Here is a 57,671-nt window from a genome sequence, read left to right as displayed (position 1 = left end):
GCAAAATAGCTGTCTCTTGTCCCTGATATTGGTACTGAATTAAGATTCGGTGGTTAAACGATTGGTAGTTGGTAATTGGTAATTGGTGGTTGGTAGTTGGTGGTTGGTAGTTGGTATTTGAGTGGTGAGTGGCGCGTGGTTTTTCTCCCCCAGCTTCCTCAGCTCCCTCTGCTCCCTGCTCCCTCACTTGGCATTACCAATTGTCTTGACAGTTGCCAATTATCCGCACCCCATACCCAGGTTGGTACTGGTTCGATCTCAAAACTTTGTAGTAGCTCGTAGCCAGTTGGTTCGACTGTGCCACCACCCCAAAAATTTGTCGATAGAGCAAAGACTTGAGCAGAAACTTCTAAACTGGCATCTAGATGGGACAGTAAAAGGGTACGCTGACTAGGAGAAGTGAGGGCAGCAATCAACCAGCCGTGATAAATTCGAGTCCGAGCATCCGCTACCGTACCGCAGGCAAAACTACCCAACCCATTCGTCAGCAGCCATTCTCTTGTATCTAGATTGCCCATTGCTACTCAAAATCGTTATGACTATGATATATTTGTTACGTAACGTAAAAATCAACTGTACGGGAAGCCGAGAACTTGCCTATAAGCGTAAGGGTGAATCTCAGCTAGCTTTCCCTAAATTTGCCAAATAGTAGACACATCAAAGGAGAATTGGTTAATGCCACTAAGTTACGCAAGTGAAGGATGCCTCCGTGTTGGACAACCTGCTCCAGACTTCACTGCCACAGCAGTAGTAGATCAGGAATTTAAGACTATCAAACTATCTGACTATCGTGGCAAGTATGTCGTACTATTTTTCTACCCTCTAGACTTTACATTCGTTTGTCCCACTGAGATTACTGCCTTCAGCGATCGCTTCGAGGAATTCAAGGCAGTTAATACCGAAGTCCTCGGCGTTTCTGTAGATAGCGAATTCTCCCACTTAGCGTGGATTCAAACAGATCGCAAGTCAGGTGGCGTTGGCGACCTCAACTATCCTCTTGTTTCTGACATCAAGAAAGAGATTAGTGCTGCTTACAATGTTTTAGATCCGGAAGCAGGTGTTGCTCTTCGCGGTCTGTTTCTAATTGACAAAGAGGGAGTTATCCAACACGCCACAATTAACAACCTTTCCTTCGGTCGTAGTGTTGAAGAAACTCTACGGACGTTGAAAGCAATTCAGTACGTTCAAAGCCATCCAGATGAAGTTTGCCCTGCTGGTTGGCAGCCTGGGGATAAAACCATGACTCCTGACCCCACAAAATCCAAAGTTTACTTCGCTTCCGTGTAGTCATAACGATGTAGAGACGTTCCACGGAACGTCTCTATAAATTGTCATATCCCTTTTGCATGACTACAATAATCGACGGCGGAAGGCTGCTGCTTGCAGAGGATCGTGAATCGCGGTCGCTAATATTTCAATTAATTCCGATCGCGAAATTTGTGGTTGCGATTTAATTGTATTTTGGATTAAGAAAGTCGCAATGGGACCGATCGCGGCAGATAAAACTTGTTCGCATTGATGAATAAAATTTTCTGACAAAGTTTCGTGTTGCCAACTTGTAGCACAAGATGACGATCGCGTTTGCGGTTGCGCTCCTGGGATTTGTTGTAATAAGGAGATCGATTGTTGACGCAATTGATTTTGTTGCTGCGGTGATAATATTGGCAGCAAATTTTCTACCCAGTTATGCGGTTGAGAATTTGGAGTTGCAACCTGAGATAGTAAGGTAGGAGCAATTGGTCCTACCAGTTCCCGCAAAATTTTTTCTAACTGAGCGTATTGCTGTGAAAAATATTCTTTCGCCGATAATGGTGTTGCTGGTGCGGGTGCTGGAGGAGGACTGGTGGCTGCTGCTGGTGGCTGTACTTTGGGCGTAGAGTGGCTGAGAGCAGGCTTTTCAATCTGTAGCGGTTTTGGTGGCGATGGGACGAATTTTGTTGCTGTCAACGTCGTTGGAGGGAAAATTTCTATGTCGCCGACGGTTTCTGACAGCCACAGGTGCAATGGCATTCCCATTCGTTCTAACTTTTGCTGTAATTCATCCATCCATGCTGTTACTGACAAAGGTGAGGATGGTTCCTTTGCTGCCAATGTTTCTAGCAAAGCATGAGTAAATTGCTCTGGTGCGCGATCGCAGGGTGCAGCAGCGATAATACACTGTTTTCCACCACTGAGCTGTAATTCTTCGATCCACTCTTGCAGTATTGCAGGTGAAGCCTCACCCAGAAAATCGAGAAGAATAATTTGTCGTGCTGTCGCACTACGGCGTAACTCTTGCTGCAACCAAGAACGACTTAGCCGCAGGCTGTCACCCATAACTAGCCAAGCTTCCCCATCCGCGATCGCCTCCATTCTACCGCGCAAGTATAACAAAACTGTTTCTGGTTCTTGGGAGGAAACGGGCGATCGCAAACAGCCTTGAATGGCATATCTGGCATCCGTCCATGCTTTACCTGACTGGGGAAAATATTCTAGGGCAAAATTTCCAGCTGTTTGTAAAGCTCGACTGAAAGCATAAACGGCATTACTATCGGCAAAACCATCGCATACTAAGGCACGGCGGCTGTGTTTGACTGGTTGTGGAATGCGTTCGTCTACCTTTAACCCTAAAACGAGTTCTCCTACCCCTTCTACAATTCGCTTCGGGGTTTGTAAAGGGTATTCTGGGTGTAAATCTAGTTCTCCTCGGCTGCGCTTTTGCTGATTCATCAGCCGCAGTTGGTGATTCAACCGATCTATATATTGGATAGTTTGGTGATAAACGTATTTATACAGCCCATCCGCATCAATCACACCTTGAGTGTCGGCGGCTTCCCCCCTTAATCCTTGCATCAGGTAGTAAGTAAATAACCCATGCTTCAGTTCGGGAAATTCCCAAGACCTTTGCTTGCGATCGCAGGACAATAAGGCATAAAAGCCCCGACTTTGAGTTGCTCGTTGCCTCAATACCTCCATCAATTGCTGTGCTGGGTTCAGTTCTGGTTGTTCTATCGTCACTTCACCTTTTGCTCCCCGCAAAGTGAGATCCCCACTATGACAAGCATCGAGCCATAGCATTTGGCGATGAACTTGACTCTTTTGCAATAGCTCTAATACATCTGGCAACTTCAAACCTGTTTGCAGTAGGTTATCTTTCGATGTATCTGCCAAACATAAAACGACTTGCCCCGTTTCCCGATCCATAACTCCATGACCGGAAAAGTAAAGCAAAATTGTATCTTGAGGTTGAGCCGCTGCGACAATTTGTTCTAAACTCTGCCGCACTGCCTCTAGTGTGGGTGGATGAGTAGCAAAATCGTGATGCGCGATCGGTTCCTTGCGCGGAAATCCTTGAGTTGCTTCTGCCAGCGCTTCTGTCAAACCTTGGCAATCAGCAGCAGAATAACTCAGCGACGGTAGCCGAGCGTCTTGATATTGATTCACTCCCACCAGCAAACTCCACAGCTTGGCTTCCCCTGTTTCCAAGGCATGAGTAGAGCGGCTAGTACTGACACTTAATGGACACATTTTCGGAGCTAAGCTAAGGGGTAGGGACTGGAAACTGAGGGAAGAAGTATTCACAAGTCTTCCCACTGACCAAATAATTGATAACTTAATACTTGGTATAGCTACATCTAAAATGATTCCTTTCTCGGAAATTATTAAGTCATATTAAGGAATCGAAAATATATCAAATCAGGTTAAGTTAACGCGATCGCGCATAGCTTGCCTCCTATTTTATCTATCAGCTCTAATGCAAATCTTTATGCTGATGCTCAATGCTCCGATCGCTAATTTTTCTGTAGATGCCATCTTGTAGGAAGCGAGCTAGATTCGGAGCCATCTAATTCTATGATAGGGCGATCGCGCTTTTTTTGCAGTCCTCCACTTACGAATACCCGACTTACAACTTACGACTTAGTTTGACTCTTGGTAAAATTAAGTGCGGAGACGGTAAGTAAAGGGATCGTGGATGCCTACACTAGGAGTAAATATCGATCATATTGCGACGATTCGACAAGCTCGACGCACGGTAGAGCCAGACCCGGTGGCAGCAGCGGTGCTAGCAGAATTAGCCGGAGCTGACGGGATTACAGTCCACCTACGCGAAGATCGGCGACACATTCAAGAAAGAGATGTGAGAATATTGCGGCAGACAGTCCGCACGCACCTGAATTTGGAAATGGCAGCGACAGCAGAAATGGTAGCGATCGCTCTAGATGTAAAGCCAGATTACGTTACCCTAGTCCCCGAACGACGAGAAGAGGTGACAACTGAAGGGGGATTAGATATGGCAGGACAACTGAATCGCATGAGCGAGGTAGTAGACAAGCTACAAACGGCAAATATTCCCGTAAGTTTGTTTATTGATGCCGAGGAAGCACAAATTCAAGCTTCTGTCAAGACTAAAGCCAAATTTATCGAACTGCATACGGGACGCTATGCTGAAGCACAATCGGCAGCCAGCCGCCAAGCAGAATTGACAGTGTTAGCCAAAGGCTGCGAACAAGCGATCGCCTCTGGATTGCGAGTTAACGCCGGACACGGTTTAACCTATTGGAATGTCTACCCAATTGCCTGCATTCCTGGGATGGAAGAACTCAACATCGGTCATACAATTATTAGTCGAGCGGCTTTAGTTGGTATGGAACGAGCCGTGCGCGAGATGAAACAGGCTATTAGGGGAGCAGGGAGCAGGGACGAGCTGGGAGCAGGGGAAGAAAGGTGAGGGAGCAGCGATCGAGTCGCAAGTCGCTCTTTCGCAGTCGCAATTGAAGCACGCACAACTACCAATTACCAATTACCAATTACCATCAAAACAATGAAAACATACCACTACGTTTTAGCCAGTCAACATTTTTTAATTGAAGAAGAACCTTTAGAAGAAGTGTTGAAAGAACGCACTCGCGACTACTTAGAAAAACAAAAAGAAATTGATTTTTGGTTGGTGAAACAACCTGCCTTTTTAGAAGCACCAGAAATGCAGGAAATTAAAACCAAATGTCCGCAGCCAGCAGCCGCAATTATTTCTACTAATTCTCAGTTTATTACTTGGCTGAAACTACGATTAGAGTTTGTCATCACCGGGCAATTTCAAGCCCCCTCTGATACTATTCCCGATCCTCTAGCTTCATTGACAACGGTGTAATCAGTTATCAGTTATCAGTTGTCGGTGTACAGACGTTACATGTAACGTCTGTACAAAGTTGTCAGTTGTCGATTGTCAGTCAGTTAGGTAGATAGCGATAACTCTCTAACAACTGGTCACTGGTCACTGATAACTGATTAGCCTCCCGCCGCTAGTACTGGGTAGGTAGGTGTGAATAACAAAGTATTGACAAACCAAGCAATACATATGCCCAACATAGAACCAACAATGACTTGGAAAGGCGTATGTCCCAATAATTCTTTTAAGCGGTCTTCATTCAGTTCAGGGTGTTCGCTGAATAACTCGTCCATCATTTGATTGAGAATGCGGGCTTGTTTGCCTGCGGCTTGACGCACGCCAGCAGCGTCGTACATAACAATGATGGCAAAAATAGTCGCGATCGCAAATTCTGGACTATCCCAACCTGCTGTTTGACCGACACCCGTAGCTAAGGCTGTGACCAATGCAGAATGGGCGCTAGGCATACCACCAGTAGTCAACAAAACGCGAAAATCCAATTTGTGATTTTTAAGTAATTCGACTGCCAGTTTTGCTGCTTGAGCAATTAGACAAGCTATGACAGCAACTAGCAGTACGCTGTTATTGAGAATATCGCCAATGTCCTGCATGAGGTTTGATTGAAAGGATGAGGGATGAAGGTTAATAGTTGATAGTTGTTGGTTAACAGTAAACGCTGTGCTACACTCCGTGAAGACAGTGCCTCCTTCTCTGCTCCCGACTCCCGACTCCCCTAATTCTTGCGGTTGGTGATGAAGTCGGCTAGAGCAATGAGTGGTTGTGCCTTCTTGCCAAATGGAGTTAGTTCTTCCTTTGCCGTAGCAATTAATGCTTGTGCTTGGCGGCGGGATTCTTCTATACCCCATAGGCTAGGATATGTAACTTTTTGCGCTTGTAAATCTTTGCCAGCCGTTTTGCCTAATTCCTCTGCTGTCGCCGTAACATCTAAAATATCGTCGATGATTTGAAAGGCAAGTCCGATATTTTGAGCATAGCGTGACAGCCGTTGCAAATCCGATTCTTCTAACCCCGCCAAAACACCTCCACTGACAACACAACCTTCTAGTAGTGCAGCGGTTTTATGCATATGAATGAAGTGTAAAGTGTCTGCGGTCACGTCTGACTTACCCTCCGATTCCAAATCTACCACTTGACCCCCAACTAACCCCGCCGCGCCAACAGCATGACCCAACTGAGCGATCGCTCGTAGTACGCGCTCTGGTGGTACATTTTTAGTCTGGGTAGCAATATACTCGAAGGCATAAGCCAACAGGCCATCTCCAGCCAGAATCGCAATATCATCACCATAAACCTTGTGATTTGTTAGTCGTCCGCGTCGGTAATCGTCGTTATCCATAGCTGGCAAGTCATCATGAATCAATGACATCGTATGGATCATTTCTAAGGCACAAGCCGTAGGCATTGCCATTTTTACTGTGCCTCCTGCCATTTCGCAAGTAGCCAAGCAGAGAATCGGACGTAACCGCTTTCCTCCTGCTAAAAGCGAATAGCGCATTGCCTCGTAGATTTTTTCTGGATAAGTGACGGTAATCGAACTCTCCAGCGCCGCTTCAACTTCTACTTGGCGTTGTCTCAAGTAAGCTGAGAGGTCAAACGGGGCTTCATTATGAGGCATCTGAAGGTTATCCGCTGCTACCATGCCTTGTTTCCTTTAGGTGCTGTCGTCTCCGTAACAATTTTACGAGAAATTGGCAGTTGTCACTCGATCGTTATCAGTTATCAGTAGGAGTCAGGAGTCAGGAGTCAGAAGAAAAGAAAGTCGTTTTGACTTTTGATTTTTGACTTTTGACTTTTTTGTTTCCATTACCCATTAGCCTTTTGAGAATAGCTCCAGACTGTATTGTGCAATAGCATGGCGACTGTCATAGGACCAACGCCTCCTGGAACTGGGGTCAGCAATTCGGCAACTTCTTGCACTGACTCAAAATCTACGTCTCCAACCAGGCGGCTGTTACCTTCGTAGTCGATAATGCGGTTGATTCCCACATCTATGACTACAGCGTCAGGTTTGACCATTTGGGCAGTAATCATGTTAGGACGACCGACAGCAGCAATGAGGATATCTGCTGTTTGAGTAATGGCTGCAAGGTTGTGCGATCGCGAGTGGGCGATCGTGACTGTTGCATCAGCTTCTAGTAACATCAAAGCTAGAGGCTTTCCAACCAAAATACTCCGCCCCACGACTACGGCTTGTTTACCCTGCAAAGAAATCTGATATTCCTGTAACATCCGTATTACCCCAGCAGGGGTACAACTGCGTAAACCCGATTCTCCCCGTACCAACTGTCCCATATTCACTGGATGCAATCCATCTGCGTCTTTATTTGGGTCAATTTGATGCAGTAAAGCGACAGAATCTAAATGGCTGGGTAATGGTAGTTGAACGAGAATCCCATCTACTCTTTCATCCTCATTTAAATCTTGAATCGCTCGTGCAACTTCTGCTTGGGTAGCGTCGGCGGGGAAATTCTTTCCAAAAGATGCGATTCCTACTTTATTACAAGCGCGCTCTTTATTACGCACGTAAGCAGCACTAGCAGGATTATCTCCCACCATGAGTACTGCTAGTCCTGGGGTTCTTCCGATTTGCGGTTGTAGCGCCTGAATCTGTGCTGTTAGCTCTGTCTGAATCTTTTGGGCTAAAGCTTTGCCATCTAGTATCTTCGCTGTTTTTGTGTTCATTGCCGTTGAGGGAACTTTTTTAAAATGGTTTTGTCAAAAGGCAGTTATAACTGTTTTTGACTTATATAGTTTAAGCAATCAGTTATCAGTTATCAGTTGTCAGTGAAGAATGGGGTGTAGGGTGTAGGGAAATTCTAGATTTTGGATTTCTCCTCTGCTTCCTTGTCCCCCTTGTCCCCCTTGTCCCCCTTGTCCCCCTTGTCCCCCTTGTTCCTTTTTATGAATTTCTCTCGCATTGCAATTTACTTATTTCTTGTTGTAGGACTGCTTGGTTGTGATAGATTGCCCCAGTATGCAATGAATGGTATTGGCTTGATGGGTACAACTGCTTTTAAGATTGGCGAACTCAAGCCAGAGACAGGTAATGGAACTACCGTTCGCCTCCAAGGTAAAGTCGTACAACAAGTACCTTTGGCTGGTTGGCGGATGTATCAACTGCAAGACTCCACAGGGAAAATTTGGGTGCTGACAAAAAGAACAAATGTGCGGCTGCAAACACCTGTCTCAATTGAAGGTAAGGTATATTTTCAGAGTATCCCGATCGCAGGTCAAGATTTTGGGGAAATCTATGTAGAGGAACAGCAGGTACAGGCTCCCACCCGTTAGGTTAATTATTGCAAAATTATGACTCATCAACCCGTTCGCGTGGCGATCGCTATCCTCTACCGTGACGATAAATTTCTCTTCCAGTTACGCGACGACATCCCTAATATTGTCTATCCCGCACACTGGGGTTTTTTTGGCGGACATCTCGACCTAGGCGAAACGCCACATGAGGCTGTAATTCGAGAATTACAGGAAGAAATTACTTATTTTCCTCCTTCTATATCTGAAGTTGGCTGTTACTCCGATCCTAAAGTAGAGCGCCATGTTTTCCACGCACCACTAACAGTAGATTTAGACCAACTCGTATTAAAGGAAGGTTGGGATATGGCTTTATTAACTCCCGAACAAATTCAACACGGGAGTTGTTATTCACCCAAAGCCGATCGCATTCTACCTTTAGTCCCTGCGGCAAGACAAATTATTTTAGATTTTTTAGAAGTGGGAACGCTCACGAAATAAATGAACCTAGTATAGAGATATGGTAAATTGCATTTCTCCAACAGTTAACTCTTATTTGTAAAAAAGACTCCGACGACAACTAGAACCCCACCCAAGACTAAGCTAATAGTAATCGGTTCCTGCAATAATATAGCGGCAAATGCGATCGCAGATACGGGAACTAAATTAATAAAAATTGAGGCTTTGGCAGCACCAATTGCTGCAACTCCTTCATAATACCAGCTAAAACCAATTGCAGAACCCAAAACCCCCAGATATAAAATTCCCAGCCAAGCAGCAAGAGGAAACTGCATGAAGTCTTGAGTTATTCCCTCAAATAAAGCTGGAATTAACAGCGCGATCGCACCTATTATACAAGCATATGTAGTAGCAGCTAAGGGAGACAAAGATTTCATGACTGATTTACCAATCAGAGTATAAGCTACCCAGCTCAGGACGCAGCCAAAAATACAAAACTCTCCCCAACCGATACTACCTTTAAATAAATTTATGAGTTGACCTTTACTAATAACAACTGCTGCACCTATTAGCGAAGTCGTAATTCCTAGTAGTTTTACACCGTTAAATTTTTCTCTGAAAAATAGAGCAGCACCAAGAGCAATAAAAGTAGGGTTGAGCGCCACAATTAAAGCAGCGCGGCTAGCAGCAACAGTTTTCAAACCGAGAAAGAAGAAGGCATTATAACTAAAAACTCCTGTCAAGCCTAATAAAATAACTGTAAAGATTTGATTTATTTTGAGTTTAGGTAAGCGTCTTTCAATCTTTTGCGTCAAGATTAACAAACAAATTGAAGCAACTGCAAAGCGAAAAAAAGCGGCTGTAAACGGTTCCATAGTTTGCACAACTACTCTACCAGCCACAAACGTGCCACCCCAAATAATTGCAGTTAAAACTAATTTTAAATACGTTATCATCAAATAATCTCCTATCGCAGCTAAGAAAATGCCAATTTTAGTTCATCTCACTTCTCCCAAAAATATTTCTAGAGTGTCTCGTTCTGGAATACTCGGACATAAGACAAGCATTTGCTACGAACTAGAAAAACAACAAAAATACCAACTAATTGCAAAAACTGTATATTGTTTACCAGTTTTACAAAACCACTATTTAACTCATCAATGACTACGAGAACTCTAGTGCAGTGGACAAAAAATTGTTAGTGTTTATTTTCGTCTCGATTCAGAAGAATTAGTTTGGGTAGGTCGTTATAATCAACCCCATATTCAAGTAACTGTAGATCGTGCGATCGCTGTAATTATGAGTGTCTGACTCACTACATAATTATACTAATTATTCAGAATAATGTTGTACTAGAAGAAAAATTTGGGCAATATATGTGCAGAGTATAATTTTTTAGGTACTTATGGCAACTATCGAATCTCAAGATCTTAGTATTGGCAAGCTTTTCAATGATTTCTACGTAATTCCTAGCTACCAACGCGAGTATGTTTGGGAAGAGAAACACGTAACAGAATTTATTGAAGATATTTATACAGAGTTTTCCGAGAGTAACTCTATAGGAGATTCTGAGTATTTTATTGGGAGCATCATTGTCTGTAACCGACACGACGGATTATATGAAGTTATTGACGGACAGCAACGTATCACAACATCTTATCTATTTCTCTGTGCTATCCGAGATTATTTACAAAAGGTTAAACCAGAAGAGTCTATTGAATTATTGAAAAATCAAATTGCATCCACAGATATTGATGAAGAAGGCAATAATGTTTTTCGATATCGCGTTGCTCTTCAATATGATGATAGCTACGGTGTTCTAGAGACAATTGCTAAAAAAGAAACATTAAATATAGAGACTGCAACAACTCGCTCAACACAAAACATAAAAGATGCTTACTTGGTAATTAGTAAGTGGCTAGTAGATCAATTGAACGATTCCTCAGTTCAGAGTATCAAAAGATTTTACGCTTATTTTAATAAGAATGTCATTTTAGTACGTGTCAAAACAGTAAGTGTAGCAGATGCTTTGAGAGTTTTTGCAACTATCAATGGTCGTGGAGTTAATTTAGGGGCTATAGATCTGCTGAAAAACTTAATATTTATGAAAACCAATAAGAAAGATTACGACCGTCTCAAGAAAAAGTGGCAAGAAATGGTCGATATTCTTTTTAAAGCTAAAGAAAATCATATGAGATTTCTTCGTTATTTTATCTTAGCGCGATATGATGATAGAGAATCTTTAAAAGAAAACGGGATTTATAACTGGTTTTTAAATACAAATAACAAAAGATTTTACGAAAATAGACCAATCGAGTTTGTTGAAGAAGTTCTTGAATCTGCAAAAAATTACGTTAAATTTCTAGAAGGTAAAAATGTAGAAGGAAAAAGAAATCGTTATCTAGAAAATATTCGTCAAATTAGTAGTTCTGTGAGAATGCCTTTAATGATACTTTTGGCAGGACAACATTTAGCCACAGACCAGTTTACAGAACTATGTCGTCAGGTTGAGAATATCTTTTTTGCTTACATGATTACTCGCGAACCTACTAGTAGTTTTGAACGGCGCTTTATTCAATGGTGTTCGGAATTACGTCAAGTGACAAGCCAAGAAAAATTAGAAAAATTTATTACCACCTATCTAAAAGTAGAAAAACATAAGATATCTGAGCGATTTGAAATAGCATTTGCTAATTTAGAAGAGTCTTCTGTACCTAAATCGCAGTTGAAATATATTTTAGCTAAACTAACACAGTATATAGATGAATCTGCATGGGGAACAACCGATCCTATTAGCAATATAAAAAATTATATTGATAAAATAGATATCGAACATATTTTACCTCAAAAACCAACTCTGCAAATCATCTCTACTTTCGATGCGCCTGGAGAGATCGATACACATATTAAGCGATTAGGTAATTTAGTATTAGTTGAAAAAACAATTAACTCTTCATTGAGTAACAAGCCATTCGCTGAAAAAAAGAAAGCATACAAACAGTCAAAATTTTTGCTGACAAAATCATTAGTAGAGCAAGTTACTGTTGGAACTAATACAGCAGTCGATCGCGCGGTACAAGATTTAGAAACATTTGATGTATGGACATCTGAATCTATCAAGAAACGCCAAAAAATGCTAACGCTTTTAACTAAAAAGGTATGGGACATACCAGTCTAACAGCGATCGCGCTACAAAATTTTCAAGGAAAGTTAAGAAAAGTAAAGCTAAATGGTTATCAAGCTGTAATTGCCATACCCGCAACCTGTAACTCTCGTCTTAACTACATTTGATATGTCTGAGTAACAAAAATAGCGATCGCCTCTTCACTACTCTGACAGTTACAATAGACAAGTTAACTGACGACGCTGAGTAACAAACAATCGTCTACCTGCGGTAGAGTCGTAAAAGACTGTAGTACGAGCGATTCATGAAAGTTCCTTCCACTCCGACTGCTGCTGAATCTCAAGCACCCATACAACCTTGTACTGACTGTCGGCAGATAGATAAAAGTAAGCTATCGCCAATGTATAAGCATTATGTAGAAGTAAAAGAGAAGCATCCCCATTCTTTATTACTGTATCGGTGTGGAGATTTTTTTGAAACATTCTTTCAGGATGCAGTCATAGTCTCGCAGGAATTGGAACTCGTTCTCACCAGCAAACACGGCGGCGAAATCGGACGGGTGGCGATGACAGGCGTACCGCATCACGCTTGGGAACGATACACGACTCAGTTGATCGAAAAAGGCTATGCTGTCGTTATCTGCGATCAAGTTGAGGATGCAGCGGTTGCACAAGGTTTAGTCAAGCGTGAAGTAACGCGCATCCTAACTCCAGGGACTCTGCTGCAAGATGGAATGCTCAAAGCTAGCCGTAATAATTATCTCGCAGCAGTGGCGATCGCCAAAAATCATTGGGGTTTAGCTTATGCAGATATCTCGACAGGAGAATTCTTAGCGACGCAAAGCAGCAATTTAGAACAATTAACCCAAGAAATACTACGACTGCAACCATCTGAAGTCCTCGTTCCTACCAAAGCACCAGACGTAGGGACATTATTTCGTCCTGGGGAAACATCAGAACACATTCCCGAATGCTTACCACCATCATTTTGTTACTGTTTGCGATCGCAATCTAGTTTTAACACGGGTGAAGCTAGACAAAAGTTAATTCAAAAGTTTAAAGTGCGATCGCTTGAAGGTTTTGGCTGTGAAGATTTACCTCTAGCCGTGAGTGCAGCGGGTGGATTATTAGACTATATCGAAGATACGCAAAAAGAAAGTGACGTTCCCCTACAACAACTACGCACTTATGCAATTACCGACTACTTAATTCTCGATCATCAAACTCGTCGCAACTTAGAAATTACCCAAACCGTCAGAGATGGAACTTTTATCGGTTCACTATTATGGGCTTTAGATAAAACAACTACGGCGATGGGGAGTCGTGCTTTAAAACGATGGTTTTTGCAACCACTATTAGATATTAAAGGCATTCGAGCGCGACAAGATACAATTCAAGAATTAGTAGAAAATAGTTCCTTGCGGCACGACTTGCGGCAGCTTTTACGGCAAATTTATGACTTAGAAAGACTCAGCGGTAGGGCTGGTTCGGGAACGGCAAATGCGAGAGACTTAGTAGCATTAGCAGAGTCAATGTTGCGTTTACCAGAATTAGCAAGATTAGTCACAGAAACGCGATCGCCATATCTCCGTACTTTACAAAAATTCCCCTCAGAATTGGAACAACTAGGGCATAAACTACGCGCGCAGTTAGTTGAATCTCCCCCCATCCACCTCACAGAAGGAAATTTAATTCGTCCTGGGATCGATTCCCAACTCGATGAAAGACGACGATTGTTAGAAGAAGATTTGCAGTGGGTGGCTAATTTTGAAATTGATGAAAAAGCTAGAACGGGAATCCCAACTTTAAAAGTCGGTCACAACGATACCTTCGGATACTATATCAGCATTTCTCGTGCCAAAGCCGACCAAGTTCCCACTAACTACATTCGCAAGCAAACTCTAAAAAACGAAGAACGCTACTACACGCCAGAATTAAAAGAAAGAGAAGCGCGTATCCTTACGGCTGAAAAAGATTTGTACCAGCTAGAGTACGATATTTTTACCGAATTGCGAACAGAAGTAGGGGAACAAGCCGATGCAATTCGTAATGTCTCCCGTGCCATAGCCGCAGCCGATGTATTGTGTGGCTTTGCCGAAGTTGCTGTATATCAAGGTTATTGCCGTCCAGAAATTGTCTCAGGACGAGAAATTAATATCGTAGACGGGCGACATCCAGTTGTCGAAAAATCTATACCTGCGGGATTTTTTGTGCCTAATTCTACTGAAATAGGGAGCAGGGAGCAGGGAGCAGAGAGCAGGGATAAGAGAGCTGAGGGAGCTGAGGGAGACAAGGGGGACAAAGGAGCAACTACCAACTACCAACTACCAATTACCAATTACCAATTACCAGATTTAATCATCCTAACTGGTCCTAACGCCAGTGGTAAAAGCTGCTACTTACGCCAAGTTGGTTTGATTCAATTAATGGCACAAGTAGGGAGTTTTGTGCCTGCTAAATCGGCAAAATTGGGCATATGCGATCGCATTTTTACCCGCGTCGGTGCAGTAGACGACTTAGCGACTGGGCAATCTACTTTTATGGTGGAAATGAATGAGACAGCAAATATCCTCAACCATGCTTCACCAAGATCTTTAGTTTTACTAGACGAAATTGGTAGAGGTACGGCAACGTTTGACGGATTATCGATTGCTTGGGCAGTAGCAGAATATCTAGCTACCGAAATTCGCGCCCGCACAATTTTTGCTACCCACTACCACGAATTGAACGAACTCGCCTCAATTTTATCTAACGTAGCTAACTACCAAGTTACAGTCAAAGAATTGCCCGATCGGATTATCTTCTTACACCAAGTTCAACCAGGCGGAGCAGACAAATCCTACGGTATCGAAGCCGGAAGACTTGCAGGTTTACCCCCAGTTGTCATTCAACGAGCAAAGCAAGTCATGACGCAAATCGAGCAACATAGTAAAATTGCGATCGGTTTACGAGAGAGTAGCGTAATACAGGAGAAAAAGCAGTAATGTAGGGGCGCACAGCTGTGCGCCCTCTTAAAATGGAAGAATATGCATTGTCCGCCGTATTTTTCAGTTGAAGCAAAGCGTTATTGGAATACAATTACCCAAACTGGCTCTATTACGAACTTATTGACGATCTCTTACCTTGGCAACAAGGTCAGAAAATGACTTTCAGACAATTCAATGCCAAATACACTTTACATGACTCTTATTGGGTAGGAATTTTCTACGATGTTGCCTACCAGCAAAGCGTAACACTGGCTATCCAATGGGATGCGGTTTGGCTACCAAAGGAAATGAAACAGAACAATTCGGTAGTCAACGAACCTTATCTATTCATTCGACTTACAAATGTCGAACAAGTCAGCACAGCCCATTACACTGATATTCACGGCATTTGTAGAGCAATAGCAGGCTGTGAATTTGAAGAAGTGGAAGGGAAAATTTTTTTGGCTATTGATGACGTATATGGAGGGCAAATTAATATTCTTTATCGAGGCGAAGAAACTTTTCTGGCTTTGGAAAGAGATCGGAGCATTCTAAAAATTTAACATTGCTTCCTCTTATTTCCCTAGCCCCTACTTCCCCACAATCAAAACTCTCCCCTCATGATCCACTACCCCCGCCGCCCCTACGCCATGCACAATGATGCCGTTACCAATGGTGGCGCTATAGTGTTCGTGATGATGCCCGTGAAATATAGATTTCACGCCCATTGCCATAGCTAAGTCATCCAACGCTCTAAAACCGTAGCGATGCGAAGATGGGGCTTCGTGTGTCACTAAAATATCAGCCCGTTGAGCGCGTAAAGCTTGATATTGTTGCCAAAATATGCTTACGTGATGTTTGCGGGGAATATCGTCGCGCCAGCGTTCGCCGCGACTGCAAGTCGATAGTAAATCTTGTTGAGTTGGAAATTTAGGTACGGCTGGAGGCATCCAAATTTTGCCTCGAAACACTCCTCCCAACCCAGCAACGCGCCTCCCGGCAATTTCTACAACTCGTCCGTGAAGATTGCGATCGCCCAACTTAGAATTAAACAAATTATCATACCACTCGTCGCGATCGGCATCGTGATTGCCAGGAATAAACCAGATCTCAGTTTTTGCCGCGATCGCCTCTAGTTCTTCGCAAAGCGATCGCTCCAAGTCAAAATCCCCCAGCAAAATTGCTGCTGCGGGAGAGTAAGTTTCAACTGCCTGAATAATCGGTCGAAAATCCCCGTGTGGATCGCCACTAAACAACAGCATGACTTGATGGGGGTTAGGGATGATTGATTCGCCACTCGGAAAAATTTACATTTCTCCATCTTCATAGCTGCCAAGGATTACACTTTATTGCAAAGTGCAAAAGATGGCAAACATATAATGATAATTTCTATTCTGGATATACAGCTTGCCAGCTGAAATAAGGAGAACACAGTTAGCTATGCAATCAGAGGGACTCACAAGCGATTGGGTACGGGAAGATCTAAGCGAGTACGTTGCCCATCTCCAACTGCATATGGCGCTACAAGCTCGCAATCTCGTGCCTTCTTTAACCCAAACAGTGGTTGATAGTCGCGAACAATTACTCCAGCAAACTCAAGCAACTATTGAAAAATTAGCTTCTCGCCAAATTCTCTGACTAAACTCTTAAATCGGAGAATTTCTCGCGCAAAACACAGTTCTAAAATCTGCAATTCATCAACACATAAAGTTAACAATCGGTAATTGAAATACTCAACCGAGCATTTCAATTACCGATTGTAGTTTGGCACTGAAGACACTTCATACCCCAACATCGGATAAGAACGGTGCTTAAACAATAGTGAAATTTTTTGAGATATTCGGTGAGTCCACGCTGAACTAAAGCGCAAATTTCCTGCTATGCTCGACGGCGATCGCAAGAAAACCGTTAAGATAATGGCAGCACTTCCATTTTTGTTACTCAAGGCTACCTAGTAGCACACCCAACCATGCCTTCAGTGCTTCCCCAAGACTCTAACGTTGTCATTCGTCCCTTCCAATACCGAGATTTGGAAGCAATAGAGCGGCTTTACCAAGAGTCGGTTGAAACAGATAATCCAGATGCTGTCGCCGAGCTGCAAAAGCAATTGCACTGGCTGCACAGTTGGTATTGGTTGCTGAAGTTCTTTCGCCTATTTCCTAATCCCCTTCAATACCGATTCTGCCTTCATGTCGCGGAGCAACATCGCCAAGTTCAAGGCATGATTCAAGTCTGTCCCTTCAACCGCACTCGCAGTACGTGGAGAGTAGAGCGAGTCGCCGTCACTCCCCAAGTCCGCGCTCAAGGAATAGGCTCTCAACTGCTACGCCACTGTTTCGAGTCAATTCGAGAAGCTCGAACATGGCTGTTAGAAGTCAATGTCAATGACAAGGAAGCACTAGCACTCTATCGCCAAAATGGGTTTCAAACTCTGGCGCAACTCACCTATTGGGAGATTGCTCCCGCTCTGTTACAAGAACTGGCGTTAGGCGAACCAGATTTACCTAACTTATTACCTATCGGTAATGCCGATGCCCAACTACTCTATCAACTCGATACAGCCTCCATGCCTCCTTTGGTGCGGCAAGTCTTCGATCGCAACGCCGACGACTTCAAAACAAGTTTGTTCGGTGGGTTAATCGAAGGCATTAAACAATGGTTAAGCAAAACGGAAGTTGTCAGCGGCTATGTATTTGAACCGCAGCGCAAAGCTGCGATCGGCTATTTTCAAGTTCATTTGTGCCGTCGCGGTTGCCAGCCGCACGAGGCAACGCTGACCGTTCATCCCGCCTATACTTGGCTTTATCCCGAACTGCTAACTCAACTAGCCCGCATCGCTCAAGATTTTCCTCCCCAAGCCTTGCGTCTGGCTTCAGCAGATTACCAACCAGAACGAGAAGAGTATTTACAGCAAATTGGTGCAGATCGCATCGAACACACGCTGATGATGTCTCGTTCCGTCTGGCACAAGCTACGGGAATCAAAACTCGTTTCTTTGGAAGGGATGCAATGGCACGAAGTGCTGCAAGGACTGCAACCAGCCCGTAAACCCGTCCCTGGAGGGATGTCATGGGCAGGACAAGGCAAGCCAGCACCAGAAACCATCCAGCCTAGCAAGCCACCATCAAAGACGGGACAGCAAAATTCACCCACAGAACAAATTAAATACGCCAGCCAGCGGGCTGACGAGATCGTCCAACCAACTGAATCCACTTCACCCAAAACAGAACGAGAGCGTGACTGAACAAATGCGATCGCCGTCCACCGATGTGGTTAAAACGCCTAAAGCGTTTATTTCCGCTTTGGGTCTAGATCTCGGTCGCAAGCGGATTGGAGTAGCTGGTTGCGACGGTACGGGTCTGATTGCGACAGGTCTGATGACGATCGAGCGTAAATCTTTTGCTGAGGACTTAGCCCAATTACAGTCCCTCGTCCAATTGCGCCGCGTACAAACAATAGTAGCTGGACTACCGTACTCTATGGACGGTAGTTTGGGTTTTCAAGCTCGACAAGTCCAAAAAGTGGCGAAAAGAATCGCCAAAGCGCTCGACCTCCCCTTAGTATTTGTAGACGAGCGACTGACATCTTTTCAAGCAGAACAATTCATGCACGCCGAAAACATCTCCCCCTCGCGACACAAAGCTCTGATCGATCGCAAAGCAGCTGCCATAATTCTGCAACAATGGTTAGATACAAGAAGAAGTGAGCAGGGAGCGCACGAGCAGTGACCAGTGAACAGTGACCAGGAACAGTTGACACACGCCACGCCTGAGCGTACCACGCACCACTTTCTTGCCAACAACCAACAATTAGCAACTGATGACTCTTCCCATGTCCTCAGCTTTAAGCTAATCTAAAGTTTTCCGTCAGCTATTATGGCTATGTTTTCATCGGCATTTGAAGAAAATAACGAATATTCCAATTCGAGTTCCGTCACGCTCAAAGACGAAGCAGGGCGAAGCTTAGAATGTTACGTAGAGCGATCGCTGTTGGTCGAAGACAAAGAATATCTCTTACTCCTACCCGCAGATGCAGCAGTAGAAATTTTTGCTTGGCAAAGTCATGATAGCGACGAGGAAGAAGCAGTTCCCGTAGAAGATGACGAAACCATCAATAGTATTTTTCCTACTGCTGAAGCCGTTCTCGCCGAGCAAAATCTAGTCCTCAAGCGGACAGCCTATGCTTTAACCGTAGCAGGGGAATTACCTCCAGTGGAAGAATCAGAATTGTTTACGCTGGAAATTGAAGATGACACCAGCGATATAGAACCAGAGCAACTGCAACTGCTAGCTAGTTTCTACCACGAAGACCAAGAGTACTCAGTTTATACACCCCTCGACCCCTTGTTATTCTTTGCGCGATTGAATAGCTCCGGCAATCCAGAGCTACTGTCTCCAGAAGAGTTTCAAAAGTTACAACCGCTACTAGCAGAGCAGCTGATTGACGAAATGGAAGAATAGCGTAAACTACTGCCTTTAGATAGTAGTTGTCGATACCTATGGGCATATAGTGGTGCAAAAACTATTTAAGTGGCGCATAATTTGGGCTTTAATCCCCTTGACGGTAGGAATAGGCGCTTGGTCGAGCTGGGATTGGTGGCAGCGCTCCAGCGCCCCGTCTCAACCTTTAGAGACAGCAAATGCTCCGCAAGTGCAGTTTCGCGTTCCTCCAGGCACAGCTAGCCAGCAAATTGGCAAGCAGCTAGAGGCAGAAGGACTAATTCGCTCTAGTCAATCATGGAATTTATGGGCGAGGTGGCTGCACTGGCGAAATCCCAATGGGGGATTTCAAGCAGGGACTTATCAAATCTCTCCCAGTCAGTCTTTAGAAGAAGTGGCAAATAAGATCTGGCACGGTCAGGTAGTGCAGCAGGGCTTCACGATTCCTGAAGGCTGGTCTTTGCGGCAAATGGCGGCTTATTTTGAACAACAGGGATATTTCCCTGCTAGCGAGTTTCTCAATGCCGCCAGTCAAATTAAGCGCGATCGCTTTTCCTGGCTACCTGCTGATATTCCCCATCTCGAAGGTTATTTATACCCCGACACATACAAGATTGGTAGTGGTTCCGTTACGCCAACTCAGGTGGTGAACCAAATGCTGCAACGCTTCGAGCAAGTCGCTTTACCTTTATACGAACAAGGCAAAGATCGGACTGATTTCGACCTGAAGCAGTGGGTAACATTAGCTAGTATTGTCGAAAAAGAAGCTGTTATCCCTCAAGAGCGATCGCGAATTGCAGGCGTATTTGTCAAGCGATTGCAAAAAGGTTATACACTAGGCTCCGATCCTACGGTAGAGTATGCCCTCAACCTGCGCCAAACAGCAGACCAGCCCCTTACTTACGCTCAAGTTAATACCCCTTCGCCATACAATACCTATCGCAATCCAGGACTACCACCTACACCCATCGCTAGCCCTGGCATAGCCAGTCTCAAAGCTGCACTCGATCCCGAATCAACGCCCTATCTCTACTTTGTTGCCCGTTACGACGGCTCTCATGTTTTCAGCCGCACTCTAGCGGAACATAACGCCGCTCAAGCCGCCATCCGCAGGCAGCGGCAAAAAGGCTAGACAGTTATCAGTTATCAGTTGTCAGCGAGGTAGTGCGTGGTGTGGGCTGTGGGTTGTGGGGTGTAGGGAAATTCTGGATTTTGGATTTCTCCTCTGCTCCCCTGCTTCCTTGTCTCCCTTGTCTCCCTTGTCTCCCTTGTCTCCCTTGTCTCCCGTGTCCCCCTTGTCCCCTCACTCCTCACTCCTTACTCCTCACCCCCTACATAAAGGTCACATCCCCGTGTAAAATTCTGTAATGGGAGCGAGGTTGAATCATCATTCAATGAGCTAAATCCCAAGAGTGAAAAAGTGTTTGAAATGAGTGGGGATCTCACCTGACGAAAAACGCATTATAAGCAATTGTTCGCATTTGTTGCCCGCACAAACAAATGCACTCTTGGTAATGAAAGCTAATATTCGCTTGATTGTCACTTGTCTTCACTAGCATTTTTATTGGTTAGATACAGACTTAAAAATTGAGGTTGATCGATGAAGTATCGCGCGCTAATTGTTGCCTTCCTAGCTTTGTGTCTAGGATTTCTTACTGCCTGTAGCGAACCCTCACAAGTAGCAAGCAGAGAACTACTCACATACGAGCAAATTAGAGGCACTGGTCTAGCTAATAAGTGTCCTCAACTGTCAGAAACATCTCGCGGATCGATCGCGATCGATCCGAATCAATCCTACAGAATGGTAGAACTGTGCTTAGAGCCGACATCATTCTTTATCAAAGAAGAACCAGTTAATAAGCGTCAAGAAGCAGAATATATTACTGGAAAACTGTTGACTCGCTACACCTCGACCATCGACCAGGTACAGGGCGATCTTAAAGTCAATCCTGACAAAAGCTTAACTTTCGTTGAAAAAGATGGTCTTGATTTCCAAGCGATCACCGTACAATTACCAGGTGGTGAAAGAGTACCTTTCTTATTCACAATCAAAAACTTGGTGGCACAAACTCAGCCCGGTTTGACCAGTATTAACACTTCCACTGACTTTGAAGGTAAATTTAACGTCCCCTCTTACCGTACTGCTAACTTCCTCGACCCTAAAGGACGGGGTGTAACCACAGGGTATGACAATGCGGTAGCTCTACCTGCATCAGCAGACAAGCAAGGGTATGCCAATGTCAAGAGTGCAGGGATTGAAAACGGGTCAATTTCTCTCCAAGTTGCTAAAGTTGATAACGCCACAGGAGAGGTAGCTGGTACTTTCGAGAGCATCCAACCTTCTGATACGGATATGGGTGCGAAGGAAGCTTTAGATGTAAAGGTTCGCGGTCTATTCTACGCTCGGATCGAACCACAAGCGTAAATTGTTAGACAATTGAATCGGATGCAAGACCTGTAGGGGCGTACTGCTATTGTGCGCCCCTATAAGCGTATTGTATCGAGGAGAAGCGCTATGAAAAGCACAAGCAGGTACGTTATCAGTTACTGAACTTATCGGTAACTTAGAAGTGTCGATAAAAACTGCATGTTAAAAACTGGTTAAAAACTGTATGGGGGCATTCAGCCCCTTTTTTTGCATATATTGCTAGCTACTTTATGTAGTTTTTTTTAGGAGGTTATCAGTAGAGCAAAAGTTACGTTAAACAAAGATCAGTGGAATTTCGGTAGCTGCGATTATGCAAAAGTTAATACCCTGGATTGTTGTCAACCCATTATTCGTAATCTATCTAGCGACCTGAAATTAAGCTTTTTTTCGACCGCACAAACAATTTTTCCCTGAATCTCCATTTATGAGTCATTCCAGTTTTTTCTAGCCTTTTCTACAACTTTGCTTCCTTGAGTATTTGTGGCAAAATGCGATGCCGAGCCATAAAACTTGCAGCAGTAGCTTCCGTACTATCGCTTAACACTAAATAAATTATGGTTCTTACTTATACTTTAACGAGTCCCGAACTCAAACGCGAGAGCGCTCAACTGCTACGAGAATATCAACAGTCTCGCTCCGCAGCGATCCGCAATCAACTGGTGACACTGAATCTAGGATTGGTGAGAAAAGAAGCCCACTTTTGGAGCAATCAATGCACGGAAAGTTATGAAGACTTACTGCAAGTCGGTTGTATGGGATTAATTAGGGCAATTGAAAGATTTGACTTATCTAAAGGTCATGCCTTCAGTTCATTTGCCATTCCCTACATTCGGGGTGAAATTCAACATTATCTGCGCGATAAAGGGGTATTAGTGCGGATGCCGAGACGCTGGCTGGCGCTTCAGCAACAGGCAATGACATTTTCTCAAGAGTGGCGCACGCAACACAATCGCCAGCCCACGGATGCTGAAATCGCCGCCGAGCTGGAAATTTCTATTACGGAATGGCAAGAGATTAAACTAGCATGGACAAATCGCTCCCCTTTAAGCTTGGATACTCCGGTGCAGGATGAAGAAGGAGCAATGTCTCTTGGTGAAATGGTTCCCGATCAACAATATCGTAGCTTTCAACTAGCTCAGGAAGACCAACTGCGCCTACAACAAGCTTTAGTAGAGTTAGAGCAGCGCACTCACGAAGTCTTAAAATTTGTTTTTTTCTATGACTTAACTCAAAAAGAAGTGGCAGAACGGTTAGGTATCAGTGTTGTCACTGTTTCTCGTTGTGTAAAAAAAGGACTTGCTACCTTGAAAAGATCGATGGCAGGCAATGATGAATAAATAGTATTGGTAATACGCTGGTACGTACTGACAGTAAATAATTCTGAAAAATTTTTAGTTAAATTAAAAACCTGGCTCGAATTTGCTGCCATTGAGATTGAGGCAAATAAGCAATAAGGACGTGTTTGGTGTCATTCAACGCACTATCTAAATCATAAATAAAGGGTAAGGAAGGGGTATGCATCGACTTTCAACGACCGCTGTAGCAGGAATGCTAGCTTTGACAATAGCCGGATGTGGTTCGGGAGGTGAGGAAACCAGTAGTACCAACGTCCAACCAACAGCTGCCACTCAAGCCTCTGATTCTAGCCCAGAGCCGTCTCAGACACAGAGCCAGCCTATTATCGTGGCACAAAAACTAGATAACGCCCAAAAACTAGAGAAAAAACCAGACCCAAAAGCTAGCCAAAAAACGCCGCCAATAGCTACACCAACAGCTGGATTGATTCAGCCAACCAATTCAAACCAACGCACTCAACAAGTCCAAAAAGGTCGTCCAGACCCGTTTGCCGAACTGTACGATGCGCAGCCAAAAGTAGCAGCATCGCCAAAACCCCCGAAACCGCCATCAATTCCTGCTACACCAGTCCTAAAGCCAGCTCCATTACCTCCTCCAATGCCAGTCGCACCGCCACAACCAGATTTAGCTAGGGGTACGACGGTTTTAGGTGTCATTGAAGTAGGCAATCAGTTTCAAGCAATCGTTCAAGTGCCAAATGAGGCAACCAGCCGTTATGTCAGCGAAGGGCAACGGCTAGCTGACGGACAAGTGACCGTGAAAAGAATTGAAATGTACCCAGGCTCCGAGCCAGTGGTAGTTTTAGAACAATTCGGTCAAGAGGTGTCGAGAGTAGTCGGACAAGAACCAGCTCAAGCAAATACTGGCACAACTCCAGGTTCACCCGGGAAAACCTCGTCTTCTATTTCCGTACCATCACTACCATCTAGCAGTGTTATTCCTAGTGCAGGCGGACAAAATGCATTACCTCCATCTCCGCCAACGATGGAGAATTCAACACCAAATCAGCCGTTACCAGAAACTCCATCTCCAGAAGAACTGAAAAATCGGTTGAGAACCTCTCCGTTACCAACTGACGACCCAAACGCGCAGTCTTCCAGCGAGTCAGTGCCAGCAGTGCAGACAAAAACCTTTTTGCCAACCGTTCAACCTTCGACAGCATTTCCAGAAGAAGCACAGCCTATAGAGCCAAAGACCGGGGTAAATAGCGAGAAAGCATCCCCACATCTGGATAATACCCCAAATACCCCAGAAGCAAATCCCGCTAATGATTCGCTGCCAGGAGTGGAAGGTGACAATATTAGTCAATTGCAATCTTCTACCAAACTGCCATCAGCCCAACAATCCAAGCAGCGCTTGGTAGCTATATTGACGCGATCGCAAACTAATCGCACCACAACAGCGATACAATCAAACAGCAAGGCGAGAATGTATCGCCAAGAATTGATCGACCGATTGCTGAAAAGCAAATAGCGGCTTGTCTCTCATAGCTCAATGTCAAGATGCAAACACAGCAGGATAGTAAGTTAAGATATGAAATCTGTTTTCCTGGCTTGCCTTTAGCAGTCTATAGGGAAGTTGCTGCCCATTTACGTCAAGTGGAAGGGGTAGAAACAGGTCTGTATCCGGCAACGAACCAGCAATTTGACTACAATCAAAGTCAAGTAGGCGGATTGTGGATTCAGTACGCTCCTACTGCTAGCTCGGCAACTCGAGAATTAGTAGACCGGATTTTGGCTTACTATCAGGCTCGGTACAAGCAGGGAGTCGGGAGTCGGGAGTAGTTAATTTCCAAATCGTCTGTCATCCTGAACTAGATTGCATACTTTACAGAGATTATCGATCGCTGATGGGAGAAATTCAGGCACTACGCGGGACGCGAGACATTCTGCCCGATGAGGTTGTCTTTTGGCAACGGGTAGAAGCAACGGCGCGGCATATTTTAAGTAAAGCTGCCTACCGAGAAATTCGTACGCCGATTTTCGAGCAAACGACGTTGTTTGAACGGGGAATTGGTGAAGCAACGGATGTGGTGGGCAAAGAAATGTATACTTTTATGGATCGGGGCGATCGCTCGATTACCCTGCGTCCAGAAGGTACAGCTGGAGTTGTCCGCGCTTTAATCGAACATGGGCTATATGCTCAAGGCGGCGTACAGCGTTTGTGGTATACGGGTCCGATGTTTCGCTACGAGCGCCCTCAAGCTGGTAGACAGCGGCAATTTCACCAATTAGGCGTAGAGGTTATCGGTAGTGCCGACCCGAGGGCAGATGCAGAAGTTATTGCGATCGCTACAGAGATTTTACAAAATCTAGGGCTGAAAAACCTGCATCTCGATCTTAATTCAGTAGGGAATAAAGCAGATCGGCACAATTATCGTCAAGCACTGGTAGACTATTTCACGCCCTACAAAGGCGAATTAGACTCAGACTCTCAAGATCGCTTGACCCGCAACCCCTTACGAATTCTAGATAGTAAGGACGAGCGCACTAAAGAGATCGCTCAAAATGCTCCTAGCATTTTAGATTATCTCGGCTCTGAGTCGCAGCAACACTTCGAGCGGGTACAGCAATTACTAAGTGATTTAGGCATTAAATACCAACTCAATCCCAAGTTAGTCAGAGGATTAGACTACTACACCCACACAGCTTTTGAAGTTATCTCCGATGACTTGGGAGCGCAAGCAACAGTGTGTGGTGGTGGGCGTTACGATGGGTTAGTCACAGAATTAGGTGGACCCGATACGCCTGCGGTAGGGTGGGCAATTGGTCTAGAACGATTGATTATTTTATTACAACAATTGCAAACGCCCCCAGTTTCGGAATTAGATTTCTACGTAGTTTCACGGGGCGATCGCGCTGAGGCGCAAGCACTGATACTAGCACAGAAATTACGCCAAGCAGGGTTTAGCGTCGAATTAGACCTCAGCGGTAGTGCCTTTAAAAAGCAATTTGCCCGTGCTGATAAAAGCGGCACGGTGGCTTGTCTAATTTTGGGCGATGAGGAGGCAGCCAACCAAACTGTCAAACTCAAGTGGATGGTAACTAAAGAGCAAACTGCGATCGCCCAAACTGAGCTAATGGCGACAACAGATACACTACGAGCAGAAATTCAATCTTTTAGAACCGAACGCTAACCATTGACAAAATAACCGATCTAGCTGGCTAACGAGCGCCAAACTCCAACTACAGCATAGAGGTTGGGCATGTTTCCGCTGTATAACTTTACACTTTTTTCACTTAAATTTCAAATAACTTTTACATAATCTTCAGTTAAATTTGATTTAACCTTTTAAAATATTTAATCATGTGGCTTTCATAACTAAATTATGAAACCTCATCGCGTAACAATTAGTATTTTCTATTAAAAAAATAAAATACAAACTGGAGAATTTGACGTGATCAAACGCAGTCTATTGCGAGAAAATCTGCCGCAAACCCTATTGTTTGAGCTAACACCACAGCACGCTTTAAAGTTTTTTTTAGGAGCGATCGGCATACTTGCTATTGCTAGCTTGGGTGTACAATTTGGATTTTATTATCTACCAGAATATCCCTCAAAAACTATTTTATCAGGTTTATTTTTTGTAGATCATGAATCTAATATTCCGACAATGTATTCTGTCTTAACCTTAATTCTCTGCTCGATGATTTTAGGATTTATTGCTAATGCCAAGAAAGCCATTCGAGGAGCATATATTAATTATTGGATGACTTTATCAGTAATATTTCTATTTTTAGCTATTGATGAGTTTGCCAGTCTACATGAAAAATTAATTGAACCAATACACTCAAAATTAAATACAAGTGGTTTTTTTTACTTTGCCTGGGTCATTCCTGGTGCTGCTTTTACCTTTGTTTGCTTGCTTATTTTTACACGATTTCTCAGTCATCTTCCTACCCAGACTCGTCGCTTATTTCTCTTAGCTGGTAGCTTATACGTTAGTGGTACGCTGGGAATGGAGATGATTGGAGGTTATTATTCTAGTCTAATTAACGACCGGAACAATATTATCTATGCTGTTATTGTCACAATCGAAGAAAGCTTAGAAATGTTAGGTATAGCAGTATTTATTTACTCATTACTCCACTATATAAGTTACTATATGAAAGGAACAGGCTTACGTATAAATATTGTGGCATCTGAGAAAAAACGTCGCAGTGCTTAGTTGTTTGTTACACCAAGGCATCGAACAATTTACTTGAAAACGATTATCTGGCTCAACTTAGCGAATTAGAAAGTTGGGCTTTTTTCATATTATCTAGTTGTGCTTAATTGCTATTGACATAGTTTATTTGTACTACTCACAAGTCTTGCAAGCGATCGCATTCAATTCTTAAAACTAATAATGAATTATTTCTTGCCTCTTCTAGGTATAATTTCTTAAAAAACTATAAATTTGTGGTTCACTGGCTTTACTTTTGGTTAACCATCTGTTAACTATAAATTAATTAAAAAATAAATTTTTAATTAATGATGACATCAGGCAGAGATAGCAGTCTTTTGCCTTAGAGATTTACCTGGATGTAGGGAAGAATCAATGACTAGAGATTTAGAGCTAAAACCATCGTTGGCAAAGCCTTTGGGACAGTATTTAGTTGATTCTGGAATGATCACCTCAGCTCAATTAGAAACTGCGCTTGAAGAGCAACACCAGACAGGAAAATGTATAGGAGAAATTTTATCAGCCCGAGGTTGGGTAAAACAGGAAACTATTGAATATGTGATAAAAAAAATTGTATTACCAGAGCGCGAGATAGGCGAGCAGAAATTCCTGGACGAAACGTTATTCCAACCGAACAATCGATTTGCTAACAGTCCGAATATCTATCTTTCTCCTCAAAAGATCGTTCGATTTTTACTCGTCTCGGTATTGAGCGTAATTTTTGTCTGTGTTTTAGTTCAAGTTAGTACTTACCTTCTACCTGACTATCCATTACAGGATACTTTAGCTTCTCTATTTAATATAGATGGTGAACAAACCATACCTGCATTCTTCTCGTGGTCTCTCTTGCTATTTTGTGCTTTACTGTTAGGGGCGATCGCGTACAGCAAAAAAGCCAATCGAGAACCTTACGCTTCTCACTGGACAGCACTAGCAATTATTTTTTTCTATTTGTATATAGATGAGGCAATTGGAATTCACGAAAGAATCGGTCTGATCGTTAGGGACAAATTCAATCCGAGCGGTTTTTTCTATTTTGCCTGGACAATACCTGGCAGCATTCTTACGATTATCTGCTTTCTAGCATTTCTGCGCTTCATTAATTATCTTCCTCCTCAAATAAAGTATTTATTTTTATTAGCTGGAGGTATCTATGTCGGAGGAGCATTATTGGTAGAAATGTGTAACGGATACTATAGATCCTTATATGGCGATCGCCCGATGTATTACGCTCTGACCGCTGTAGAAGAAGGCATGGAAATGCTAGGAATTGTTACTTTTATCTATGGACTAATGACATATATTAGTTCGTATATGAAAGGCATACATCTTTCAGTTAGTATTCCGGCTCGGAAAGTCAAACATTAAAGTTTGTAAGAGCAGCTTTTGAGAAAATACCGATCTTTTTCAATTCATCAGATTAAATCAAAACTAGATTATCGCGGTGAATTACATTTGCTGCACCAGCATAGCCTAAAATTGTGGCAATTTCTTTCGAGTGTCGCCCGCGAATGTTTTGCAGTTCGCTACTGCTATAGTTGACAATGCCTCTAGCAACTTCTTTGCCAAAGCGATCGCAAATTTGAACGGCATCTTGACTATCAAATTCGCCTTCGATGGTAGTAATGCCAGCCGCTAGTAAAGATTTTCCCTGCTGACAAATTGCCTTGACCGCACCGTCATCTAAGTAAAGCTTGCCCGTAGGAATTAAACCATAAGCAATCCAGCGTTTACGAGCGTTAGTCGGTTGAAGTTGAGGCGCGAACTGAGTTCCCAAAGGCTCTCCCTGAATAATTTTTTCAATATTATGTGGAAATCGCCCTTCAGTAATGACAGTACGGACACCAGCCGCAGTAGCAATTCGTGCCGCTGCAATCTTCGTCACCATGCCACCCGTTCCCCATTGGGAACCAGGAGAACCTACTTGTACTTGTAATTGGGCTAGTTGTTCCATGTGCGTTACCAACGCAATTGGCTGAGCATCGGGAAACGATCGCGGATCGGCAGAATAGAGACGGTCTACATCTGTCAATAAAAATAGCCAATCTGCCTCAACCAAACTGGCAACTAGGGCAGAAAGAGTATCGTTATCGCCAAATTTCAGTTCTTGGACTGCTACCGTGTCATTCTCATTCACAATTGGAATCACGCCAATTTCCAACAAGGCTTGAAACGTGTTGTATGCATTGACATAGCGACTGCGTTCTCCAACATCGCTACGGGTCAGCAGCACTTGAGCGATTGGCTGTTGCAGAGTTGTAAAAAAATCGTCGTATACGCGCATCAACCGTCCCTGTCCGACAGCCGCTACTGCCTGTTTCATTGCCATCGTACGGGGGCGCTCTGTCAGCCCCAATCGAGCGCAACCAACCCCTACAGCTCCAGAAGAAACCAAAATCACGCGATGCCCCTGACGACGGAGATGAGAGAGAGTTTCTGCTAAAGTCGCGATCGTGGAAAGAGCTAGTAAACCTGTCTGCGATTGCGTCAGACTAGAAGTGCCAATTTTGACAACAATGGTTTGTGACATTTTCTAGGGTTAAGGAGTAAGAGATGAAGTCAGAACTATTCCAGCGATTGCTAACCACTAACCATTCTTCACTGCTCCCTACTCCCTGCTCGTGCGCTCCCTATTAACATTACAATCATAAAGCACCAGTCTTCTTAGAGAAGAAGGCTGGCGCTTCATGGGGTTATGACTGATGATTTATGGCTGGGGTCTTTATAAGCGCAACCCCTTATTAACTTTTAGTATAATCTCAGACATTTTGCTCAGCTCCACTCTCTTTAATAATTTCTTAATGTTTGTTTTTCCAAAGATTTACTGATTTTTGTTAATTTTTGTGTGCTTGGGGATCAGGGAGGCTCCGAGAGCTTGAGAAACTAAGACTTCTAAGCCACGGATCGGGTAAGCACGGACGGCTTCGCCAGGATCGACATACGGTTCGACCAAAATTGTGAACATACCTAAGCGATTGCCAGCGATCACATCAGTAAAGAGGCGATCGCCTACCATTGCTACCTGTTCCGCTGGTAAGTTCATTGCCTCTACCGCTAGCCTCAGCTTTCGTCGAGAGGGTTTGACAGCGCCGAGAATGTAAGGTAGATCCAAAGACCTTGCAATACCACCAATGCGAGTATCGCTGAGGTTATTACTAACTAACCATAGCTTGACAAATTGTCTCGTTTGTGCAACCCACGCTTGCAGAGCGGCTGACGCTGTTGTGGCTTTAATTGGTACTAGGGTTTCATCCACATCTAATACCAAGCCTTTGAGTTGGTATTGCTGAATCATTTCTGGGGTCAAATTCAGCACAGATCCTTCTAGGATTAAATCGGGTTGTAGTAGTTCGTTCCAAGACATGAAGATAAGCTAGGGGTAGGAAAGGGTTAGGGGTAAAAGACGTTAATTGTCAGTAGCTAATTGTCAACTGGAGAACCGAACTATCAACCATCAACTATTAACACTCCTATCATTTTCTCATCAGCTATTAACTAATAACAGCTGAGAGCGAAATCTAATACGATCGTCAATCAGCGATCGCTAAGCGTAATTGCTCGAATAGTCGAGCAACCTTATCTAAATCTTTATCTCCTGGGGAACGTTCTACGCCACTGGATAAGTCAATCCCATGAGGACGAAGTTGAGTTAAAGCAGCCAGAATATTATCTGGCGTGAGTCCGGCGGCGAGAAACCAAGGACAACTCGGTTGAAATTTTTGTAAGGCATTCCAATCTAGCGTTTTTCCCGTACCACCTAACTGTTGAGGATCGTATGCATCGAGTAGGAGAGCATCTACATACGTGGTGTAATTAGCTGCTTGCTCCAGTGCTTCTGTATTTTTGATTCTCAATGCTTTGACAATCTCTACATCGGGCAGCAAGGATCTTAACTGATGGCAAAAAGCGGGTGTTTCGTCTCCGTGTAACTGTACCCCTGTCAATTTCGTGGCTGCGACGATTTGGCTAATGTCTTTTAGGGTGGTGTTGGCAAAAACACCGATCCGGTCTACCGTAGCTGGTAGCTGCGCGATCGCGGCTCGAATTTGGGTGGGGTTGACATAGCGAGGCGTGTTGGGAACGCAGATAAACCCTAGAGCAGTTGCGCCAAGAGAGGCGATCTCTTTTCCCTGTTCTGGTTTCGTAATGCCGCAAATTTTGATTCGCATACAAGCCAAGTTTGTGTAGAAAAATAAAGCTAATGTTAACTATTAAAACAAATACTATCTCCTGGCAAAGCAATTTTGATAATCCTGAAATTGCGCTCCATAGTTCGATGTAGGAGAAAAACCTTGATTAATACAATTTTACTAGCTGCCACACAACCAACTGTTCCCAACACTATCAGCTGGAGTCCGCAAGTAGCACTGATTATCAGTGCTAGCTCCTTTTTAATACTGCTAATCGCTAGCCGCAGTATCAAATATCCTCAAGTCGGTGCTAAGTTACCTGTAAATTTACCAGGGTTAGGTAGCCCTAGTATTGGTACATTTGTTGCATCAATGGCATTTGGTCACGTCGTCGGAGCAGGAATCGTTCTCGGACTGTCTAACCTCGGTTGGTTGAGCTAGATCTTTGCGGGAGTCGGGAAAGAGAGCTGAGAAAGCTGAGGGGGCTGAGGGAGCTGAGGGAGCAAAATTCACCTTCTACACCCCAGACCCCACACTCTACACCCTACACCCGATTCTTGACTGACAACTGATAATTGACAACTGACATTAACTCCTAAGATAGATAACATTTCCTGGCAAAGTCACTTTGATGGAGTGTAGCCAAGAGCTGTTGATTTTAGGAGTTAAAGCTTTGTTGGAATCACTTTTACTAACACTAGCCGAAGTCCAACCAACTGTTCCCGATACACTCAAGTGGAGTTGGACGGGATCGGCGGTGATTATAGGTACTTGTTTGATTTGTCTATTCATTATTCCTCGTACGATCCGCTATCCCCAAGTGGGAACTAAGTTTCCCTTGGGACCATTTGCCGGAATTTTCAATAATCCCAGTATTGGTTCCTTCCTTGCTGCTATGAGTGCAGGGCATTTGATTGCGATTCCGGCAGTGCTAGGGTTGAATAATTTGGGTATTCTCAAGTAACTCAACTAATACGGTTATCCGTAACGAGAAGCAATATAACCATTTTCAATGAGATACGGTACGCAGATTCTGTAGGAACGCACAGCCATGCGTTCCTGCTAGCGTACATGTACATCAGAATTGTCATATTAAGAATAAATTTTGTGATGTCATCTGCACGCAGATGCAAAAGAAGCTTCGCGGCTTGCAGTTTTAAGTAGCGATCGCAGTTTGCTTGTACGGTTAGCGCGAATTCAATTAAACCTAGTGCGATCGCCAAATCTTTTATCCTAGAAAATATAGGGGCTAGTAAGATTTGTAATTTTTTAGATGGCATCGCAATCCGGCAATCGAATCTTATTTAAGCCATAACCTATAGTTCAGATGGATAGAAATTTGGTTTAGGAAAATCCCATGCAAACAGGTTGGCGAATTGGAGCTTTATGGGGCATTCCACTATTTTTAGACCCCTTGTGGTTTGTTATTTTAACTTTTGTTGCTCTCAATTTTGGGTTGAGTTATTCACCTTGGGGAAATATCTTAGCTGGAAGTGCGGGTTTAACGATCGCACTGCTGTTATTTGGTTCGGTCTTGCTGCACGAACTCGGTCATAGTTTAGTGGCGCGATCGCAAGGGATTAGAGTTAATTCTATTACTCTATTCCTTTTTGGTGGAATTGCTTCGATTGAAGAAGAATCGAAAACCCCAGGCGAAGCATTACAAGTGGCGATCGCCGGACCTTTAGTGAGTATTGGTTTGTTTGGTATTCTTGCTCTGATCGGCTTGGTTTTGCCTGCATCGAGTTTGGCTAATGTCATGGTGACAGACTTAGCCAGAGTGAATTTAATTTTGGCACTGTTTAATTTAATTCCTGGCTTACCTTTAGATGGAGGACAGGTATTAAAAGCGGCAGTGTGGAAAGTCACGGGTAACCGTTTCCAAGCCGTGCGTTGGGCGGCGAGAACCGGACAGTTTTTGGGTTGGTCGGCGATCGCGACTGGTGCGGCAATAGAATTCTTTACGGGTGAATTGGTCAGCGGTCTGTGGTTGGTGCTGCTGGGATGGTTTGGTATTCGCCATGCCAGCGCATACGAGCGCATCACGAAATTACAAGAAGCGCTACTACAATTGCACGCTACCGATGCTATGTCCCGCGATTTTCGCGTCGTAGATGCCGATATGACTTTGCGGGCTTTTGCCGACCTTTATCTGCTCGAAACATCCGCCCCACAAACCTATTTTGCTGCATCCGATGGGCGTTATCGGGGGATGGTAGCGATTGACGATTTGCGCCTTGTCGAACGCAGTCAGTGGGAAACGCAAACTTTACACAGCATCGCTCATCCCCTCATGGAAATCCCCCACGTTGAGGAATCGACATCTTTAGTTGAAGTCATCAACCAGATGGAAAGCCAGCAACTACCCCGTCTAACCGTACTTTCTCCAGCTGGAGCTATAGCGGGAACGATAGACCGAGGTGATATTATCAAAGCGATCGCACCTAAACTTAACCTACGGATTTCCGAAGTGGAAATCAAGCGGATTAAGGAAGAAGGTAGCTATCCATCGGGGTTGCAATTGGGGTTGGTAGCAAAGTCTACGAAAGTGTAGCGATCGCGTATTCTAAGAGAGGTGAATATGGCAACCGCTACTAGTGACAGAATGGGCAAAGTTACAACTATTATTTATTCTTGCCTAAGTAGATTGGTTCTAAAACTGTTTCTGTAACTGTTCCATCTATCTTGTCTAATTGATACGCCTTTGCAAAAGGACGGGAACTAACAATTTTCTCTAGTTTGTTATCAACAAAGTGGAAGCCAACACCATCATCAGCAGCATATCCAGGGTTAACTAATCCTTGAGATAATAACCGATGGTAAGCTGGTCTTCTTTCCGGTTCGCCGTCATAATGAGGACAGTTGCTACCTTTGAGCAAGCCAAGACATTGTAGAACAGTCAATTGCCCGGGAATAGAATCAGTTATTCCCTGTTCAAACCAACAAATAGAACCTGCACTTAAACCAGTAAGAATAACGCCATTTTCCCAAGCTGCTTGAAGAATTTTATCTAGTTCCCACTCTCTCCAAAGAGCAATTAAGCTTTTCGTATTTCCGCCACCTACATAAATGATGTCTTGGTCGAGAATAAAAGATTCGAGATCGGCTGTAGGTGGTAGGAATAAAGATAGATGAGAAGGCTGACAGGTCAAGTTAATATAAGTTGAATAGAATCGAACAATATATTTATCAGAATCGCCGCTAGCAGTTGGAAGAAAACAAACTTTTGGTTTTTCCTTCTTTGATAGTTCCAGAATGTATTTATCCAGCAGAAGATTTTCTGGTTCCATAGAAAATCCGCCGCCACCCATAGCAAAGATTTGTCTCATTTTTCATTTGTCAATTAATCATCCATTGCTAGTGTAGAGACATTACATATAATGCCTCTACACTAGTAAATAATTATCTATTACCAATTTCTAATCTTTGCTGTAATATAAACTCTGCGATCGCCAAATCCATTGGTGTCGTCAATTTTAAATTTGTCTCTTCGCCCTCAACAATTTGTACGGGTAAGCCACACTTTTCAAACAAAGCTGCATCGTCTGTAACTTCCCAACCTTGCTCCAGACCTTTTGCGTGACACTGCTTCAATAATTGCACGTCAAAAGCCTGTGGAGTTTGCGCCGCCCAAAGCTGGCTGCGGTCTGGTGTAGCTTGAATGAATCCAGCATCATCTACTATTTTAATCGTGTCTTTGACTGGGATCGCGGCAATTAAGCCTTGGATTGGGGAGTCGGGAGTCGGGAGTCGGGAGTCGGGGAATTTTGAACTTTGAATTTTGAATTTTGAATTTTGAATTGCTACCGCACAGCGATCGAATAATTCTGGTGTAGCGAGACATCTCGCGCCGTCATGAATTAGAACTTGTTTAGCGTCCGCTGGCAAAGCCTGCAAGCCTTTGTAAACGGACTCTTGGCGGGTAGTCCCCCCTTGAATGAATTCCACGGGTTTAGTCAGGGATAATCCTCCCAGGATCTCCTTCAAATCTGTCCAATCAGCAGGTTGGGAAATAATGCCGATCCAACTAATTTCATCAGATACTGCGGCTGCGCGTAGCGTCCAAGCAATTAGAGGTTGCGATCGCAGCGTCAATAGCAGCTTATTGCGATCGCTACCCATTCTTCGTCCCATTCCGGCAGCTGGAATTAATAAATACACGGTTTGTTAAGAAAGTGGTGAGTGGTGCGTGGTAATTAGTAGGAGGCAAATAATAGTAGTTTAATTCTTCCCTGCTCTCTGCTCCCTGCTCCCTGCTCCCTAATAACTGAAAAAATGTACGCTTCTATCGTTTCACATAAGTATATGTTCACCTAAAATAAGAGCGAGTAAGCGTAGAACAGTAAATATGCGAATAGTAGCCTTAGTCCCTGGCGGGATTGGCGACCAAATTCTATTCTTTCCCACCCTGGACGATCTGAAGCGGAATTATCCCGACGCTGAAATCGATGTGGTGGCAGAGCCTCGCTCTTTGGGAGCGTACCGAATCTGTAAGTCGGTGTCCAACGTGCTAAAGTTCGACTTCAAAGACCGTAACAGCTTGACAGAATGGGTCGATCTAATCGGTAATATCCGCGATCGCGAATACGATATCGCAATTTGTGCCGGACAGCGCCCTTTTGTAGGTATGGCGCTCTGGTTGAGTGGCGTTGCAGTGCGAGTCAGCTACCAGGGGGGAGGAAATCTGTTTCTGACGAACTCCGTCCCCCTCAAAACCGAGCAGTACGTCGCGGCAATGTATCACGATCTGCTCAAAGGATTAGGAATTTCCACCCCCTGTCCCGATTTAACGATTAACGTCCCTAAATCAGACCTAGAATGGGCAGACAAAGAGCAGCAACGACTGGGAATCAAAGATAGCGGTTACATATTAATTCACGGTGGCTCTAGCCAACTTGCGGCTGCGAAAACCAGCATCCAAACCTACCCCGTCCAAAGTTGGCGACAAGTGATTCAAAATTTGCAACAGCGTCAGCCGGATCTACCAATTGCGATCCTAGTGCAAACAGCAGAGGACGAGCAGTTGGTGCGATCGCTACAGGAAGCATTTCCCGATCTGAAGGTGACAAATCCCCCCGATATTGGGAAAACAGCAGCGATTGTTGCTGCTGCCAATTTATTGCTATGTACTGACAGCGCACCCATGTATCTAGCAGTAGCAGTGCAAACCTATACGATTGCGTTGTTTGGAGCGACAGATCCCCAGAAGTTAATCCCACCGAGCGATCGCTGTATCGCCATCAAATCTCCTACAGGCAAACTCTCAGACATCGCACCGCAAACTGTTTTAGAACGGGTTTGGGGTGGCTGATTTAGGCAGGGAGCAGGGAGACAAGGGGGACAAGGAGGATTAGGGAGACAAGTGACAAGTCGCAATTCAGAATTTCCTGACTCCTGTAGGGGCGAGTTTACCTATACTCTCTGTATAGTAGGGAGTTCTTTGGTAAACCCGCCCCTACAACTTCTGACTCCTTACAAATGACAAATGACAAATGACGAATGATGATTCATAACATTCCAAACAAATCATCTTCTAAGTCGTAGCCTAGCATTTGACCCATAGATTTCAGCCTTGCCGCGCTGGGAATACCCATTTGTTGTAACCAGTCATGCAGAACGAAAACTTTTTGCATGAGGAAAATTTCTAGGGCTTCGGGATTAAATTGAATTCCTTCTTGGCGATGGAACTGATGGGGAACCAGCATGGCAGTGTAGCGGGACAGTTCGCCTGCCTTCCAATCTAAGAGAAAAGGTAGCCAGGGATAGCGACTGTCAAGGCGAATAAACCACATCCGTACTTCGGGAATTTCAGACAGTTCCCGTGGATCGTCTGAGGGACGAGGATAATCGATCTCGAAGCGAAGTTGCTGCTCGTAAGTGGCGATCGCCGATTTTTCTTGCGATATATTTTCGATCGTCTTTGCAGCGGGCAATACATCTAAGCTGTTGAAGTGGTTAGCCTTGAGAGAAATGGTGATAGTCATGGCGAAGTCAAAAGTCAAAAGTTGGAAGTTGTAAGGGCGGGTTTCGAGTGCAAAAGATGCTTTACAACGTTTGCGAACGACATTCGCGCTGTTTATATTTCGTGCCTCGTGCCAGCAGTTTACGACCTTCATTCTCTCAAAATAGCGATCGCCTGCCGTAACAATTTTGGTGAATGCTAGATATACCTACAAATTGTTGATTTATGCAGGAAGTTTTGCGAATCCGACCGCTAGCAACTGTATAGGTAGATGGTGGTGCGATCGCTCGGGTAATCTATTTTTTAGGACAAATCTTGACTACAAGACTAATCTATGAATATTCAAAAGTCTAACTTTTCAATGAGAATTTGGTGGAAATTAGCTGGTTTGGCGGGAGTTGCTGGGGTTTTTGCCCTAGTTGCTGCTCCTGTAGCTGCCAGATTTTATCCCCGTTATGCGCTATTTCAACCTTCTGCTTATAGTAGCTATCCCTATCGCAGTTTTAAGAGCAGTATTGCCGATACTCTCTCCAAAGAAGCTAAATTTGCCAATCTCGTTGATGAGCTAAAAGAAGCTGGTTTACTGGATACTTTAAAGCAATCGGGACCATTCACGATTTTTGCTCCTACTGATGATGCTTTTAATGCCTTGCCTAAAGACATCTTTCGGCGTTATAGCCAGCCAGAAAATCGGAAGAAAGTACTGCAATATCACGTCGTCTCAGGTCATGTTACCCCCGATCGCGTCGATAGCGGTGCGATCGCCACAGTTGAAGGCAATGCTGTCAAAATTGCGATCGCTCCTGATGGGACGGTGAAGCTTAACAATGCTCATGGTAAGCACCCCTCAATTGTCACCCAAAATGGCGTAATTATTGAGGTCGATCGGGTACTGCTACCACCTGACTTTTAGGTAATACCCTTGTAGGGGCGCAATTCGTAGGGGCGCAATTCGTAGGGGCGCAATTCGTAGGGGCGCACAGCTGTGCGCCCCTACAGATCGTATATTTCATCTACTGCCAATTACCAACTAAAACAAACGGACTCCAAAAGTGAGGATGGCTGTACCGCTTGTCTTGCAGCAGCGATAGCTGCGCCTGACGCATGGCTTCGGCGCGACTACCAATTTTTGTTTTCCTGGTTTGTTCGATCTGGCGATAAAATTCGCCCATAAACTTAGCAGTGCTTTCATCCTGTACCGCCCACAGCGTTGCTAGCGTACTCCTTGCCCCTGCTCTTACTGCAACTCCTGCGAGTCCCAAAGTCGCTCTTTTATCCCCGCTGGCTGTCTCGCAGGCACTTAGCACTAATAATTCAATTGGTTCGCGTCCTATTGGATTATCTTGCAGTAAATTACCTAGCTGTTTGACGTTAATTCGGTTATCCCAGGCAAGGATAAAAGTATCGTCAGCTATCGAGCTAAACTGAGCGTGAGTTGCCAGGTGGACTATGGGAAATCGAAAATCGGTAATAGCCTGCTTAATTTGGTTGCTGGTAAATTGTTCGTTCAGAAATTCCTGGGCTGCTAACCCTAGTTTTTGAATCTGGGCAAGTTCTATTTGCACGTTGTTCAGCGGCTCAAAACCTTGGTGAGGAGCAAAGTTGGGGCGAATTTTACTAATTCCTGCTGCCAAGGCTTTCGGCTCGACATCTGCAATCGGTTTGGGATCGAGTAGTTGCAAGCCTGGAGTTAAGCCCAAGGCATATTTTTCAATGAGATATTTATTGCTGTGGCGATCGCGCAAAATAGCCATTGGGATGTTTCGCAAATCTCCGTCAAGGACGAAAACTAAGGTTTTAACCTGAGATTTTGCTAACTCTGTCTCTAGGGGTTGGATCAGCCAATCGTACAGTTGTTGGTATTGGGGTAAAAATTCCTGTACGACGCTCTGAGGTTCGATCAGCGATCGCTGTACGCTTTCTATGGTACTGGCTAGCTGTGTGGGCGGAATTTTTTGCGTATGCAGGCTGGGATCGCGATTAGGTAGGCTTAGCAGCACTTCTAGCCGATCTGGGAAAATAATCGGATAAATTACCGCTGCTTTTGGATCGATGCGATCGATCTGTCGGGGATTTGCTTCGACACAGGCTTCGCGGAAAAAATTGTTAAGTTCTGCTAGTTGTAGAGATTCGATCGCATTTCGTGCTTGGGTAAGATATTTCGTGCCATCCTTTGGCTTGCCCGTTTTTTCTAAGCTAGAGGCATATTCTAAATCGAGTTCTACCAACTGACGATAGACTGGTTCAACACTTTCGCGAAACGAAAACTGGACTTCTGGATTAATGGCAACGAGATCGCTACGTAGTGATTGCAAGGCATCATAGGCTTTAGTATAAGCCGCGATCGCTTCTGGGATATCACCATTTGCTCTGTGGATGCGTCCTAATTGCCAAAACATTTGGTAGGCAATATCTGGGGTTTCAAAATTGGTGGCGATACTGAGGGCTTGTCGTGTAAACTGCTCGGCTGGTGATAAATTCTGTTTCCCTGCTAGTTCGTGCAATTCACCTCGATACCCCAAAGCGTAGGCTTGAGCGCGTTTATCTCCTAAAGTTGTAGCTTGTGCGGTTGCTTGGATTAAAAGTTGCTCGATTTGCTCAAATGTTGGTAGTTGTATTTTTGCATTTCCTAACTTTTGGATGGGCAGGTTTAGCTGGATTATTGGTTTGTTTCCAGACATATCTGATAAACCCGCCCCTACAAAGGCTAACTTAATTAAACTTTGGGCAAAATTCAGCTGTTGATAAACACCTGTATGACTGGGAGTTAAAGTAGTTAGTTGGGGAAAAAGCGATCGCCATAATTGAGCAGCGCGATCGAATTCCTGAAGTTTTAACCATAAAGTCAATTGATTTAGCTGTGCTTGCTGATGCAGGGTTGGCGAGGAAGTTAACTTGATGACTTCCGCGTATGCAGTTAGTGCTTTTTCTTGATTGCTCTCGCGTTTGCGGCGAACTCTTTCTGTTTCTGATAAAGTTTGTGCTGTATTACCAATGCTGAGATGAGTTGCAGCTACTTCAGCGGGAGAATTCAATTTTTGCGCTAGTTCTAAACTCGTTTCTAAAAATATTAGCGATCGCTCTGGCTGGGCGATCGAGCGCAGTAATTCGCCTAAACTTCGCAATCCGACTACTTGAGTTAGAGTCGGTGTTTTTTTCGCTACGACTTGTAGTTGTTTTGTTAATTCTTCCGAAGATATCAAACTTATATCTTGACAATCATCAGCTTTTATATTTACATTTACTACTTCTAACAAAGTCTTGCAAGCACGGGAATAAAGTCCTAAATCTTGCATCGCTTGAGCTTGGTTAATTTTGCTTTGAGCTGCTAGACTTGAATCTATTTGCTTGTAAATTTTTGTTGCAGCTTGCCAAGTAGACAGAGCATCTGCTGCTTGCCCCATCTCCCTTTGCAAATTTCCTTGAATGTCTAAAGTTTGAGCCAGAATTTTTTGTTCTTCTTTACCTTGAGATTGATTTTTTAAGAGAGCTAAACTGTTAGCGATCGCTTTTTCTGCCTGTTCCCATTGTCCTAGTTTTTGGTGAGCTAAAGATAGATTGCTCAGTGCCATTGCCTGATTTAAGCTATATTTTTGAGCTGCAAATGCACTGATAGCTTGCTTCCATGCATCTACTGCTTCTTGATATTTTCCCCTCTGATATAAGTTGGCTGCATGATTAGTAAGTTGCGTAGTAGGTCGTTGAGCTTGGATCACAGAATTCGATAAATTTGAAGCAATAACAGGAGTAAGTGTCGCTGACAAAAAAAATAGTAACACTACCAGAAATAACTTCAATCTCATAGCCCCCCTTAAAAAGGGGGGTTGGGGGGATCGGCGAGGACTGGCAAACAATCGGGGCGAATCAAATTCGCGTCTACACAAACTCTTTCCGCCTGCGCGGACTAAGAAAAAAACTAGACGCAATGTGCAACTTTCACTTTTTCCTCCCTTAAAAAGGGAGGCTAAGGGGGATCTCTTCATGAGTAGCGTAGTTCTGCGATCCCCCAACCCCCTTAAAAAGGGGAGCCACTTGCATGGGCGGGTTTCCCGACTTGAGCAAAGTGGCGTGGCTAAGAAAAAAATCGTACATCGCATAAATAGAATTTTAAATAACCCGCGCAGGTGGGTTTTGCCCGCATAGCTACAATTTCCGATCGCCCAGCTCTTTTTCTTGTCCATGTTTAATTTGAAAAATTCCCAAATTTTGACTTTTGACTTTTAACTTTTGACTTTTTAAATCAACGTGCCGCACAAGTAGCAGGATTTTGCCTATAACGCTCAACGCCTTTATTCGTAGGATCGTAAGCCGTGAGCATCACCTCACCCTTGTTGTTGAACACCCATCCTTGAGCTGGTACGATTTCTTGAGTATTAGAATTTATGGATGGTAAGTTAATATTTGTTGTCGCAGTATTAGCTTTACTAGGGACAGGTACAACTAAATCAATTCGCACGTTATCGCTGTTGAGAGTGCGGTCTGGACTAGGTGGCAATCCTCCCCGTCCTGTCACGGTAAATTCACTTCCTACACCCCGCTGGCAGGGATTCTGAGCAATTTGTGTCGAAGGATCGACTACATTTTCCGGCAATTCAATCAACCCGCGACTGGGATCTACATCTGGATTGTTGAGGTCAACAGTGCCGCTTAAAGACGGTTCTTGTTGCGAAATGGCAGTGATGTCACTCGTCTGTAATTGACTGGGATTTAGATCGTTAGGACGCAATCTCTCAAGTTCCGACCGACTCAGCGATCGTATTCCAAAACGACCCCCTTGAGTATCAATTGTGATTTTCCCACCGCTACCACCTTCTGCATTGGCAGTTATATCACTATTTTCTGTAGGAAAAGCAACGAGATTTCCAGTATTAATTGTGATATTGCCTCCAGTAGCATCAGCTTGGGCATTAGTTCTAATGTTGCTATCACGGCGTAAGATTAGATCGCGCGATCGCAGATCGATATTACCTTGACCTCCTATTGTGTCAGCGTCGATCGATGCGCCATTATCTAATCGAATATCCTTAGCCGTTGCAACTATAATATTACCCGCTGTGCCACCTCCTGCGTTTTCACTCAACAAGAAACCATCATCTAATACTAATGAACCACGACGGGATATGATAGTAATGTTTCCGGCATTGCCGATAGCGCTGTCTTCCTCTACATCGGTAAAGATTGCACTACGCAGTATTTCTTGAGTATTTGGATCGATTCTAAAGCCACTGATTCTCACATCGCCTTCAACATCAATTGTTACTTGACTAACACCAGTTCCTAGCCCAGCCTGTGAATTACCTTCTGAAGTTCCTACTACACCAGATTGTATTTGTGAGCCACTGAGCAAATTTAAAGAATTAGCTTTGATTGTAATGTCACCTGCTCTTCCTATTCCGCCATTCTCTACATTACTAAACAAAGTACTAGCATCAAACTCTACAATACCATTGGTTGTTAAGAAGATGTTGCCTGCATCTCCCAAACGCTCAGTAGAAGAGATAATTTTAGATTGATTCGCAAGAGAAATACTTTCAAGCGTATTAATCGATATCTCCTTAGCATTTAGAGGAGTATCTGAGAAACCTTTAACACTATTGTTTGTAGTACTTAAGGTAGAATTATTAATACTAACTATCCTGGGTGAAGAAGTTTCTTCTGAAATTTCAGATTTCCCAATCAGAATGCGACCAAAATTACCTTTACTTTCAATTCCACTATTGTTAATAGAAATGAGATCGCGGGCATTGAGGACAATATCTCCTGCCAAACCATCACTTGTGTTTGAACTACGTAATAAAGCACTATCTTCTAAAAAGATTGAGCCAGCTTGAGACGTAATCTTAATATTGCTTGCATTACCACTAGCGCCTGACTCCACATCAGTAAAGATACCACTACGCAGTATTCTCACATCATCCCGAACATCAATTATTACTTGACTAATATCATTTCCTCGTCCAGCCTGCCTGTCCCCTAATGCTTCTAGAACACCAGATTGTATTTGTGCGTTGCTGGATATAGAAAGAGAACCAGCCTTAATAGCGATGTCACCTGCTCTACCCCTGCCTCCAGCTCTCACGTTACTAAATAAATTACCATTAGAAAAATTTAATGAACCATTAGTTGTTAAGAAAATGTTACCTGCATTTCCCAAACGCTCAGTGGAAGAGATAATTTCAGAGGTATTCTCTAAAGATATATTCTCAGTCGCATCAATTGATATATCTCCAGCATTAATTTGCGTATCTGGAAAATCTTCAATACTAACCCCTTCATTAGTTGTATTTAGAGTAGAATTGTCGAGCTGAAATATCTTAGGTGATGTAGTTTCGCCAACTAAAATTCGTCCGCGATTACCATTGCTAGAAATTGCGCTTCCGTTTTTAATTTCAACAAGTTCGCGGGCATTAAGTTTAATATCTCCAGCAAATCCAATACCAGAGTTACTTACTTCAAGTTCTGCTCCATCCAGAAAAACTGAGCCTTGAGGCGCAGTAAGATTAATTAAACTAAAACGACTATTTTCAGAATTGGCAATATCATTCTCACCTGTAGCTCTAATCGAAGCATTATTAATATTTATCGAACCATTAGCAGACGTGAGAAAAACTCTTCCAAAAAAGCCAGTACTAAATATGCTTGCTCCTCCATCAATAGCAATTTGCCCACTAGCATCAAGTGTGATATCTCCAGCAACTCTGGGATTTTCGATATCTGATTCGCCAGAGCCAAGATTAGAAGTACTTAATTCTGATTCATTAGTTAAAATAAATGAGCCAGTTGTAATTCTAATATTACTATTATCTGCAATAGTTCCTGAATTTACGTTATTCTCAATTCTGCTACGGTCTATTCTGGTTTCTCCAGTTGCATTGAGTGTAATATCATCAGCTCGAAGATTAAATATTTCCAAATTTGGAAATAGACCAGCAGTCAGTAAACTTTCTTCAGCAATGTTAATATTTCGAGCATTGATGTTAATACCTCCAAAGCTTCCTATAACATTAATTCCAGCGCGATTTGTTAAAAAAACGTCAGCTCGTGTTATGTCAGTAGGAAAACTCAACCCAAGATTCTCATCCAGTCTTACTGTTCCCGCCGATGCTACACCTCCTAACTCAACTCGACCCCCTGGAGCTTGTAAAACACCACCGTCTAGAGCTACATTACCACCCACCAAAGCAAGAATATTCCCTGGTGCTACTTCTAGAGTAGGAGTAGCAAATCTACCACCAATACCATCTAACCCAAAATCCTGTCCGAATCCTTGCACGGTAATGTTGCCAGGATTATCTCGAAATCGTAGCCCAGTGGGGATATTTACAGTCAACAACGGTGGCGCAGCACGATCGCTAGCACTAAATTCAAAATTATTGTCAAATACTAAACTATTTGCCGTACTCGCAAAAAACGATCCCCTTAAATCCAAACTGGCATTACGTCCGAAGAAAATTCCATTGGGATTAATTAAAAACAGATTGGCATTACCTAATACTCCCAACCTACCCAAAATATTTGAGGGATTTGCCCCTGTAACGCGACTGAAAATATTGGCAATACCATCAGGATTAGAAAAATAAGCTCCTCTTCCCTCATCTATATTAAACTCGCGAAAACTGTGAAAAAGATTGGAGCCGCGAGTCGCACCACCATTAATCAAATCAATCCCATCAACGATATCAGGCACTACTTGAGAGTTTTCTGTACCTAAAGTATTATCCGGCTCGATCTGGGCTTTGACGCTAGCCAGCGGAACTAAACTAACCAAACTCGCCATCAAAAACGAATAGAAAAAGAGCGATCGCCACACTAATTTCATAATTAAAAAAGACTATAATTTACTGAAAAATACCAACCATTTTCTTGCCAAGTGCGATTCTGCGAATCAACATTCGTCAGCGGAATACCGTAATCCAAACGAGCATTCAGGCGATCGCCCATTTGCCATTGCAAACCCAAACCAACACCCACCAAACTATTAGGATCGGGATCGGGATTGTCAGAACCATTCCAACCCAAACCAAAATCAACAAAAGGAACAACCTGCAAAACTCCTTCAATATCTTTTGCTCGTAGCACTGGAAATCTCACTTCTGCCGAAGTAAACAAGCCATTATCAGTCAACAACTGGTCTTGCCGATAGCCTCGAACGCTCTGAAAACCACCAATGCCAATCTGTTCCAACGGTACGAGGGTTTCAGAAGCAAATTGCAGGTCGGAACGCAAGACAAATAACATATCTGGTGCTAACTGTCGCACGTACTGCCCTTGTCCTCGCCAAGAGAAAAATCGACTGTCGGGCGGATCGCTGTTAATCGTTGCGTCAAACAATCCCACTCCTAAACTGAACTGAGAACGTAGGGCAAAAACTTGTTGGGAGCTGCGTTGGGTATATTCCTGAAAAAACCGAATTGCAGATACCTTGGTTTCCCCATCCTCATCGGCTCCAGGCGAAATCGGAATCTCTTCCCCACCAATTTTGGTCTGACTCTGCTGGCGAGATAAAGTTAAACCTAATGCTAGCTCTCGCGTTGGCGTTTGAATAATCGGTTGGCGAGAACTCAGTTCCAAGTAAAACGAGTCTCCCGTAATATCAATCCGGTCGAAAGGCGGCTCGACAACATTGGTATCGATAAACCCACTCGCTAGGGTAAACGTCCCATTTCGAGGATTAAAGGGTACTGTATAGCTCAAGTCAAAAGCATTACTACCCTCAGTGTTGGTGTATTTCAAATTCAAGCCATCTCCAATCCCAAATAAGTTGGCTTGCCTGAAATCGATTCCCCGCCGAAAACTACCCACACTGGGAACGCGACCGTTATCGGCAAATAATTCCGTCCGCAAAGAATCTGCTTCTGTCACCCTAACTTCCAACAAGCTTGTTTCTGGACGCGAACCAGCCGACAATTCCGCTGACAGATTTTGAATCAGGGGGTTGAGCTGCAATAGTTGCAGCGCTTCCAGCAGTTTCAATCGGTTCAAAGGTTTAGTAGTTGCGATCGCTAATCGACTGCGAACATACTTCGGATTCAGTCGTCGCGTCCCCGTGACGCGAATGTCTTCCAGTCCACCTTCAACAATCTGCACTTTGACCGTTGCTGCTTTTGGCGCAAAAGTTTGTCCTGCCGGAATCACCGCCCCAGAGTTGATATAACCTGCATCGGTGTACAGTTTTGTCACCGCCGCTTCAACTTGCAACAGTTCAGCAAAGGAAAGCGGTCGGTTAGTAAATGTTTTGGTTGCAGCCCTCAACTGCGCGTCACTAATTGCCTTTTCTGTATTTCCTACAAACTCAAACTGCTTGACCGTAATAGTTCCTGGTGCTTCTGAACGCTCTGGAGTTGGGGTAGGAGTCGGGGTGACATCTAGAGGAGGCTTCGGCGTAGGTCGCGGGGTTGGAGTCGGCAATTCAGGCTGTCTGGGCGGAATTGGGTTGGGAAGCTGAGACACGATCGCAGTCGATTCTGTGCAGCAAAATACACTATTCAAGTCTCCCGCCCAAGCAATAGAACTAAAGAATGCGATCGGTACTTCTAGGATCGATAAAATAGCCAAGTTGAGCCGGAAACATCGGTAATGTTCGCCACGATTCAAATGGTTTTACTCCTTAGACAAAAATATTTGCGATCGCTTTGCACGAACGCTTTGGTTTACATATTTAAGATTTTTAATGAAAATTTATTTACCACATATTGTTTTTTGAGGTCACTATCTTCATAATAAAAGTTAACCAATGTTGGGTAAATAAGCGATCGGCTTCTTCTCCGTTTGAAGAGTTGTAACTTGTAGTATTTATTCAACAAATATAAAAAAATTAAGTTTGTTGCTATCTTTAAATACAGAAATATACTATAATCCAGAGTCTAATTGTTTTTACAATTAGGGTTAGCATTATTCACCATAACAACTCAGTGAGCGATTGTTTCAGCAGGTATAAGATTCTACATCACCGAAATATTAACCATTGAAATTAATTGAGATCGATGGAAAGAACAGAAAAACTACTTGACGGACGCTATAGAGTCATCAAGATTTTAGGACGAGGAAGTTTTGGAATTACATATCTTGCTGAAGATGTTTGGTCAGATAATATGCGTTGCGCGATCAAAAAGCTTGACATCCAACAAGCAGATTTAGCAACAGCTCAAAAATTATTTCAAAGGGAAGTGAAGATTCTCAAGCTACAGCAAAATCATCAAATTCCCAAGTTCATGAATTACTTTGAGGAAGGAGAAAGCTACTATTTAGTTGAGGAATATATTCACGGTACACCTCTCAACGAGTTAATTAACTTTCCGTGGCAGAAACAAGAGGTAGTACAATTTTTACAACAGATTTTATTAGTTTTAAACACGCTACATCAGCAAAATATTATTCATCGCGATATCAAACCATCTAACATCATTAAAAGAGAGCGAGATAATCAGTTTGTTTTAATTGATTTTGGTGCAGTCAAACAATTAGATCCCAATTCTCAGATCGCCGAGCAACCCACTCAGACTAAAATTATTACACCTGAATACGCACCCCTGGAACAATGGGCAGGAAAACCCAGCTTCAACAGCGACATTTATGCGTTGGGAATTACAGCAGCTCAATTCTTGACGGGAAGTCATCCCAGCGAATTCAAACGAGACGATAAAGATAGGTTAGTTTTAACAGATGCGATCGCACCTAACGATCCATTAGCCGCTATCTTAGTTAAGATGGTATACACTCATCCCGAGCGTCGCTATCAATCTGTTACAGAAGTTCTGCAAGATTTACAGAAATTTTCATTGGAAAATAGTTCGGCAAAAATCTCAAAAACAGTAGGAATAAAATCTAGTGAAAAACCACCTCTCTTTAAAAAAGAAAAGATTTATCCCTATATTGTAGTTGGATTGACTGCATTAAGCACTGCGATCGTTGGCGTAGAGTTTTTTATTCATCCATTTATCCGCCCTTTGTATTATTTATATCAAGGTAATAGTTTGCTCGATCGCCGTCAACCAGAAGCAGCACTCGAACAATTTGAAAATATTACGGAAAGTCTGAAGCCAAACTCCGCCAACGCTTGGAAAGGACGGGGTGATGCCCTTTTTAGCATAGGACGCTATCAAGCTGCTTTAGCATCCTACGAAATGGCAAATTCATATCAACCGAACGACCCAAAAATCTTAGTTAATAAAGGCAAGGTCTTATATAAGCTAGGCGGAGATGCACATAAACAAGCATTAGATATTTATACAAAAGTTTTAAAAACCAATCCGAATAATGTGGAAGCTTGGAGCGGAAAAGGTTTAGTCCATCTAGGCTTAAATCAATCTCAGCAAGCTTCAGAATCTTTTGAAAAAGTCAAGCAACTCAGACCTAACGATCCGAGTATTTGGCAGCAAATAGGTTTGGCAGTCGAACAAATGAAAGGAGGGCAATCTGCTAGATCGTATTTTGAAGAAGCCTTGTCATCTTATAACGATCTTCTGGATAGAAAACCGAAAGATATAATTAGCTGGACTGATAGAGGATCTATTTTACTAAAATTAAATCGTCCCCAAGAAGCGCTTGAATCTTATCAAAAGGCGATAGATATTGATTTCAATTTCTATGAAGCCTTAATGGGTAAAGGCAATACACTGGTGCTGTTAGGAGAAAACAATTATTTAGATGCACTGATAGCCTACAATCAAGCAAGTAAAATTCGTCCCAAAGATTATCAAGTTTGGTACAATCGCGGGATGCTGCTATCGCAACATTTAAAGCGCCAAGGAGAAGCGATCGAATCTTTTAACCAAGCCATACAACTCAGAGACAACTTTCATCTCGCTTGGCTAGGAAAAGGCATCGCTTTAACAGAAATAGCACGCCATCAGCCAGCCCTCGAAGCCTTTGACCAAGCAATTAAAAGACAACCGCAAGATCCTCTTATTTGGGCGAATCGAGGGGATGCTTTAACAGAATTAAAAAGATATCGAGAAGCGCGAGATTCATATCAACAAGCGATCGATTTAGGATTTCCCCGCGAAGAATTGAAAACTCAGTTAGAAAAGGCTCAAAAGCTAGCAGCAGACTGATGAGAATTCGGAATTCGGGGATCGCGGAATTCGGAATTGAAGACACACCAACTACTAATTACCGCTCACTTACTAAACTCTTGGTAAGCAGCACGCGAGACTTGCCGGATCAATTCTTTTGCCTGTGCGTTGTTGTGGGGGCGCTTGACCATAGCAACGGCAACATAGCGTTTACCACTGAGCAGATCGACTAAACCAACATCCCCTACCATTGAACCAATATCTCCAGTTTTGTGAGCAATTGTTGCCCCTGGTCCCAACCCTTTTGGTAATAGCGTGGCTGTATGCGTGCGGCGCATGATATTGAGTAGGCGATCGCGCGATTTGACAGAAATTAGATCTCCTTTTTGCACTGCTACCATTAATTGCGCTAAATCTTTAGGACTGGTCGTGTTTGTCCCTTCCAGATCTGGTAACAAGTTCCGCAATTCTGTTACGGTCAAACCCCAGTTTCTGAACCGCTGATTCAAAGCTGCGATGCCACCCAAACGCTCTATCAGTAAATTAGTTGCCGTGTTATCGCTAACAATAATCATCTGAGTTGCCGTCTCTAAGGCAGTAAACTGACTACTCAACGGCTTGTATTGAAAGCCTCCCGCACCACCACCAACTAATTCTTTTTTTAAAGTTAACTTCTCGTCTAATCGAATCTTGCCCGCGTCTACATCTTGAAAAAAAGCAACCAAGATGGGAAATTTGATCGTACTTGCAGCCGCAAAAGTTGTATCTCCATGCCAATCTAGATAAGCTCCTGTCTCGGGATCGATAAAAAACATCCCAGGAAACAATTGAGTGTTGTTCGTTGCCAATTGTTGCATCAGCGTTTTCAGTGCCGTAATTTCTTGGGTTTGCTGGAGTGGTGCAGCATGGGCAACAATTTCTCTGGCTTGTAGCTGCGGCATAACTTCCATTGCCGTAATTGGTATTTCTTCAGAGGTGATGCGTGTAGTAGGGTCTAAAGCCGATAGCATCGTACCCGCGATCGCGCTGATGCCAATTCCCAGAATTAACAACCGCAAGGCGTATACAATCAATTTATTCTGGCGCTGCGGGTGTTGTCTTTGCTTACTCTGTTTTCTGGTTGGTGCTGGCAGTGTTTCGCCCGTAACTCTTCTGCTACCACTAGTTCCAGAAGAAGTCACTGTTTGGCTGCGGTTTTTCCTGTCGCTGTTTCTAGATTCCCCAGAGACTATACGATCGTCTTGTGGTGAGAAACGCCCACGCGGATTGCGCATCTTAGCCTGTTCGCGCTGTTGCGAACTGCTTAGACCTTTTTTATGCCCAGCGTTTGACCGCTTACCTGAATTTGACGACCCGCTTTCTAATACCATTGACTTACAGAAGACAACAAGGGCGAACTGGACTTGAACAATAACCTAACACTGCTTGCATGAGTTGTAAAAGCAAGTAGTATTGGGTCAAAGTTTATCTCAACCAATTTGTAATGGCGATAAATCTTCAGATGAAATATAGCTTATAAAAGCACTGATAACTGGTTACTAGTCACTCATTGCCTCCGACTTCCGAATTCCGAATTTCTCATAGCCCACTCCATCTGAGTTAATATCCCCCGCAACATTGCTACTTCAGTATTTTCTAACTGAGCGCGGTTAAATAGTTGACGAAATTTTTCCATGCGGCTAGTAGCAGTATGGGGATAAAGATAGCCAATTTTGAGTAGTAGCGCTTCGAGTTGTTGGTACAACCCTTCTAAAGCTTCTACAGAGGCGCAGTCAACTGCGATCGCCCTCTTTTCATCGTTGACTCCTAATTGGCTGCATTTCGCCAGTTCGTAACAGCAAATCGCCACAGCTTGAGCTAGATTCAATGAAGGATAGGTAGGGTTGGAGGGAATGCGGATAAAGCGCTGAGCGTAGTACATTTCCTCATTACTCAATCCTCGTGACTCGGGACCAAAGATCAAGGCTGTTGCTTGTTCTGAGGTTGAAATTAACCAAGGTAAGGCATCTTGCGGCTGTTCTAGTTGAATGTCTAAGCTGCGAGGACGAGCAGTCGTAGCGATCGCCCTAGTACACCCCTGCAAGGCTGCTGGTAGCGTTTCTACAACTTGGGCTGCTTGCAAGATATCGAAGGCATGGACTGCCATTTGTTGGGCTTCCAGCGACAGCGGATCGCACTGGGGATTGACTAACACCAACTGCTGCAAACCCATATTTTTCATCACGCGGGCGATCGCTCCCACATTCAGCGAACCTGCTGGTTCCACCAGCACGATTCTTACCGCTGCCAAGGGGTAGCCGGGGGCTGCAAGCCCATTTTTACTATATGAGGGGGAAGTAGACTCATTCACAATTCCGTAAAATTTAGTTACTCTCTCAACAACTGTATATGGCACGCACTCGATCTAAATCTGACCTACCTACAAAAATTTGTCCAGTATGTCAACGCCCCTTCACCTGGCGGAAAAAATGGGCAGACTGTTGGGATGATGTGAAATATTGTTCCGAACGCTGTCGTCGTCGCCGATCTTCAGTGTAGAGACGTTACATGTAATGTCTCTCTGCGGCGATCTCTTGGTCAAAAATAAAAAACCGCCAGGAGATGGCGGTTGTTGAGCAATCGGAGGGTTTTCAACAGCTTACCGATTCAGATTGTAGAGATTTGTAATGCTGTTTACACCAAATATGGTTTCTGCCCTCGATTTCACCATTAAGTGTCAAGATTTAATGTTTTTTTCATCAATTGGCATGAGACGATCTGCTATTTTTCCAGAGCTGGTAACCTCACAAGTCATATTCCTAGCACGGAAACAATTGAATCTAAAAGCAGCACGTCAAATTATTCTGTTTGCTTTTGTTCTAGAGACAATTTTCCTGACTGCTCTCCTAGCCAAGGATAACGCCGATGACTATTGATTCGATTTTTTTGTTTGGCGATCGCAATCTGTGCCGCTGCCTGTCGTGCCAACATGTCATATAAGTTTTTCCCATGATGCTTGTTGACTGACTGCGTGGACATTCGATGTTCTGGTGTATGGGAGTCAATCCAGTTGCGTTGCGCTTTCGCCTCCTGCTCCACTCTTGCAAGATATTGTTCGTCACCCAGATCGCTAGCGTAGTGCATGGCAGCTACTAGCATATGGTAAGCAGCTTCATAATGATTGCTCGTTAAAGCTTGATGGCTGAGTACCATTAAACTTTCGTAAATATCATCAGTTTCTCTGCTTTGTCGATCTTGCATCTGTTGTTTCCACTTCCATGCAGGCTAAACTGGTATGTCCGACTACCTGTAGCCGATCTCGCTAAAATAATAGCTTGTTGCTTACACTTGAGCAATCAACTTGAGCTGTAGAAGGATGCACTTACTTATTTTTCTGGGCGTTCTTAGCTTGCTCCAAAGCAATTTCTTTAACCGTTTGATAAGAATTTACATTCGCTGCCCCTTCAATAGCTTTCACCGCTAAGTCTTGTACTTGTTTGGAAGTTGCCTCTAATTGTTTAGCAAGGCTTTGAATCCGCGCTTCTTGATTTTGAATAATTTGTTCTAAAGATTGGACGCGCTGTTCGTAAAATCGCTTTTGTCCTTCGACTTCTTTAGCATATAAATCTGATTTAATCTTTGCCTGATAGTGAGCGATTCCTTTTCCTTCTTCTATTGCCTTTTTCAGTGTTGCTTCTTTTTCTTTAGGAAAGACTTCTACTTTAGATTTTGCTTCTGCAAACTGCGTTTCGCATTCTGCGATCGCTTTTTCTCTTTCTGTCCATTGTTTTTCTTGGGTTTGCTGAAACTCCTCTAATTCCCGATAAATGTTTTTTTGAGTTTGTTCGTATTCTTCTACCGCTAATTTACGCTGCAATTCTAAATTGTATTTATACTCCGCAGTCTCTCTTTGACGAGTTTTCGCTTGAGTTTCATTTCGTTCTTTAATCTTGACTTTAGATTCTTCTTGCTCTTTATTCCATGCCTTAACTTTTATTTCTACTCCCTGCTCTAAAGTTTCTCGTCTCTGACTAAACTCCTCGCTAAAAGTTTTTGAATTGTCTTCATAGCTCTTAATCAAGCTATCTAAAGTTGTATCATCAATCTTTTTTAGACTATGTAGAGTTTGTAATTGTTCTGTCTCAGTTGCCACATTACAACGAATCTCTTGTAATTTGGAAGCCTCTGTAGTAAGCTGCTCTGATAATTCGCTGACAGCACTACCAACTCCTAGCTGAATTTTGCCTAAGTTATCAATAATAGAATTCATTCTTTGTTGTACGGTTGCAGATTGATTCATGGCTAGTTTTGGCTCGGATATTGGTTTTGCTTGAACTACGAGAGTTTCCTTAGCTAATTTATCGAGTTGAGATTTCAGAATGGTTTTTTCTTTCGACATCTCCTCATAAGCCGCTAGGATCTCAGCTTTCGTACTCTTTTCACTTAGTTTTCTTACTACCATAAATAATCTCCTTTTCAGTTTTCAGTTATCAGCGAACAGGGAGCAGGGAGTAGGGGAGAAAAGAGGGTTCTTGACTTGTGACTTGCGACTTGTCTCCCTTATCTCTTCATTCTTCCCCTAACCTCTAGTTCCATTTTGAAAGGCTCTCAATGCTAATTCTTGAGCTTGTTGCTGTGCGGCTTGCATTTGCGCCGTTAAGTTTTCAATTTGCTCTATTTGTCTAGTAATAACTTGCTCTAAAGACTGCACTTGTAATTCGTAACTCTGTTTTGCTGCTTGCCATTCTTTCTCAAATAGATCGGCTTTAAATTTTGCATCCTGGTTGACATCTTTAATCGCTTCTTCTCTAGCTTTTTTAACTGCTTCTTCTAATTCCGTAGGGAAAGCAGCAATTTGCTTTTGGTATTCTTGTAGCAATGATTGTTGTTCAGCTAAAACTTTTTCTCGTTCTGTCCAATCTTTTTCTTTAGATTGCGTTGCTTCTTCTATTTCTCTTTCAAGCGTACGCTTTTTCAGTTGGTAAGTATCAGCGTTAATTTTTTGTGTTTGTACGAGTCGATATTGATACTCTTCTACTTCTCGCTGCCGTTCTTTAACTAACAATTCATTTTGAGTTTGTAGGTTTGTTTCAAACTCTACTTGCTCTTGTTGCCCAATTTTTCGCGTTTGCGTTATTTCTTTTTCTAAGTTTTCCTGTTGAGTTGTTGTGCCTTGCTCAATTAATTTTAGTTTTTCTTGATGCTCTTGATTTAAAATGTACAGAGTATCAGCAACAACTCTAATTTGTTGTAATTCTTGTAAATTCTGAGTCTCTACTTCAATAGCGCGCTTGAGTTCGTCTAACTTAGAAGTTTCTTTAGATAATTTCTCTGATAGTCCGTTAACAATTCCGCCAAACTCTAGTTGCAGTTCGGCTAAGCCTTTCACGATGTTATCTACTGTATAGCTAGCAGCAGTTTGTAGAATTTGTTTATTCTTTTCCTTGTCCGCCTCCTCTTGTTTAGTGGCAATTTTTAATGACATATCCTTTCTATCAGCCAGAATGCGTTGAAATGTTAACAAACGATCTGTACTGTCTTTAGCTACGAATCGATTCATATTACAACTCCTGCAACTAAATTTAAGAGAGATTTCAGTTAAAACGAATACTCGTGGCTATACCCTAAGATATAGATCCTAAGCTAGCCTTCCTTGAGGCGATCGCAAAGCAGTAAAATTGCTGAAATGACTGTAAAAACTGGCAGTTAGCACTTAGCAATTAGCCCAAAGCTAAATCCTAACCGCAACCTGCTTTTACAGTACACTTGTACTGTAAAAAATATATCTGAGTGAATGTAGGCTGTCAAGATCTGGAGATATCCAGATTTTCAGAAATTTGCAGTTGAAAGGATTTCGGATGTCTTCCGATTAGATAATAATGGTGCAAGAACAGATCGATAAAAACGATGTTTACTCGCGAATTGACCAACAGTTCCCCCAAGGTGGAAATCGGGCACATGAGCCGCATTCTGGTGGTAGAAGATGAAAACCTGATTCGGGAAATGCTCGTAATGGCTTTGGAGGCAGAAGGTTTTGCGATCGCTACTGCTGCTGACGGACGTACAGCTTTGACCTTACTTCAGAGTAGCGAACCTACCTTCGGAGATTTTCCCTTCGATCTGGTGATTTTAGATTTAATGCTGCCTCAGATCAATGGTTTAGATATCTGTCGCTTGCTCCGCCACCAAGGAAATCAAGTCCCAATCTTGATTTTGAGCGCCAAAGGCAGCGAAACCGATCGCGTCTTGGGTTTGGAAGTTGGCGCAGACGACTATCTGACAAAGCCTTTCAGTATGCGGGAGTTAGTCGCGCGGTGTCGTGCTTTGTTACGCCGCCAGCGCATAGGTGTATTACCACAAGTCCCGATTCTACAATTTAAAGATGTCACCCTTTATCCGCAAGAGTGCCGCGTAACCGTCAGAGCGCAAGAAGTCAACCTCTCCCCTAAAGAATTCCGCTTGCTAGAACTCTTCATGACTTATCCGCGCCGCGTCTGGTCGCGAGAGCAATTGCTCGATCAAGTCTGGGGAGCAGATTTTGTTGGAGACAGCAAAACTGTAGACGTTCACATTCGTTGGTTGCGGGAAAAACTCGAAAAAGACCCCAGCCACCCAGAATATTTGGTAACGGTGCGGGGGTTTGGCTATCGATTTGGATAGGTAGTTGGTAGTTGGTAGTTGGCGAATTCTCCTCTGCCCCTCTGCCCCTCTGCTCTCTTCTCCCCTGCTCCCTACTCCCTGCTCCCTGCTCCCTAGCAAGAAGGGTTAAAGTGATAGTTAACCCATTTTTGATCCTGAACCTTTCTGATGGTACTGCTGGCGTTTTTGCTGGGACTAGGGATAGGAATTTGCTTGTGGTTGTGGCAGTATACCCAATTGCAAGCTAAGTTGCGGCGTTTACTGCGCACAGTATCAGTATCTAACGACAGTGAGATGACAACTTCCCTGGGAGCGATCCCTCAGTTGCGGCAAGAAATTGTCTCGGTACAACAACAGCGGAAAGAGTTGCAAGCTAAACTGCAAACCTGGGAGCAGCTGATGCAAGTCGCTCCTGTAGGCTACTTGCAAGTAGACGAAGAAAATCAGTTATTGTGGTGCAACCAACAAGCAGAACAATTGCTAGGCTTGCAGAGGTGGGAACCCGGACAAGTGCGCTTGCTGTTAGAGTGGGTGCGTTCCTATGAATTAGACCAGTTAATCGAGCAAACGCGAGAAAGACAGCAGCCGCAGGTTAAAGAGTGGTTGTTTCATCGAACGAGTGCAGATGCAGCCGCGCTGAGTGAATTGAGAGCGCTGACGATGAACGCAGCCACCTTACCTCTGCAAAACGGACAGGTGGGTGTATTTTTAGAAAATCGCCAGCCATTGCTCGATTTAGCGCGGACTCGCGATCGCTGGGTTTCCGATTTAGCACACGAACTCAAAACGCCGTTGACTTCAATTTTATTGGTGGTAGAAGCCTTACAACAACAGCTCGAACCACCATATAAACTTTGGGTCGATCGCCTTTTGCCTGAAGTGGAAAGATTGATTAGTTTAGTACAAAATTGGTTGGAATTAAGCCAACTGGAGTTAGATCCCAGCCGTCAGCTCAAGCGCGAACCAGTGGAATTGCGATCGCTGATTGATTCCGTATGGCACACTATAGAACCTTTAGCACAGCGACAGCAAATCCGTTTATCCTATTCTGGTGCAGAAACTTTGTGGATCGAGGCAGATAAGTCTCGTCTAACGCAAGTGTTATTAAATTTACTCGATAACAGTATCAAATTTAGCCCTTTTCAAGGCACGATTTGGGTTAATGTCGAGCTAATTAATTCAGAAACTAAACTTAATTACGTGCAGATAAATATTATTGACTCTGGTTGTGGCTTTCCACCAACAGATTTACCTCATGTGTTTGAACGCCTTTATCGTGGGGATCTAGCTAGAGCCAGACAAACAACACCCGACTCAAAGAAAATTTCTACTTTTACAACTCATGGTAGTGGATTGGGCTTAGCGATCGTCAAACAAATTGTTTCGGCACATGGTGGCACGGTAAAAGCCATGAACCATCCCGAAACTAAAGGTGCTTGGCTGCAAGTTGAGTTGCCAACTCAATGACAGAGCAGATGCTTATAATAGTAAATATAGCAGAAATGTTGAATCCTGAGACAAATCTTCATATAATTTTTGATACTTCTCTGTGAAAAGAGAATCGGTCAACATTTCACGATCTTCTCCATCCAATGAAC

General features: G+C 43.5%; 54 protein-coding genes and 1 pseudogene (1 of these 55 running past the window's edge). 31 read left to right on the top strand and 24 right to left on the bottom strand.

The features are described 5' to 3' along the window. Together H6G17_RS12455 and H6G17_RS34070 are read right to left on the bottom strand one after the other, a co-directional pair. Positions 1 to 187: the 5' end (the start) of an amylo-alpha-1,6-glucosidase gene (locus tag H6G17_RS12455; protein ID WP_199316680.1), read on the bottom strand. It extends 1,616 nt beyond the left edge of the window; 187 of the gene's 1,803 nt are visible here — the first part of the coding sequence; the start codon lies at positions 185 to 187; its stop codon lies beyond the left edge, outside the window. Position 188: 1 nt separating this feature from the next. Next, a pseudogene (locus H6G17_RS34070) lies at positions 189 to 518 on the bottom strand (glycogen debranching enzyme N-terminal domain-containing protein); the annotation flags it as partial. A gap of 157 nt (positions 519 to 675) precedes the next feature. On the opposite strand from H6G17_RS34070, the gene H6G17_RS12450 reads away from it, so the two are divergent. Continuing rightward, on the top strand, positions 676 to 1,287 hold the full coding sequence (locus H6G17_RS12450; RefSeq protein ID WP_015153457.1) for a peroxiredoxin: 612 nt from the start codon (positions 676 to 678) through the stop codon (positions 1,285 to 1,287). A 63-nt stretch (positions 1,288 to 1,350) separates the two neighbouring features. Here the strand turns inward: H6G17_RS12450 and H6G17_RS12445 are convergent, their stop codons facing one another. Then, on the bottom strand, positions 1,351 to 3,507 hold the full coding sequence (locus tag H6G17_RS12445) for a caspase domain-containing protein (protein ID WP_192157516.1): 2,157 nt from the start codon (positions 3,505 to 3,507) through the stop codon (positions 1,351 to 1,353). Positions 3,508 to 3,952: 445 nt separating this feature from the next. Here H6G17_RS12445 and H6G17_RS12440 point away from each other — a divergent pair, with 445 nt between their 5' ends. Both H6G17_RS12440 and H6G17_RS12435 read left to right on the top strand, forming a co-directional pair. After that, positions 3,953 to 4,708: a pyridoxine 5'-phosphate synthase gene (locus H6G17_RS12440; protein ID WP_192157514.1), complete on the top strand. Its 756-nt coding sequence runs from the start codon at positions 3,953 to 3,955 to the stop codon at positions 4,706 to 4,708. A 93-nt stretch (positions 4,709 to 4,801) separates the two neighbouring features. Then, entirely contained in the window at positions 4,802 to 5,128 is a 327-nt protein-coding gene (locus H6G17_RS12435) for an MgPME-cyclase complex family protein (protein ID WP_192157512.1), read from the top strand. 137 nt (positions 5,129 to 5,265) lie between these two features. On the opposite strand, the gene H6G17_RS12430 is transcribed toward H6G17_RS12435, so the two are convergent. The 3 genes from H6G17_RS12430 to folD form a co-directional block, all read right to left on the bottom strand. Further along, complete coding sequence (locus H6G17_RS12430) at positions 5,266 to 5,757, bottom strand: divergent PAP2 family protein (RefSeq protein WP_192157506.1); 492 nt, start codon at positions 5,755 to 5,757, stop codon at positions 5,266 to 5,268. Positions 5,758 to 5,879: 122 nt separating this feature from the next. Beyond that, on the bottom strand, positions 5,880 to 6,806 hold the full coding sequence (gene crtE / locus H6G17_RS12425; protein ID WP_192157505.1) for a geranylgeranyl diphosphate synthase CrtE: 927 nt from the start codon (positions 6,804 to 6,806) through the stop codon (positions 5,880 to 5,882). A 164-nt stretch (positions 6,807 to 6,970) separates the two neighbouring features. After that, complete coding sequence (gene folD, locus H6G17_RS12420; protein WP_192157503.1) at positions 6,971 to 7,849, bottom strand: bifunctional methylenetetrahydrofolate dehydrogenase/methenyltetrahydrofolate cyclohydrolase FolD; 879 nt, start codon at positions 7,847 to 7,849, stop codon at positions 6,971 to 6,973. A 219-nt stretch (positions 7,850 to 8,068) separates the two neighbouring features. Between folD and H6G17_RS12415 the strand changes: the two genes are divergently transcribed. After that, a complete protein-coding gene (locus H6G17_RS12415; protein WP_192157501.1) occupies positions 8,069 to 8,455 on the top strand; it encodes a hypothetical protein in 387 nt (128 codons plus the stop codon). 18 nt (positions 8,456 to 8,473) lie between these two features. Beyond that, the gene (locus H6G17_RS12410; RefSeq protein ID WP_192157499.1) at positions 8,474 to 8,914 is read left to right on the top strand and encodes an NUDIX hydrolase; all 441 of its coding nucleotides are present in this window, start codon (positions 8,474 to 8,476) and stop codon (positions 8,912 to 8,914) included. A 44-nt stretch (positions 8,915 to 8,958) separates the two neighbouring features. On the opposite strand, the gene H6G17_RS12405 is transcribed toward H6G17_RS12410, so the two are convergent. Further along, a complete protein-coding gene (locus H6G17_RS12405) occupies positions 8,959 to 9,828 on the bottom strand; it encodes a DMT family transporter (RefSeq protein WP_192157497.1) in 870 nt (289 codons plus the stop codon). Between the two features lie 28 nt (positions 9,829 to 9,856). Here H6G17_RS12405 and H6G17_RS12400 point away from each other — a divergent pair, with 28 nt between their 5' ends. The 4 genes from H6G17_RS12400 (at position 9,857) to H6G17_RS12385 (ending at position 15,524) form a co-directional block, all read left to right on the top strand. Further along, a complete protein-coding gene (locus H6G17_RS12400) occupies positions 9,857 to 10,036 on the top strand; it encodes a hypothetical protein (RefSeq protein WP_192157495.1) in 180 nt (59 codons plus the stop codon). Positions 10,037 to 10,277: 241 nt separating this feature from the next. Further along, a complete protein-coding gene (locus tag H6G17_RS12395; RefSeq protein ID WP_192157492.1) occupies positions 10,278 to 12,050 on the top strand; it encodes a DUF262 domain-containing protein in 1,773 nt (590 codons plus the stop codon). 250 nt (positions 12,051 to 12,300) lie between these two features. Then, on the top strand, positions 12,301 to 14,979 hold the full coding sequence (gene mutS / locus H6G17_RS12390) for a DNA mismatch repair protein MutS (RefSeq protein ID WP_192157490.1): 2,679 nt from the start codon (positions 12,301 to 12,303) through the stop codon (positions 14,977 to 14,979). Between the two features lie 83 nt (positions 14,980 to 15,062). Continuing rightward, positions 15,063 to 15,524 carry a hypothetical protein gene (locus tag H6G17_RS12385; protein ID WP_192157488.1) on the top strand — a complete coding sequence of 154 codons (462 nt, stop codon included), beginning with the start codon at positions 15,063 to 15,065 and terminating at the stop codon, positions 15,522 to 15,524. Between the two features lie 27 nt (positions 15,525 to 15,551). Here the strand turns inward: H6G17_RS12385 and H6G17_RS12380 are convergent, their stop codons facing one another. Then, entirely contained in the window at positions 15,552 to 16,223 is a 672-nt protein-coding gene (locus H6G17_RS12380; RefSeq protein WP_192157486.1) for a metallophosphoesterase, read from the bottom strand. Positions 16,224 to 16,401: 178 nt separating this feature from the next. On the opposite strand from H6G17_RS12380, the gene H6G17_RS12375 reads away from it, so the two are divergent. From H6G17_RS12375 to mltG, 6 genes are all read left to right on the top strand, one after another. After that, positions 16,402 to 16,599 carry a hypothetical protein gene (locus tag H6G17_RS12375; RefSeq protein WP_015153471.1) on the top strand — a complete coding sequence of 66 codons (198 nt, stop codon included), beginning with the start codon at positions 16,402 to 16,404 and terminating at the stop codon, positions 16,597 to 16,599. 331 nt (positions 16,600 to 16,930) lie between these two features. Continuing rightward, entirely contained in the window at positions 16,931 to 18,205 is a 1,275-nt protein-coding gene (locus H6G17_RS12370; RefSeq protein ID WP_015153472.1) for a GNAT family N-acetyltransferase, read from the top strand. Between the two features lie 4 nt (positions 18,206 to 18,209). Further along, entirely contained in the window at positions 18,210 to 18,689 is a 480-nt protein-coding gene (ruvX, locus tag H6G17_RS12365) for a Holliday junction resolvase RuvX (RefSeq protein WP_192157644.1), read from the top strand. A gap of 3 nt (positions 18,690 to 18,692) precedes the next feature. Next, positions 18,693 to 18,818: a hypothetical protein gene (locus tag H6G17_RS34065; protein ID WP_277875986.1), complete on the top strand. Its 126-nt coding sequence runs from the start codon at positions 18,693 to 18,695 to the stop codon at positions 18,816 to 18,818. Positions 18,819 to 18,842: 24 nt separating this feature from the next. Continuing rightward, entirely contained in the window at positions 18,843 to 19,421 is a 579-nt protein-coding gene (locus H6G17_RS12360; RefSeq protein ID WP_039715744.1) for a DUF3727 domain-containing protein, read from the top strand. A gap of 52 nt (positions 19,422 to 19,473) precedes the next feature. Beyond that, positions 19,474 to 20,532 (top strand): endolytic transglycosylase MltG, encoded by a 1,059-nt coding sequence (gene mltG, locus H6G17_RS12355; RefSeq protein WP_192157484.1) that lies wholly within the window; start codon positions 19,474 to 19,476, stop codon positions 20,530 to 20,532. 7 nt (positions 20,533 to 20,539) lie between these two features. On the opposite strand, the gene H6G17_RS12350 is transcribed toward mltG, so the two are convergent. Then, positions 20,540 to 20,707 (bottom strand): hypothetical protein, encoded by a 168-nt coding sequence (locus H6G17_RS12350; protein ID WP_192157482.1) that lies wholly within the window; start codon positions 20,705 to 20,707, stop codon positions 20,540 to 20,542. A 293-nt stretch (positions 20,708 to 21,000) separates the two neighbouring features. Here H6G17_RS12350 and H6G17_RS12345 point away from each other — a divergent pair, with 293 nt between their 5' ends. The 7 genes from H6G17_RS12345 (at position 21,001) to H6G17_RS12315 (ending at position 28,717) form a co-directional block, all read left to right on the top strand. Next, complete coding sequence (locus H6G17_RS12345) at positions 21,001 to 21,825, top strand: photosystem II manganese-stabilizing polypeptide (RefSeq protein ID WP_192157480.1); 825 nt, start codon at positions 21,001 to 21,003, stop codon at positions 21,823 to 21,825. 557 nt (positions 21,826 to 22,382) lie between these two features. Next, complete coding sequence (locus tag H6G17_RS12340) at positions 22,383 to 23,165, top strand: RNA polymerase sigma factor SigF (RefSeq protein ID WP_015153477.1); 783 nt, start codon at positions 22,383 to 22,385, stop codon at positions 23,163 to 23,165. A 178-nt stretch (positions 23,166 to 23,343) separates the two neighbouring features. Further along, complete coding sequence (locus H6G17_RS12335; RefSeq protein ID WP_192157478.1) at positions 23,344 to 24,657, top strand: hypothetical protein; 1,314 nt, start codon at positions 23,344 to 23,346, stop codon at positions 24,655 to 24,657. 29 nt (positions 24,658 to 24,686) lie between these two features. Next, on the top strand, positions 24,687 to 24,968 hold the full coding sequence (locus tag H6G17_RS12330; protein ID WP_192157476.1) for an acyltransferase: 282 nt from the start codon (positions 24,687 to 24,689) through the stop codon (positions 24,966 to 24,968). A 65-nt stretch (positions 24,969 to 25,033) separates the two neighbouring features. Next, positions 25,034 to 26,320 (top strand): histidine--tRNA ligase, encoded by a 1,287-nt coding sequence (gene hisS, locus H6G17_RS12325; RefSeq protein ID WP_192157474.1) that lies wholly within the window; start codon positions 25,034 to 25,036, stop codon positions 26,318 to 26,320. A 261-nt stretch (positions 26,321 to 26,581) separates the two neighbouring features. After that, the gene (locus H6G17_RS12320) at positions 26,582 to 27,352 is read left to right on the top strand and encodes a hypothetical protein (RefSeq protein WP_192157472.1); all 771 of its coding nucleotides are present in this window, start codon (positions 26,582 to 26,584) and stop codon (positions 27,350 to 27,352) included. 372 nt (positions 27,353 to 27,724) lie between these two features. Then, positions 27,725 to 28,717 (top strand): hypothetical protein, encoded by a 993-nt coding sequence (locus H6G17_RS12315; RefSeq protein WP_192157470.1) that lies wholly within the window; start codon positions 27,725 to 27,727, stop codon positions 28,715 to 28,717. A 52-nt stretch (positions 28,718 to 28,769) separates the two neighbouring features. On the opposite strand, the gene proB is transcribed toward H6G17_RS12315, so the two are convergent. The 3 genes from proB to H6G17_RS12300 all read right to left on the bottom strand — a co-directional run bounded on the left by proB (position 28,770) and on the right by H6G17_RS12300 (position 31,518). Continuing rightward, on the bottom strand, positions 28,770 to 29,879 hold the full coding sequence (proB, locus tag H6G17_RS12310) for a glutamate 5-kinase (protein ID WP_192157468.1): 1,110 nt from the start codon (positions 29,877 to 29,879) through the stop codon (positions 28,770 to 28,772). Positions 29,880 to 30,170: 291 nt separating this feature from the next. Then, complete coding sequence (locus tag H6G17_RS12305) at positions 30,171 to 30,713, bottom strand: YqeG family HAD IIIA-type phosphatase (RefSeq protein WP_192157466.1); 543 nt, start codon at positions 30,711 to 30,713, stop codon at positions 30,171 to 30,173. 166 nt (positions 30,714 to 30,879) lie between these two features. After that, positions 30,880 to 31,518, bottom strand: a complete 639-nt coding sequence (locus tag H6G17_RS12300) for a phosphoribosylanthranilate isomerase (protein ID WP_192157464.1) — start codon at positions 31,516 to 31,518, stop codon at positions 30,880 to 30,882. Between the two features lie 123 nt (positions 31,519 to 31,641). On the opposite strand from H6G17_RS12300, the gene psaK (H6G17_RS12295) reads away from it, so the two are divergent. Continuing rightward, positions 31,642 to 31,920: a photosystem I reaction center subunit PsaK gene (gene psaK / locus H6G17_RS12295; protein ID WP_192157462.1), complete on the top strand. Its 279-nt coding sequence runs from the start codon at positions 31,642 to 31,644 to the stop codon at positions 31,918 to 31,920. Between the two features lie 190 nt (positions 31,921 to 32,110). Continuing rightward, complete coding sequence (psaK, locus tag H6G17_RS12290; RefSeq protein WP_192157642.1) at positions 32,111 to 32,443, top strand: photosystem I reaction center subunit PsaK; 333 nt, start codon at positions 32,111 to 32,113, stop codon at positions 32,441 to 32,443. Between the two features lies 1 nt (position 32,444). Here the strand turns inward: psaK (H6G17_RS12290) and H6G17_RS12285 are convergent, their stop codons facing one another. Beyond that, positions 32,445 to 32,759, bottom strand: coding sequence for a hypothetical protein (locus H6G17_RS12285; RefSeq protein ID WP_192157460.1), 315 nt, complete (start codon positions 32,757 to 32,759; stop codon positions 32,445 to 32,447). Between the two features lie 77 nt (positions 32,760 to 32,836). Here H6G17_RS12285 and H6G17_RS12280 point away from each other — a divergent pair, with 77 nt between their 5' ends. Next, positions 32,837 to 34,033 (top strand): site-2 protease family protein, encoded by a 1,197-nt coding sequence (locus H6G17_RS12280; RefSeq protein WP_192157458.1) that lies wholly within the window; start codon positions 32,837 to 32,839, stop codon positions 34,031 to 34,033. Positions 34,034 to 34,103: 70 nt separating this feature from the next. Here H6G17_RS12280 and H6G17_RS12275 read toward each other — a convergent pair whose 3' ends face one another. Both H6G17_RS12275 and ispD read right to left on the bottom strand, forming a co-directional pair. Next, entirely contained in the window at positions 34,104 to 34,808 is a 705-nt protein-coding gene (locus H6G17_RS12275; RefSeq protein ID WP_192157456.1) for a peptidase E, read from the bottom strand. A 73-nt stretch (positions 34,809 to 34,881) separates the two neighbouring features. Then, the gene (ispD, locus tag H6G17_RS12270) at positions 34,882 to 35,640 is read right to left on the bottom strand and encodes a 2-C-methyl-D-erythritol 4-phosphate cytidylyltransferase (protein WP_192157454.1); all 759 of its coding nucleotides are present in this window, start codon (positions 35,638 to 35,640) and stop codon (positions 34,882 to 34,884) included. A 187-nt stretch (positions 35,641 to 35,827) separates the two neighbouring features. Between ispD and H6G17_RS12265 the strand changes: the two genes are divergently transcribed. Beyond that, positions 35,828 to 36,790, top strand: coding sequence for a glycosyltransferase family 9 protein (locus tag H6G17_RS12265; protein WP_192157452.1), 963 nt, complete (start codon positions 35,828 to 35,830; stop codon positions 36,788 to 36,790). A gap of 196 nt (positions 36,791 to 36,986) precedes the next feature. Here H6G17_RS12265 and H6G17_RS12260 read toward each other — a convergent pair whose 3' ends face one another. Beyond that, positions 36,987 to 37,463 carry a CRR6 family NdhI maturation factor gene (locus tag H6G17_RS12260; protein ID WP_192157450.1) on the bottom strand — a complete coding sequence of 159 codons (477 nt, stop codon included), beginning with the start codon at positions 37,461 to 37,463 and terminating at the stop codon, positions 36,987 to 36,989. A gap of 312 nt (positions 37,464 to 37,775) precedes the next feature. On the opposite strand from H6G17_RS12260, the gene H6G17_RS12255 reads away from it, so the two are divergent. Then, positions 37,776 to 38,354, top strand: a complete 579-nt coding sequence (locus H6G17_RS12255) for a fasciclin domain-containing protein (protein WP_192157448.1) — start codon at positions 37,776 to 37,778, stop codon at positions 38,352 to 38,354. 100 nt (positions 38,355 to 38,454) lie between these two features. Here the strand turns inward: H6G17_RS12255 and H6G17_RS12250 are convergent, their stop codons facing one another. From H6G17_RS12250 to H6G17_RS12240, 3 genes are all read right to left on the bottom strand, one after another. Further along, positions 38,455 to 41,157 (bottom strand): CHAT domain-containing protein, encoded by a 2,703-nt coding sequence (locus tag H6G17_RS12250; protein ID WP_347276425.1) that lies wholly within the window; start codon positions 41,155 to 41,157, stop codon positions 38,455 to 38,457. 524 nt (positions 41,158 to 41,681) lie between these two features. Beyond that, entirely contained in the window at positions 41,682 to 45,260 is a 3,579-nt protein-coding gene (locus tag H6G17_RS12245) for a filamentous hemagglutinin N-terminal domain-containing protein (protein ID WP_192157444.1), read from the bottom strand. Between the two features lie 2 nt (positions 45,261 to 45,262). Beyond that, the gene (locus tag H6G17_RS12240) at positions 45,263 to 46,948 is read right to left on the bottom strand and encodes a ShlB/FhaC/HecB family hemolysin secretion/activation protein (RefSeq protein WP_347276427.1); all 1,686 of its coding nucleotides are present in this window, start codon (positions 46,946 to 46,948) and stop codon (positions 45,263 to 45,265) included. Between the two features lie 476 nt (positions 46,949 to 47,424). Here H6G17_RS12240 and H6G17_RS12235 point away from each other — a divergent pair, with 476 nt between their 5' ends. After that, the gene (locus H6G17_RS12235; protein WP_192157440.1) at positions 47,425 to 49,494 is read left to right on the top strand and encodes a serine/threonine-protein kinase; all 2,070 of its coding nucleotides are present in this window, start codon (positions 47,425 to 47,427) and stop codon (positions 49,492 to 49,494) included. Positions 49,495 to 49,559: 65 nt separating this feature from the next. Here the strand turns inward: H6G17_RS12235 and H6G17_RS12230 are convergent, their stop codons facing one another. Together H6G17_RS12230 and H6G17_RS12225 are read right to left on the bottom strand one after the other, a co-directional pair. Continuing rightward, positions 49,560 to 50,729, bottom strand: a complete 1,170-nt coding sequence (locus H6G17_RS12230) for a serine hydrolase (RefSeq protein WP_242038354.1) — start codon at positions 50,727 to 50,729, stop codon at positions 49,560 to 49,562. 272 nt (positions 50,730 to 51,001) lie between these two features. Beyond that, positions 51,002 to 51,805 carry an RNA methyltransferase gene (locus H6G17_RS12225; protein WP_347276424.1) on the bottom strand — a complete coding sequence of 268 codons (804 nt, stop codon included), beginning with the start codon at positions 51,803 to 51,805 and terminating at the stop codon, positions 51,002 to 51,004. Between the two features lie 38 nt (positions 51,806 to 51,843). Between H6G17_RS12225 and H6G17_RS34060 the strand changes: the two genes are divergently transcribed. Further along, the gene (locus H6G17_RS34060; protein ID WP_106169315.1) at positions 51,844 to 51,993 is read left to right on the top strand and encodes a DUF2256 domain-containing protein; all 150 of its coding nucleotides are present in this window, start codon (positions 51,844 to 51,846) and stop codon (positions 51,991 to 51,993) included. A gap of 300 nt (positions 51,994 to 52,293) precedes the next feature. Here the strand turns inward: H6G17_RS34060 and H6G17_RS12215 are convergent, their stop codons facing one another. From H6G17_RS12215 to H6G17_RS12205, 3 genes are all read right to left on the bottom strand, one after another. Then, a complete protein-coding gene (locus H6G17_RS12215) occupies positions 52,294 to 52,695 on the bottom strand; it encodes a hypothetical protein (RefSeq protein WP_192157436.1) in 402 nt (133 codons plus the stop codon). 121 nt (positions 52,696 to 52,816) lie between these two features. Further along, positions 52,817 to 53,896 carry a hypothetical protein gene (locus H6G17_RS12210; protein WP_192157434.1) on the bottom strand — a complete coding sequence of 360 codons (1,080 nt, stop codon included), beginning with the start codon at positions 53,894 to 53,896 and terminating at the stop codon, positions 52,817 to 52,819. A gap of 117 nt (positions 53,897 to 54,013) precedes the next feature. After that, entirely contained in the window at positions 54,014 to 54,994 is a 981-nt protein-coding gene (locus H6G17_RS12205) for a hypothetical protein (RefSeq protein ID WP_192157432.1), read from the bottom strand. A 347-nt stretch (positions 54,995 to 55,341) separates the two neighbouring features. On the opposite strand from H6G17_RS12205, the gene H6G17_RS12200 reads away from it, so the two are divergent. Next, entirely contained in the window at positions 55,342 to 56,094 is a 753-nt protein-coding gene (locus tag H6G17_RS12200) for a response regulator transcription factor (protein ID WP_015153506.1), read from the top strand. A 147-nt stretch (positions 56,095 to 56,241) separates the two neighbouring features. Continuing rightward, positions 56,242 to 57,540 (top strand): PAS domain-containing sensor histidine kinase, encoded by a 1,299-nt coding sequence (locus H6G17_RS12195; protein WP_192157430.1) that lies wholly within the window; start codon positions 56,242 to 56,244, stop codon positions 57,538 to 57,540. Positions 57,541 to 57,671: the final 131 nt, after the last annotated feature.

This window comes from Chroococcidiopsis sp. [FACHB-1243], assembly GCF_014696895.1.
Taxonomy (GTDB): domain Bacteria; phylum Cyanobacteriota; class Cyanobacteriia; order Cyanobacteriales; family Chroococcidiopsidaceae; genus Chroococcidiopsis.
The sequence above is the reverse complement of the archived record's forward strand: the minus strand, read 5'-3'. Positions and strand labels throughout refer to the sequence as shown.

Excerpts from the sequence above, each read along its gene's own strand:
- H6G17_RS12450 (WP_015153457.1), top strand. The coding sequence starts at position 676 with ATGCCACTAAGTTACGCAAGTGAAGGATGCCTCCGTGTTGGACAACCT.
- H6G17_RS12445 (WP_192157516.1), bottom strand. The coding sequence starts at position 3,507 with ATGTGTCCATTAAGTGTCAGTACTAGCCGCTCTACTCATGCCTTGGAA.
- H6G17_RS12440 (WP_192157514.1), top strand. The coding sequence starts at position 3,953 with ATGCCTACACTAGGAGTAAATATCGATCATATTGCGACGATTCGACAA.
- H6G17_RS12435 (WP_192157512.1), top strand. The coding sequence starts at position 4,802 with ATGAAAACATACCACTACGTTTTAGCCAGTCAACATTTTTTAATTGAA.
- H6G17_RS12430 (WP_192157506.1), bottom strand. The coding sequence starts at position 5,757 with ATGCAGGACATTGGCGATATTCTCAATAACAGCGTACTGCTAGTTGCT.
- crtE (WP_192157505.1), bottom strand. The coding sequence starts at position 6,806 with ATGGTAGCAGCGGATAACCTTCAGATGCCTCATAATGAAGCCCCGTTT.
- folD (WP_192157503.1), bottom strand. The coding sequence starts at position 7,849 with ATGAACACAAAAACAGCGAAGATACTAGATGGCAAAGCTTTAGCCCAA.
- H6G17_RS12415 (WP_192157501.1), top strand. The coding sequence starts at position 8,069 with ATGAATTTCTCTCGCATTGCAATTTACTTATTTCTTGTTGTAGGACTG.
- H6G17_RS12410 (WP_192157499.1), top strand. The coding sequence starts at position 8,474 with ATGACTCATCAACCCGTTCGCGTGGCGATCGCTATCCTCTACCGTGAC.
- H6G17_RS12405 (WP_192157497.1), bottom strand. The coding sequence starts at position 9,828 with ATGATAACGTATTTAAAATTAGTTTTAACTGCAATTATTTGGGGTGGC.
- H6G17_RS12400 (WP_192157495.1), top strand. The coding sequence starts at position 9,857 with ATGCCAATTTTAGTTCATCTCACTTCTCCCAAAAATATTTCTAGAGTG.
- H6G17_RS12395 (WP_192157492.1), top strand. The coding sequence starts at position 10,278 with ATGGCAACTATCGAATCTCAAGATCTTAGTATTGGCAAGCTTTTCAAT.
- mutS (WP_192157490.1), top strand. The coding sequence starts at position 12,301 with ATGAAAGTTCCTTCCACTCCGACTGCTGCTGAATCTCAAGCACCCATA.
- H6G17_RS12380 (WP_192157486.1), bottom strand. The coding sequence starts at position 16,223 with ATGCTGTTGTTTAGTGGCGATCCACACGGGGATTTTCGACCGATTATT.
- H6G17_RS12375 (WP_015153471.1), top strand. The coding sequence starts at position 16,402 with ATGCAATCAGAGGGACTCACAAGCGATTGGGTACGGGAAGATCTAAGC.
- H6G17_RS12370 (WP_015153472.1), top strand. The coding sequence starts at position 16,931 with ATGCCTTCAGTGCTTCCCCAAGACTCTAACGTTGTCATTCGTCCCTTC.
- ruvX (WP_192157644.1), top strand. The coding sequence starts at position 18,210 with ATGCGATCGCCGTCCACCGATGTGGTTAAAACGCCTAAAGCGTTTATT.
- H6G17_RS12360 (WP_039715744.1), top strand. The coding sequence starts at position 18,843 with ATGTTTTCATCGGCATTTGAAGAAAATAACGAATATTCCAATTCGAGT.
- H6G17_RS12345 (WP_192157480.1), top strand. The coding sequence starts at position 21,001 with ATGAAGTATCGCGCGCTAATTGTTGCCTTCCTAGCTTTGTGTCTAGGA.
- H6G17_RS12340 (WP_015153477.1), top strand. The coding sequence starts at position 22,383 with ATGGTTCTTACTTATACTTTAACGAGTCCCGAACTCAAACGCGAGAGC.
- H6G17_RS12335 (WP_192157478.1), top strand. The coding sequence starts at position 23,344 with ATGCATCGACTTTCAACGACCGCTGTAGCAGGAATGCTAGCTTTGACA.
- H6G17_RS12330 (WP_192157476.1), top strand. The coding sequence starts at position 24,687 with ATGCAAACACAGCAGGATAGTAAGTTAAGATATGAAATCTGTTTTCCT.
- hisS (WP_192157474.1), top strand. The coding sequence starts at position 25,034 with ATGGGAGAAATTCAGGCACTACGCGGGACGCGAGACATTCTGCCCGAT.
- H6G17_RS12315 (WP_192157470.1), top strand. The coding sequence starts at position 27,725 with ATGACTAGAGATTTAGAGCTAAAACCATCGTTGGCAAAGCCTTTGGGA.
- proB (WP_192157468.1), bottom strand. The coding sequence starts at position 29,879 with ATGTCACAAACCATTGTTGTCAAAATTGGCACTTCTAGTCTGACGCAA.
- H6G17_RS12305 (WP_192157466.1), bottom strand. The coding sequence starts at position 30,713 with ATGTCTTGGAACGAACTACTACAACCCGATTTAATCCTAGAAGGATCT.
- H6G17_RS12300 (WP_192157464.1), bottom strand. The coding sequence starts at position 31,518 with ATGCGAATCAAAATTTGCGGCATTACGAAACCAGAACAGGGAAAAGAG.
- psaK (WP_192157642.1), top strand. The coding sequence starts at position 32,111 with ATGGAGTGTAGCCAAGAGCTGTTGATTTTAGGAGTTAAAGCTTTGTTG.
- H6G17_RS12285 (WP_192157460.1), bottom strand. The coding sequence starts at position 32,759 with ATGCCATCTAAAAAATTACAAATCTTACTAGCCCCTATATTTTCTAGG.
- H6G17_RS12280 (WP_192157458.1), top strand. The coding sequence starts at position 32,837 with ATGCAAACAGGTTGGCGAATTGGAGCTTTATGGGGCATTCCACTATTT.
- H6G17_RS12275 (WP_192157456.1), bottom strand. The coding sequence starts at position 34,808 with ATGAGACAAATCTTTGCTATGGGTGGCGGCGGATTTTCTATGGAACCA.
- H6G17_RS12265 (WP_192157452.1), top strand. The coding sequence starts at position 35,828 with ATGCGAATAGTAGCCTTAGTCCCTGGCGGGATTGGCGACCAAATTCTA.
- H6G17_RS12260 (WP_192157450.1), bottom strand. The coding sequence starts at position 37,463 with ATGACTATCACCATTTCTCTCAAGGCTAACCACTTCAACAGCTTAGAT.
- H6G17_RS12255 (WP_192157448.1), top strand. The coding sequence starts at position 37,776 with ATGAATATTCAAAAGTCTAACTTTTCAATGAGAATTTGGTGGAAATTA.
- H6G17_RS12245 (WP_192157444.1), bottom strand. The coding sequence starts at position 45,260 with ATGAAATTAGTGTGGCGATCGCTCTTTTTCTATTCGTTTTTGATGGCG.
- H6G17_RS12235 (WP_192157440.1), top strand. The coding sequence starts at position 47,425 with ATGGAAAGAACAGAAAAACTACTTGACGGACGCTATAGAGTCATCAAG.
- H6G17_RS12230 (WP_242038354.1), bottom strand. The coding sequence starts at position 50,729 with ATGCGCAATCCGCGTGGGCGTTTCTCACCACAAGACGATCGTATAGTC.
- H6G17_RS34060 (WP_106169315.1), top strand. The coding sequence starts at position 51,844 with ATGGCACGCACTCGATCTAAATCTGACCTACCTACAAAAATTTGTCCA.
- H6G17_RS12215 (WP_192157436.1), bottom strand. The coding sequence starts at position 52,695 with ATGCAAGATCGACAAAGCAGAGAAACTGATGATATTTACGAAAGTTTA.
- H6G17_RS12210 (WP_192157434.1), bottom strand. The coding sequence starts at position 53,896 with ATGGTAGTAAGAAAACTAAGTGAAAAGAGTACGAAAGCTGAGATCCTA.
- H6G17_RS12205 (WP_192157432.1), bottom strand. The coding sequence starts at position 54,994 with ATGAATCGATTCGTAGCTAAAGACAGTACAGATCGTTTGTTAACATTT.
- H6G17_RS12200 (WP_015153506.1), top strand. The coding sequence starts at position 55,342 with ATGTTTACTCGCGAATTGACCAACAGTTCCCCCAAGGTGGAAATCGGG.
- H6G17_RS12195 (WP_192157430.1), top strand. The coding sequence starts at position 56,242 with ATGGTACTGCTGGCGTTTTTGCTGGGACTAGGGATAGGAATTTGCTTG.